The following is a 43541-nucleotide window of genomic DNA, read 5'->3' as shown; positions in this document are numbered from 1 at the left end:
GCCCGGTTACATTCCGAACCCGGAAGCTAAGCCTCATAGCGCCGATGGTACTGCAGGGGGGACCCTGTGGGAGAGTAGGACGCCGCCGAACAATTCTTCTGAAAAGCCCCTGATCCATTCGGATCAGGGGCTTTTCGCATTTCTGCTACGACCGTTCCGCCGGGAATTCTGCCAGGAATTCGGCCAGCCGGTCGGCGAAGACGTTGAGGCGGTCGAGCTCCGGTCCGCTCCGCAGGACGCGGAAGCCGTGCCGCCGGCCCCAGAAGGCGGCGGTGACCGCGTGGAACTGGGCCCAGCGCCGGACGCGGTCGAGGTCGAGTTCGGCGGCCTCGGCGAAGACGGCCAGGATGCGGCGGATCGCCGGCCGGGGGTCGTCCGCGCCGATGAGGTGGAGTGCGCGGGACTTGAGCAGTGTGCCGCCGTCGTAGGCCGGGTCGCCGACGTAGCCCTTGGGGTCGACGGCGAGCCAGGGTTCGCGGTCGGCCCGCAGGATGTTCCGGGCGTGGAGGTCCCCGTGGACGAGCGTCTCGGGTTGGGTGCGGCCGAGCTCGCGGACGGTGGCCAGTGCTGCGGCGACCACGGCCTCCGGCATGGTGTGCGACAGCTCCCCGGCGTCCATGAGCAGGTTCTCCTCCCACTCGGCGGCCCGGTCGCTGAGCCGCGGCAGTTCGGCCGGTGCGGGGACGGCGAGCCGGTGGTTGAGGCGGCCGGCGACGCTCGCCAGCTCGTCGCCGTCGGCCACTTCGGAGAGGTTGGTGCTGTGCGCCCGCTCCAGCAGCATGGCGAACCGGGCGTCGTCCCGCTCGTACAGGTGGACGGCGCCGCGCCCCTGCCAGGCCGCGTACGCGTCCGGCTCGTGGACGTTGCCGGGGTGCGGGAACGACACCTTGAGGACGGCCGGCCCGGTCGAGGGACGCCGCACCGGGAGGATCAGGCCGACGCCCCCGTGGGTCGCCGGGCCGTCCGGCTCGCAGCCCCAGGTCTGCGTCAACTCGTCGACGATCCCGGGAAGTTCGGCGATCCACGCCGCCCCGGGTTCCTGCTCGCGATCGACGGTGGTCCGTACGAACGCCTCTGGAATCTCGATCATGTCGGCACCCTATGTACAGGGTCGCCGGGCTCCAACTGCCGTTCTCCTCAGGGGCCGTGGCGTGCCGCCGCAGAGCCCCGCAGGCTCAGAGGCGTCCGGCGGCCTTGAGTGCCAGGTAGGCGTCGGCCAGGGCCGGGGCGATCTGGGTGGGCGGGGCGTCCAGGACGGTGACGCCGTGGCGGCCGAGGCGGTCGGCGGTGGCGCGGCGGTCGGCGCGGGTCTGTTCGGCGGCGGCGGCGCCGTAGACGGCGTCCAGGGTGCCGCGACCGGCGGCCAGGACGTCCAGTTGCGGGTCGGCGACGGAGGCGATGACGACCTCGTGGCGCTTGGTCAGCAGCGGGAGCAGGGGCCGCAGGCCGTCCTCGACGGGCGCGGCGTCGAGGCCTGTCAGCAGGACGACCAGTGAGCGGTGCGGCGCCATCGTGAGGGAGGTGGAGACCAGCGAGCGCATGTTCGTCTCGTGCAGCGCGGGCTCCAGCAGGGCCATCGCGTTGGTGAACGCGGGCAGGATCTCGCCGGGGGAGCTGCCCGCGACGGAGACGCGCTTGCGGGTGTCGTGGGCGAGCAGGTCGACGCGGTCGCCGGCGCGGGTGGCCAGGGCGGCGAGCAGCAGCGCGGCGTCCAGGGCGGCGTCCAGGCGGGGGGCGTCGCCGACGCGGCCGGCGGAGGTGCGGCCGGTGTCGAGGACGATGAGGATGTGCCGGTCGCGCTCAGGGCGCCAGGTGCGGACGGCGACGGTGTTGCGGCGGGCGCTGGCGCGCCAGTCGATGGAGCGGACGTCGTCGCCGGGCAGGTACTCGCGCAGCGAGTCGAACTCGGTGCCCTGGCCCCGGGTCAGCAGCGAGGTACGGCCGTCGAGTTCGCGCAGCCGGGCGAGCCGGGAGGGCAGGTGCTTGCGGCTGGTGAAGGGCGGCAGGGCGCGGACCGTCCAGGGCAGCAGGTGGGAGCCCTGGCGGCCGGCGAGGCCGAGAGGGCCGAGCGAGCGGACCGTCACCTTGTGGGCGTGGTGGTCGCCGCGCCGGGTCGGGGTGAGGAGGGTGACCGCCCGGCGGCGCTCGCCGGCGGGGACGTGGAGGCTGTGCCGGGAGGCGGCGTGGTCGGTGCCGGGCCGCCAGGCCGAGGGGGCCCAGGCGTCGCGGACGCGGCCCCGCAGCGGGCGCCGGGAGGGGTTGGTGACGGTCAGTTCGACGGAGGCGGGCTCGCCGAGGCGGACGGTGGTGTCGCCGCCGCGCCCGAGCCGCAGGGTGCGGACGGGCGCGGCGAGGACCAGGTCGACGAGGACGCCGAGCAGGACGGTGCCGGTGACGAGGCCGATCCCCGTCCAGGACGGCAGCAGCAGGCCCACGAGGAGCGCGCCGAGTGCGGCGAGCAGGGCGGTTCGCCCGGTGAGGGCCATGCGGGTGCGCTCCTTGCGGGGGATCGGGTGGTCAGCGGGGGGCGGGCGTCTGCGCGAGCACGGCCTGGATGACGGAGTCGGCGGTGACGCCCTCCATCTCGGCCTCGGCGCGCAGCGCGACGCGGTGGCGCAGGGTCGGCAGGGCGAGCGCCTTGACGTCGTCGGGGGTGACGTAGTCGCGTCCGGCGAGCCAGGCCCAGGCGCGCGAGGCGGCGAGCAGGGCGGTGGCGCCACGGGGGGAGACGCCGATGGACAGCGACGGGGACTGCCGGGTGGCCCGGCAGAGGTCGACGATGTACGCGAGGACCTCGGGGGCGACGGTCAGCCGGGCGACCTGCGCGCGGGCGGCGGCGAGGTGCTCGGGCCCGGCGACGGGGCGCACGCCCGCGGCGTCGAGGTCGCGGGGGTCGAAGCCGGAGGCGTGCCGGGCGAGGACCTGGAACTCCTGGTCGCGGTCGGGCAGCGGCAGGATCAGCTTGAGCAGGAAGCGGTCCAGCTGGGCTTCGGGCAGCGGGTAGGTGCCCTCGTACTCGACCGGGTTCTGGGTGGCGGCGACGAGGAAGGGCAGGGGCAGCGGGCGCGGTTCGCCGTCCACGGTGACCTGCCGCTCCTCCATGGCTTCCAGCAGGGCGGCCTGGGTCTTGGGCGGCGTGCGGTTGATCTCGTCGGCCAGCAGCAGGTTGGTGAAGACCGGGCCGGGCTGGAAGGAGAACTCGGCGGTGCGGGCGTCGTAGACGAGCGAGCCGGTGACGTCGCCGGGCATCAGGTCGGGGGTGAACTGGATGCGCTTGGTCCCCAGGCTGAGGGCCTTGGAGAGGGTGCGGATCAGCAGGGTCTTGGCGACGCCGGGGACGCCTTCGAGCAGCACGTGGCCGCCGCAGAGGAGGGCGACGACGAGGCCGGTGACGGCGGCGTCCTGGCCGACGACGGCCTTGCCGATCTCGGCGCGCAGGGCGGTGAGCGCGGCGCGCGGGTCGTCGACGGGTGCCTGGGAGGCGAGGGCCTCGGAGGCGGGGGTCGGGGCGGCGGAGGCGGCGGGGTCCGTGCCGGGGACGGAGCGGAGCTGGGCGGTTGCCTGGTCGGTCACGGGTTCCGTACCTGCCTTTCGAGGGCGTCGAGGTCGTCGGCGAGCCGGAGCAGTGCGGCGTCGTCGATGGGGGGCGGGCCGTACAACAGGGCCCGGACGTCCCCGGGGGGCTGCTCGGGGCGGCGGTCGGCGACGGCCGCGCAGAGCGCGTCGGGGTCGGGTGCCCCGGCCCGGAGCGGGACGCCCAGGGCGGGGGCGAGGCGGTGCGCGGCGGCGCGGCGCAGGGCCTCGGCGGCGCGGCCGCGGGCCTTGGCGCGCCGGTAGAGCCGGGCGCGGCCCTCGGTGGTCTCGGCGGCGCGCACCACCACGGGCAGGTCCTCGCTGACGACGGGGCCGAGCCGGCGGGCGCGCCAGATCGCGGCCAGGGCGGCGGCGACGAAGAGCTGGAGGAGGGCCCAGTGCCAGCCCTTGGGGAAGTAGTCGGTGAGGGTCTTGTCGTGGACGGTCGCCGGGGCCGGGAGGCTGTAGTCGGGCAGGTGCCAGGCGAGGCTGGGCCGGGAGCCGAGCAGACCGAGCGCGAGGGAGGCGTTGCCGGTGGTGGCGATCTCGCCGTTCTGCAGGAGGACGCCGCTGCCGAGGACGATCACGTCGCGGTCGCCGTCGAGCGGGAGGTGGACCAGCGGGTAGCCGTAGCCGCGCTTGTAGCAGCCCTCGCCGCGGCTGCCGCTGGTGTAGAGGACGCCGCCGGTCTCGGCGTCGCCGGCGCGGACGGCCTCGGGCAGGGAGCAGCGGGGGGTGCTGTCGGCGACCCTGGCGTAGGACAGGTCCCCGCGGTCGTCGGACATCCGGATGCCGGGGGCCAGGGCGTCGAGGGCCGCGGGGCCCGGGGCGATGAGCACCAGCCGGCCGTGCCGGGCCGCGGCGATGGCCCGCAGCCCCGCCGGCGGGATGAGGTCGGCCTCGGGCAGGACGAGGGTGTCCTTGCCGTCCGCCGGGCCGGTCGGGTCGCTGGTGGTCGAGACCTTGACGCCCTGCTTCTCCAGGAGCGCGTAGACGGCGTGGGCGCCGTCGCGGTCGTAGGAGCGCGGGTCGATGGGCGGGTACCGGCTGTCCTGGCCGATCGACACCAGGGCGACGGCGCCGACCAGGAGGACGGCGAGGAAGACCAGGTACCAGCGGGCGCGGCGCAGCAGGCCGCGGCCGGTGGGGGCGAGGCTGGTGGGTGCGGGGCCGGAGGGCCGTTCCTCGGGCGGTGCCGGGGCGGGGGCGGTGCTCGTCATGCGGCCTCTCCCGCGGTGGTGGCGTGCGTCGGCCGGGTGCGTTCCAGCGTCCGGTCGAGGTCGTGCAGCAGCTCGTACGCGGCCCGGTCGGCGGTGCGGTCGCCGTAGGCGACGTCGTCGAAGGCGCGGGCGGCGGCGGCCAGGGCGTCGGCGTGCTCGGGCAGGGAGCGGCCGGCTTCGGCGGCGGCCTCGTCGGCGGTGCGGCCGGGGCGGCCGTCGAGGAGGGTGCGCTCCTCGAGGGAGCGGACGAGGGCGCGCATCTGCTCGCGGACGGCCTCCTCCCAGCGCCCGGCGGCGGCGTGCGCGGCGGCCTCGGTGCGGTGCTGTTCGGCGCTGCGGGGGCCCGCGGTGCCGAAGACGTCCGGCGTGGTGCGGGCGTCGCGGCCGGGGGCGCCGAGGCGCCACCAGAGGGCGGCGCCGATGAGCAGGGCGACGATGACGAAGAACACCAGGCCGGTGGTGCCGGAGGTGCCGGTGCCGGAGAGGCCGTCGAGGGCGCTGGTGATGTGGTCGTTGATCCAGTCGAGGACCCGCTCCAGCACGGACGGGTCGTTCTTGTGGTACTCCGAGTTGAGCAGTTCGTCGCGGGCGGCGTCGCGCGCCGGATCGCGCGGCAGCGTGACCGGTGCGCCGCTCGCCAGGATCAGCCCTTCCCCCCAGGTGGCCATCCGGCTCAGCCCGCCGCGGGGGGCTGGTCGCCGCCCCAGCCGGTGCCGCCGTACTCGGGCAGGCCGGCGGCGCGTGCGAGCTCGATGTCCAGGGCCTCGCGGCGGATGCGCTGGTCCACGTAGATCAGGACGCCGAGGGTGCCCAGGAACGGGATGGTGAGGGTGGAGGAGATGATCCCGGAGATCGCGGTGATGATCAGCGTCGCGGTGCTCTGGGTGATGGTCCCGTCGAAGGAGGACTGCTGCTCCAGGTCGATGTAGCCGAGGGCCATGCCGGCGATGGTGAAGGGCATGGCGATGACCAGGGCGAAGACCAGGGCCATCACCTGGGCGAGCAGGTTGACGCCCAGGATGCGCCACCAGGAGCCGCGCACCAGGCGGGCGGAGCGGGAGAGGGAGGTGATCACGCCCTGCTTCTCCAGCATCAGGGCGGGCGCGGCCAGGCTGTAGCGGACCCAGAGCCACAGGGCGACGGGCAGGGAGGCGAGGCCGAGGAGGGAGAGCAGGGCGGCGGCGCCGACCGAGCCCCCGCCGTAGAGGAACAGGGGTGCGAAGCCGAGTACGAGCACGCCGGCGGACAGCAGCGTGGCGAGCAGCGTGACGCCGAGCAGCTGGGGCAGCCGGGGGCGGGCCTCGCGCCAGGCGTCGGCGGCGGTGACCGTGCGGCCGAGGACGGCGCGGCTGACCACGATGGTGAGCAGCGCCGTGGCGAGCACGTTGAGCAGCACCGACAGCGGGATGCTCGCGGCGAACTGCACGATCTGCGTGCTGCTGCCGGTCTTGCCGGAGACGAGGAACCGGACGCCGACCTGCCCGGCCTGCTCGAGCACGGCGACGCCGAGGGCGAGGGACAGGGTGGTGCGCCAGTGCCTCCGGACGGTGGTGACGGCGCCGTCGAGCAGTTCGCCGACGCCGAGCGGGCGCAGCGGGATGACGCCGGGCCGGGGGCTGTGCTGGCCGTAGCCGTACGGGCCCTGGCCGCCGGGCCGGCCCCAGCCGGGGCGGGCGGGGGCGCCGGGCTGCTGCCCGTACTGTCCGTACTGGCCGTTCCAGCCGGGGGCCTGCGGGGTGCTCTGCGGCGGGGCCGACGGCCCGGGCACGGCTGCGGGTGCGTCGGCCGGGGGCCGGACGCCGTCGCTGGGCGGCTCGGACGAGCTGGGCGAGGCCCAGCCCGGGGTGTCGGTCATCACTGCTCCTCGGAGGGGCGGCACGGGCGCGGTCGTGGGCGGGGTCTTCCGCCCGCGCGCAGCGCCCATCGTGCCATGGGGCCGTGACGGGCCCCAGGGGTATCCGGCCTGATGATCGGATCGGGCGGCCCGCTCGGCCTCGCGAAGCGGGCGGCGGACCGTTCGGAGGCGTTCCGACCAGGGGAATTCGCCCGGTATGGCCGGATTGCCGGGGCGGGGGACTTGGCCGTTGTGGAGCAATGGCACTGCTGTGCGGCAGGTCACAATCCGGTAATGAGAAGATGGACGCATGAAGGGACGCGTCCTCGTCGTTGATGACGACTCCGCACTGGCCGAGATGCTCGGCATCGTGTTGCGTGGTGAGGGTTTTGAGCCGTTTTTCGTCGCGGATGGGGACAGGGCGCTAGCCGCGTTCCGGGAGACCAAGCCCGACCTGGTCCTGCTCGACCTGATGCTGCCCGGCAGGGACGGCATCGACGTGTGTCGGCAGATCCGGGCGGAGTCCGGCATCCCGATCGTCATGCTGACCGCGAAGACCGACACGGTCGACGTCGTGGTGGGCCTGGAGTCGGGTGCGGACGACTACGTCACCAAGCCGTTCAAGCCCAAGGAGCTGGTGGCCCGGGTGCGCGCCCGGCTGCGCCGTGCCGAGGAGCCGACGCCCGAGCAGCTGACCATCGGCGACCTGGTGATCGACGTGGCCGGCCACTCCGTCAAGCGCGACGGCCGGGGCATCCCGCTGACGCCGCTGGAGTTCGACCTGCTGGTCGCGCTGGCCCGCAAGCCCTGGCAGGTGTTCACCCGCGAGGTGCTGCTGGAGCAGGTCTGGGGCTACCGGCACGCCGCGGACACCCGCCTGGTCAACGTGCACGTCCAGCGCCTGCGCTCCAAGATCGAGAAGGACCCGGAGCGCCCCGAGATCGTCGTGACCGTGCGCGGCGTCGGCTACAAGGCCGGGCCCAGCTGACGTGACGGACCAGCCTGACGACACCCCGTCGGACTCCGCGACCGACGGGGCGGTGCGCGGCGACGTGCTCAGTTCGACCACCCGCCGCCGGCGCGGGCCGCGCGGCGTCTTCGGGCTGTTCGGCCGTCAGCTGCGCCGCCCGCTGGGCCGCGCCTCGGCGCTCTACCGCCGCTCGATCCAGCTGCGCGTGGTCGCGGTCTCCCTGCTGCTGTCGATCGCCGTCGTCCTGGTGCTCGGCGTGGTCGTGGTGGCGCAGGTGCGCAACGGCCTGCTCGACACCAAGATGGGCGCCGCCCGGGAGCAGGCCAGGATCGGGTTCCAGGCCGAGTCGAAGAAGATCGACGAGGCCAAGGACCAGAGGCTGCGCGGCACCTCCGACCAGGCGGTCGAGGACACCGGCACCTGGCTGCTGCGCCGGGTCAACGACCTGGCCGCGAGCGGGCAGACGGTCTACTCGGTGATCGCGATGGCCCCGGGCACCGGCGCCGTCCTCCCGGACACCGGCTTCGCGCCGCGCTACACCGGCGACATCCTGCCCTCCAGCGTCCCGGACACCCTGCGCGACCGGGTGCGCCAGGAGTCCGGTCAGATGTTCGACCAGGCGACGAAGATCCACCGGGCGGGCGGCAGCACCGAGCCGGGCCTCGCACTCGGCATGCAGTTCTCCGGGCCGAACAACAACAGCTACCAGATGTTCTACGTCTTCTCCTTCGGCCAGGAGACCGACACCCTCAACCTGATCATGGGCACCCTGGCCACCGCCGGCGTGTTCGTCGTGATCCTCATGGGCGCGATCGCCTGGGTCGTGGTGCGCCAGGTCGTCACCCCGGTGCGCATGGCCGCCGGCATCTCCGAGCGCCTCGCGGACGGGCACCTGGAGGAGCGGATGAAGGTGACCGGGACGGACGACATCGCCCGCCTCGGCGAGTCCTTCAACCGGATGGCCAACGCCCTCCAGGCGCAGATCCGCCAGCTGGAGGAGCTCTCCCGGGTGCAGCGGCGCTTCGTCTCGGACGTCTCGCACGAGCTGCGCACCCCGCTGACCACCGTGCGGATGGCCGCCGACCTCATCTACGACAGCCGCGAGGACCTCGACCCGATGGCGGCCCGCTCGGCCGAGCTGCTCCAGGGCCAGCTGGACCGCTTCGAGTCCCTGCTCGCCGACCTGCTGGAGATCAGCCGCTTCGACGCCGGCGCCGCGATCCTGGACGCCGAACCCGTCGACCTGCGCGAGATCGTCACCCGGGTCGTCGAGGCCGCCGAGCCGCTGGCCGAGGCCAAGGGCAGCGCCGTGGTCATCCGCGGCGACGGCGAGCCGGTGCTGGCCGAGGTCGACTCCCGCCGGATCGAGCGCATCCTGCGCAACCTGGTCGTCAACGCGCTGGAGCACGGCGAGGGCCGCGACGTGGTCGTCCGGCTCGGCTCGGCGGACGGCGCCGTCGCGGTCGGGGTGCGCGACTACGGCATCGGCCTCAAGCCGGGCGAGGCCTCCCGGGTGTTCCACCGCTTCTGGCGGGCCGACCCCTCCCGGGTGCGGACCACCGGCGGTACGGGCCTGGGCCTGTCCATCGCCGTCGAGGACGCGCACCTGCACGGCGGCTGGCTCCAGGCCTGGGGCGAGCCCGGCGGCGGCTCGCACTTCCGGCTGACCCTGCCGCGCACCCGCGGCGGCGAGATCAGCCGGGCGCCGTTCCGCCTGGAGCCGGAGGACTCGCGCAACAACCGCGGCCTCGGCACGTACGGCATGCCGTACCGGCGGGCCATCGCCCCGGCCGGCGCGACCGCGCTGACGGCGGCCGAGGAGCAGGCCGAGACGCCCGAGGGCCTCGGCAGCGGCCTGGGCAGCGGGCTCGGCGGCGTGCTGAACATCGGCCCCGGCCTGGGCCGGCAGCGCCTCCCGGAGGGTCCGCGCGCGGACCCCTCGGACGTACGGACGGCGGGGGCCGGGTACGGTGCCACCGGCGCCCAGGTCATGGTGGACCCGACGCCCGGGCGGCCGTCGGTGGCACAGCGGACGGCGGAGCCGGACGTGACGGGTGGGACGGACCTGGAGGGGTCGCAACGTGCGAAGGACGAGCTGGACTGAGTCGCGGACGGCGGCCCCGGCCGGCGTGCTGCTCCTCGCCCTGGTGGCGAGCGGCTGCGCGGCCATGCCCGACTCCGGCGGCATCTCCAAGGTCGAGCTCTCCCAGGGCTCGGCCGACAAGAACCTGCTGCAGGCCCGGGTCTACCCGCTGGGCCCCCCCAAGGGCGCCAAGCCGCCGGACCTGCTGACCGGGTTCCTGGACGCCGTCACCGCCGACGAGGGCTACGACGTCGCCCGGCAGTACCTGACCGAGAGCGCCGCGGCCACCTGGAACCCGGACGCCGGCATCCAGGTGTCCGACCGGCTGACCCCGAAGGTCCAGACCGCCGCCGACACGGAGACCTCCGTCTCGATGTCCGTGACCGGGAACCTGACCTCCACCGTGGACGCCAAGCACTCCTACCGGCTCGAGGACAACAAGCCGTTCATCTCCGACTTCACCTTCGTCCGCAAGGACGGCGAGTGGCGCATCGACAAGCTGCCGCAGGGCGTGGTCATGAACGAGACCAACTTCCGCAACAGCTACCGCCAGGTCGACCGGTACTTCTACACCGCCCCCGACCCCTCCGCCTTCGTCGCCGCCGGCGGCGGCCAGGAGGTGCTGATCGCCGACCCGATCTACCTGCGGCGCCGGATGGACCCGCTGACCGCCGCCGCCAAGGCGCTGGTCGTCGGCCCCTCGGACTGGCTCGAGACGGTCGCCCGTACGGAGTTCCCCAAGGACGTCGGCGGCGTCAAGGTGTCGGTGGACGACAGCCGGCTCGCCCACGTCCAGCTCGGCATCGACGTCAGCGACGCGACCTCCTGCCGGCGCATGGCCACCCAGCTCTTCTACACCCTCGCCGACCAGGTCAAGGGCCAGGTCGAGCGGCTGGAGCTCCGGGGCAAGCGCGGCGCCTGCACGGCCGGGCGCAACGACGCCGGCACCCCGGCGCCCGTGCCGAAGTACTACCAGCGCGCCGACAACGGCGTCCTGATGGTCTCCGACGACTCGCACAGCGGGGACCCGGTCCCCGGCCCGCTCGGCAAGGCGCAGCCCGCCGGGACGCCCCCGCTGAGCACCGTCGCCGTGGCTCGGGACGGCACGCGCGCCGCCGCGCTCAGCGGGGACGGGCACCTGCTCTACTCCGTGCCGCTGACGGCCGGCTCGGCCGCCGCCATGCCCGAGCCGGTGCTGACCACCTCGGCGAAGGCGGGGGACAAGGACAACTCCCTGGCCTCGCCCAGCTGGGACGGCCGCGGCGACCTCTGGGTGGTGGACCGCGCCCCGCAGGGCGGGCGGGTGGTCATGGTCCGCGGCAACAAGAGCTACACCGTGCCGGTGGAGGGGCTGGAGGGGCAGAGCGTCCAGGCGCTCAAGATCTCCTCGGACGGCGCCCGCGTCGCCCTGGTGGTGCGCAACCCCGCCTCGGGGACCCGCTCGCTGCTGTTCGGCCTGGTGATGCACGGCGGGACCACGGAGGCGCCGACCGCGAAGATCGTCGGGCTGCGCCGGGTGGCCCCGCTGCTCACCGACGTCGCCTCGGTGGCCTGGGCGGAGGCCGACCAACTGCTCGTCCTCGGCAAGGAGGGCGACCGGATCCAGCAGCTGTACTACATCAGCACGGACGGGTCGCAGAGCAGTGACACCCCTCTGCAGAGCGGCCCCGGCTGGCTGGCCATCTCCGCCTCCGAGTCCCGGGGGAGCGTGCTGGCCGCGGCGCAGCCGGTGCTCGCGGTGACGGAGGGCAAGGTCTACCGGCTGGTCAGCAACCAGTGGCGGGAAGTGCAGATGACCGAGAAGGTGAGCTCCTACTTCTACGCGGGCTGACCGCCCGTCGCCCGCGCGGCCTGCGCCGGGTGGCCGGAGGTGGCCGCGACGGTGGCGGCGGCCCGGACGGGCAGTCCGGCGTCGGCCAGCGCCCGGGCGGCCTCGGCCAGGCTCGCACCGGTCGTCACCAGGTCGTCGACCAGCACCGGGTGACGGCCGTTCAGTGCGGCGCGGGCGCGCGGCAGCACGGTGAGCGCGCCGTGCAGGTTGCGGCGCCGCTCGGCCGCGCTCAGCCCGGCCTGGTCGGCGACCGGACGGGCGTGGCGCAGCAGCGGCGCGGCCCGGGCGTCCAGTCCCGCCCGGCGCAGCGAGCGGGCGGCGGCCCCGGCCAGGCGCAGCGTGGAGTCGTGGCCGCGGGCGCGCACCGCCGGGCGGGCCGAGGGCATCGGGACGAGCAGCACCGGCGCCCGCTCGCCCTGCGGCCCGAGCGCCGAGCGCACCGCCCGTCCCAGCACCTCGCCGAGCGGCCCGGCCAGCCGCAGCGCGCCGCGCTCCTTGTGCGCGAGCAGCAGCCGGCGGAAGGGGTCGCCGTAGGGGGCGGCGGCGTGCGCCCAGGGCAGCAGCGTGGGGGCGGGCCGGGTGTCGGCCAGGGCCCGGCGGCACTCCGGGCAGAGCTGGGCGCGCTCGGCGCCGCAGCCGGCGCAGTCCGCGGGGAGGAGGACGTCCAGCAGCCCGGCCAGGGCGTGGCCCAGCGGCCCTCGACCGGGACCGGAGGGGATGGGCGTAGAGGTGGGGGTGGTGGGCACGAGTGCTCCCGACGGCGGCACGGAGAGTGAGCACAGAATGCGCCGTACGGGGGGTGTTGTCCAGGTATTCACTCATGCTTCACTCGCACGAGGGTAGACAGTGGGCTACCGCTTGACCGGCCCGCCCGCGTCACCGGGCTGCCGTCCGCCTCCCCGGCTGGGGAGGCGAAAAGCCCGTGTGAGGTGTTCGATAAGGCTCCAGGGGGTTTCAACCGTCCCTGGTGGGGAGGAAGTGAGGTGAGGGCCAGTCGCCTCCACCGGTTCCGGTGGGGCGGGGGGCCGGCAGTGGACGGGCTGGTCCAGCTGGGTCTCAGCCCGATCCGGTAGCACCCGGATCGGCGTCAGCACGAGGGATCGGAGTTCTGCGTGGACATCGTCGTCAAGGGCCGCAAGACCGAGGTGCCCAAGAGGTTCCGCGAGCACGTGGCCGAGAAGCTGGAGAAGGTCCAGAAGTTCGACGGCAAGGTGATCAGCCTCGACGTCGAGGTGTCCAAGGAGCACAACCCGCGTCAGGCCGACCGGTCGGACCGGGTGGAGATCACTCTCCGTACCCGTGGCCCGGTGATCCGGGCGGAGGCCGCCGCTGCGGACCCGTACGCGGCGCTCGACCTGGCCTCCGCGAAGCTCGACGCACAACTGCGCAAGTCCGCCGACCGCCGCCGGGTCCACAAGGGCGGCAACGGCAGCCGTACCCCGATCAGCGTCGCCGAGGCGACCGCCCGGCTGGCCGCGCTGCCGGAGCCGGCGGTGTCGGAGGAGACCAACGGGGCCGTCCGCAAGACCATGATGGGATCGCTGGAGGTGGAGGGCGAAGGCCCGCTGGTGGTCCGCGAGAAGACCCACTCGGCCGCCCCGATGGCCCTGGACCAGGCCCTCTACGAGATGGAACTGGTCGGCCACGACTTCTACCTCTTCGTGGAGAAGGACAGCGGCCTGCCGAGCGTCGTCTACCGCCGGCACGGCTACCACTACGGTGTCATCCACGTGCAGCCCGACATGGCGGCCGGTGTGGCCAGCGGTGCGGGCGGCGCGATCGGTCGGTTCGACGACGAGGACTGACCGTCCGAGCAGTGTGGAGGGGTGACCCCGGCGGCCTCGGCCGCCGGGGTCACCGGCGTTTTCGGGGGCGGGTTCCGGGCGGCGCCCCCGGGTCCGGGCACGGCGGGTCACCCGAAGCGGGGCAATCGGCGTCGGAGGGTGACCGGGGCCGGGGCGGGGCGTGGAATGATTGGCGGACGTCGACCCGCGAAGGGGGAGGAGCGGATGGGGGATCACTTCGGGCTGGGGCCCGCTGCGGGGCCGGTCGCCGGGCTGCCGCCGGGGCCGGAGGAGGAGCCCGCGTACGCGCCGCGCCGGGGTGAGCCGATCCGCGTGCTGGTCGTGGACGACCACGCGCTGTTCCGCCGGGGGCTGGAGATCGTGCTCGCCGAGGAGCCGGACATCAAGGTCGTCGGCGAGGCGGGGGACGGCGCCGAGGCCGTGCTGAAGGCCGCCGACCTGCTGCCGGACATCATCCTGATGGACGTCCGGATGCCGCGCCGCAGCGGGATCGAGGCCTGCACGGCGATCAAGGACGTGGCGCCCAGCACCAAGATCATCATGCTGACGATAAGCGACGAGGAGGCCGACCTCTACGAGGCGATCAAGGCGGGGGCCACCGGCTACCTGCTCAAGGAGATCTCCACGGACGAGGTCGCCACGGCGATCCGCGCGGTGGCGGACGGGCAGTCGCAGATCAGCCCGTCGATGGCCTCCAAGCTGCTCACCGAGTTCAAGTCGATGATCCAGCGCCGCTCCGACGACCGGGACCTCGTGCCCGCGCCCCGGCTCACCGACCGGGAGTTGGAGGTGCTCAAGCTGGTGGCGACCGGGATGAACAACCGGGAGATCGCCAAGGAGCTGTTCATCAGCGAGAACACCGTGAAGAACCACGTGCGCAACATCCTGGAGAAGCTCCAACTCCACTCCAGGATGGAGGCCGTGGTGTACGCGATGCGGGAGAAGATCCTCGAAATAGGGTGAGCCGGGCGCCCGGCCCGCCGGCCGGTTCAGCCGGCGAGCAACTGCTCCAGGGCCGGGCGCAGCCCCTCCTCGTTCAGGGCCTCGACCCGCACCGACTCGCAGCCGACCCAGTCGGCCGCTTCGCGCAGGGCGGTGGCGAGCGCCTCGACGTGCCCGGGGGAGTCGAGGGAGACCTGACGGGCGACCAGGGTGCGCCCCTCGCGGGCCGGGTCGACCCGGCCGACCAGGCGGCCGCCGGCCAGCAGTGGCATCGCGAAGTAGCCGTGCACCCGCTTGTGCTTGGGCGTGTAGGCCTCCAGGCGGTGCGTCATGCCGAAGATCCGCTCGGTGCGGGGGCGGTCCCAGACCAGCGAGTCGAACGGCGAGAGCAGCGTGGTGCGGTGGCGCCCGCGCGGGGCGGTGGCCAGGGCGGCCGGGTCGGCCCAGGCGGGGGCGGGGGAGCCGTCGGGGCCCCAGCCGGCCACCTCGACCGGGACGAGGCCGCTGTCGGCGAGCACGGCGTCCAACTGATCGGCGCGCAGCCGGTGGTAGTCCTGGAGGTCGGCCCGGGTGGCGACGCCGAGGGCGGCGCCGGCCTGGGCGACCAGGGTGCGCACGCACTCCTCGTCGTCGGGCTCGCGGCCCAACAGGGCGTCGGGGACGGCCTGTTCGGCCAGCGCGTAGACGCGCTTCCAGCTGCGGCGGTCGGTGCAGACCACATCGCCGAAGGCCAGGGCCCGTTCGACGGCGATCTTGGTGTCGGACCAGTCCCACCACTCGCTGGTCCGCTTGGCGCCGCCGAGCTCGGTGGAGGTCAACGGTCCTTCGGCGCGCAGCTTGTCGAGCACGTGTCGGTACGTCTCGGGTGTGACCCGGTGGTTCCAGACGCGGCCACGGTCGCGGTAGCCGCGGCGGCGGAACGCGAACAGCGGCCACTCCTCGACGGGGAGGATGCAGGCGGCGTGCGACCAGTACTCGAAGCTCGTGCCCGCGCCCCAGTACGCGGCCTCGACGGCCGGGCGGCCGACCGCGCCGAGCCGGGCGTAGGGCACGAGTTCGTGGGAGCGGGCCAGCACGGAGATGGTGTCCAACTGGACGGCGCCCAGGTGCCGCAGCACCCCGCGCACCCCGGAGCGTCGGTCCGGCGCGCCCAGCAGGCCCTGGGCGCGCAGGGCGATCCGGCGGGCCTCGTCGGCGGACAGGGCGGTCACGGGGGCGGGGGCTGCGGCGGTCATGCCGGGGAGCGTAGCCGGGGGGACCGACAACGGAGGGAACCGTGACGGGGCCGGGCCGGCGGGCTCCCCGGTCAGTCCTCCAGGTCGGAGGGGAGCATCGAGGCGACCCAGGAGTCGTGGAACGTGCCGCGCTGCTCGGCGTACGAGCGCAGCGTGCCCTCGAAGCGGAAGCCGGCCTTCTCGGCGACGGCGCGGGAGCCCTCGTTGCCGACGTAGGCCAGCCACTGCAGGCGGCGCAGGCCGCCCTCGCGCAGGCCGTAGCGGGCGACGGCCCGGGCGGCCTCGGTGGTGTAGCCGCGGCCGCGGAACTCCTTCACCGCCCACCAGCCGATCTCGCCGCAGCCCTTGTCGCCCTCCCGCAGCACGATGCCCTGGGCGCCGACCAGGGCGCCGGACCCGCGCTCGAACACGCCCCAGATCCGGTTCTCCCCGGTGCGCCAGCCGTTCACCGCGAGATTGTGGACGAAGAACTCGGCGTCCTCGCGGCGGTACGGCACGGGGACGACCGTCCAGCGCTGGATCTCCGACTCCTGGCAGGCGGCGAAGATCGCGTCGATGTCCGACTCCACCGGGGCGCGCAGCACGAGGCGCTCGGTGGTGAGGGTCACGGGGGCGGGAGAGGGGGCGGATTCGGTGGGGAGTGCTTCCATGAACGGATTATTTCGCCCAAGGGGGAAGACGGTCATCCGGTTATCCGTCCAACTCCTCGACCCGCCGACCGTTTTGCCCCGGTGGGCGGCGCTATCGGGCCATGTGCTCGCGCGGGTGACACGGGAATAGCGTGCTGACGCACCTCCCGGGGCATTGGACTCCTCGCATACGATGGCCCGTGCGGTGGGGTGGACCCCCCGTGCAGTCGTCCAGTGCCAATACAGGCAAGGAGCCCGCTCAAGTGTCCGTCTTCGACAAGATCCTGCGCGCCGGCGAGGGCAAGATCCTTCGCAAGCTGCAGCGGATTGCTGCCCAGGTCAACTCCATCGAAGAGGACTTCGTCAACCTCACCGACGCCGAGCTGCGCGCGCTGACCGACGAGTACAAGCAGCGGCTCGAGGACGGCGAGACGCTGGACGACATCCTCCCCGAGGCCTTCGCCACCGTGCGCGAGGCGGCCAAGCGCGTGCTCGGCCAGCGCCACTACGACGTCCAGCTCATGGGCGGCGCCGCGCTGCACCACGGCTACGTCGCCGAGATGCGCACCGGCGAGGGCAAGACCCTGGTCGGCACCCTGCCCGCGTACCTCAACGCGCTGACCGGCAAGGGCGTGCACCTGATCACCGTCAACGACTACCTCGCCGAGCGCGACTCGGAGTGGATGGGCCGGGTGCACCGCTTCCTCGGCCTCGAAGTCGGCGTGATCCTGGGCAACATGACGCCCGCCGAGCGCAAGCGCCAGTACGCGATGGACATCACGTACGGCACCAACAACGAGTTCGGCTTCGACTACCTGCGCGACAACATGGCCTGGTCGCAGGAGGAACTCGTCCAGCGCGGCCACAACTTCGCGGTCGTCGACGAGGTCGACTCGATCCTCATCGACGAGGCCCGCACCCCGCTGATCATCTCCGGCCCGGCGGACCAGGCGACCAAGTGGTACGCCGACTTCGCCAAGCTGGTGCTGCGCCTGAAGATCGACCGCGACTACGAGGTCGACGAGAAGAAGCGCACCGTCGGCATCCTGGAGGAGGGCGTCACCCGCGTCGAGGACTACCTCGGCATCGACAACCTCTACGAGTCGGTGAACACCCCGCTGGTCGGCTTCCTGAACAACGCCATCAAGGCGAAGGAGCTCTACAAGGCGGACAAGGACTACGTCGTCATGAACGGCGAAGTCATGATCGTCGACGAGCACACCGGCCGCATCCTGGCCGGCCGCCGCTACAACGAGGGCATGCACCAGGCGATCGAGGCCAAGGAGGGGGTGGAGGTCCAGAACGAGAACCAGACCCTGGCCACCATCACCCTGCAGAACTTCTTCCGCCTGTACGACAAGCTCGCGGGCATGACCGGTACCGGCACCACCGAGGCCGCCGAGTTCCACCAGATCTACAAGCTCGGCGTCGTGCCGATCCCGACCAACAAGACGCCGCTGCGCATCGACCAGCCCGACCTGATCTACAAGTCGGAGCCGGCGAAGTTCGCCGCCGTCGTCGAGGACATCGCCGAGAAGCACGAGAAGGGCCAGCCCGTCCTCGTCGGCACCGTCTCGGTCGAGAAGTCCGAGTACCTGTCGCAGGAGCTGCGCAAGCGCGGCATCCCGCACGAGGTGCTCAACGCCAAGCACCACGAGCGCGAGGCGCAGATCGTCGCGCAGGCCGGCCGCAAGGGCGCCGTCACCGTCGCCACCAACATGGCCGGCCGCGGCACCGACATCATGCTCGGCGGCAACCCCGACCACCTGGCCTCCGCCGAGCTGGCACAGCGCGGGCTGACCGAGGCGGACAACCCGGAGGAGTACGGGGCCGCCCTGCCGGACGCGCTGGAGAAGGCCAAGTCCGCCGTCAAGACGGAGCAGGACGAGGTCAAGGAGGCCGGCGGCCTCTACGTCCTCGGCACCGAGCGCCACGAGTCCCGCCGGATCGACAACCAGCTGCGCGGCCGCTCCGGCCGTCAGGGCGACCCGGGCGAGTCCCGCTTCTACCTGTCGCTGGGCGACGACCTGATGCGCCTGTTCAAGGCCGGCATGGTCGAGCGCGTGCTCTCGATGGCCAACGTGCCCGAGGACGTGCCGATCGAGTCGAAGATGGTCACCCGGGCGATCGCCTCCGCGCAGACCCAGGTCGAGCAGCAGAACTTCGAGATCCGCAAGAACGTCCTCAAGTACGACGAGGTCCTCAACCGCCAGCGCGAGGTCATCTACGGCGAGCGCCGCCGCGTCCTGGAGGGCGAGGACCTGCAGGAGCAGGTCGGCCACTTCATGGACGACACCATCGAGGCGTACGTCCGGGCCGCGACCGGCGAGGGCTTCGAGGACGACTGGGACCTCGACAAGCTCTGGACGGCGCTCAAGCAGCTCTACCCGCTCTCGCTGGACCTGGCGGAGCTGGAGGAGGAGGTCGGGGGCCCGGCCGGCCTGACCCCCGAGTTCCTGATCAAGGTCCTCCAGGAGGACGTCCAGGGGCAGTACGGCGCCCGCGAGGACCAGCTCGGCGAGGAGATCCTGCGCGAGCTGGAGCGTCGCGTGGTGCTGGCCGTGCTGGACCGCCGCTGGCGCGAGCACCTCTACGAGATGGACTACCTCCAGGAGGGCATCGGCCTGCGCGCGATGGCGCAGCGCGACCCCCTGGTCGAGTACCAGCGCGAGGGCTTCGACATGTTCACCGCGATGATGGAGGGCATCAAGGAGGAGTCCGTCGCCTATCTGTTCAACGTGGAGATCCAGGTCGAGCAGCAGACGGAGGAGGTCCCGCTCGAGGACGCCGCGGTGGTGCTCGACAAGCTGGAGAAGGACGCCGCCGCCCGCCCGGAGATCAAGGCCAAGGGCCTGGAGGCCCCGAAGCCGAAGAAGCTGCACTACACCGCCCCCTCGGAGGAGGTCGGCGGCGGTGTGGTCGAGGGTGACTTCGACGACCTGGCGCCGGAGGACGAGAGCGACGGGCTGACCCGCGCCGAGCGCCGCAAGGCCGCCAAGTCCGCCAAGGGCCGCCGCCGCAAGGGCTGATCCGCCCGCAGGACACCGCGCAGGGCGCCGTTCCCCGACGGGGGCGGCGCCCTGCGCCGTCGTGTACCGGGGCCGAGCCGGGAACGCCTTCACCGGGCCTCCACGGCGGTGCACCGCCACTGCCCGGCGGGGCCGCGGCGCTCCAGGCGGAAGGCGACCATGTGGTGGCGCCGGCCGAGGTCGACCCGGACGCAGGCCTCGACGGCGCCGGGCGAGGGCGAGCGGTCGTGCACCGGGCCGAGCCGGGGCCGGTCGGCCGGGCCGCCCCGGCGCAGCGCCCCGACCCGGACGAGCGAGGCGAGCTGCCCGTAGCCGTCCAGGGTGGTGTGCCGCATCAGCTGGCCGGAGGGGCGCACGCCGGTGAGCACCTCGACGAGCTGCCGGGCGAAGCGGCCGGCCAGGGCGCGGGCGTCGTGCTCCTCGGGCGTGGCGGCGACGGCGGCCGCGCAGTCGGCCCGTGGCCGGCGGGGCCGGCGCCCGGCCTGGTCGCAGCCGGTGGGGCGCGGGCGGTGCTGCGGGCCGGTGGCGAGGCGGTTGAGGTGGGCGGTCACGAGCGGCTCCCCGGGCGGTCGGTGCGGGTACGGACGGGCTCAGGCTGGAGGGCGTCCGTACGAGGCGGCAATGCGTTTTCGAGTCCCGCGCAAGCCGGGGAAAGTTCACCTATCCGGGCGAATTGACAGGTGGGGCGCCCGGCCGGGGGCCCACGCGGACGGCACGCGGTTGACGGGCGGGGGCGGGCCGTACGACCCGGAAAGGGGACGCCGGGTTCGGCGGACCGGGTGGCCCCCGCCGGCCCCTCCCGTTGCGCCGGCCGGGCGGTGGCGCGCAGGATCGGAGCCTGACCGGGGGCGGCACGAGGACGTACGAGGACGTACGAGGACGGGCGGCCGCGATGACGACACGGGTGGCGGTGACACCGGCGGCGGGCTCGCCCTCTCCTGCGGGCCCGCCCCGGAGGGCCCTGGTCCTCGGTGGTGGCGGGATGCTCGGCGCGGCCTGGACGGTCGGCGCGCTGTGCGCCGTCGAGGAGGCCACCGGCGGCCCGCCCGGGGAGGCGGACCTGCTGCTCGGCACCTCGGCCGGGGCGATCCTGGCCGCGCTGCTGGCCGCCGGGGTGCGCCCCGAGCAGCTGCGCGACCACCAGCGCGGGCTGCCGATCACCGAGGGCCCGCTGGCCGGGGTGGACTTCGACTACGACACGGCGGTCGGCGGCGCCCTCCCGCCGCGCCCCCGGGCCGGGATCGGCTCGCCGGGGCTGCTGCGGGAGGCCGTGCGGCACCCGGGCGAGTACCCGCTGCTGACGATGGTCTCGGCGGTGGCGCCGCACGGGCGCGGCTCGCTGGCGCCGGTCGGCGAACTGGTGCGCGGGCTGCTGGAGCCGCACGCCTGGGCCGCCTCGCCGCTGCGGGTGGCCGCCGTGGACTACCGCACCGGCCACCGGGTGGTCTTCGGGGACCCGGACGCCCCGCCCGTCACCGCCGCCGAGGCGGTGACGGCCTCCTGCGCGATCCCCGGCTGGTTCGCACCGGTGCGGCTGAACGGCTCGGCGTACGTGGACGGCGGCTGCTGGTCCGCCACCAATGCCGACCTGCTGCTCGGCCGGGGCCTGGAGGAGGTGTACGTGCTCGCCCCGATGGCCCTGCGTCCGGCCCCGAGGCGCGGCGGCCCTCCGCGCGGGCGGCGCGGGAGGGAGCGCCCGCGCGGCGTGCTGGCGCAGCTGGTCGGCCGCTACCGCCGCGCCGTCACCCGGCAGCTGCTGCGCGAGGCCGCGCTGCTGCGGGCCGAGGGCGTCCGGGTGCGGCTGCTCGCCCCGACACCGGCCGATCTGGCGGCGATCGGCCCGAACATGATGGACCCGGCTCGCCGGGGCGAGGTGCTGGAGAGCGCCCTGCGGACCACCCGGGAGGCGCTGCGGGCCGCCCGGTAGGTGATCACAACCGGCCCGCGGGCGCTTATTCTGGGGCGCTGAGTAGCTGTGCCGCTGGACGAGACCGGAGAGTGCCACCGATGCGCGTGTACGTGCCCACCACCCTGAACGGCCTGGCGGCGGCGCACCAGGGCGGCGCCCTGGACGAGTCCGCGGCCTACGCCGTGACCCCGGCGCTGCGCGAGTGGTACGTCAGCGACGACCTGGAGGAGCTGGAGTACGCGGCGCTCAACCGGGCCGCCCAGTCCTCGCTGCGGCTGCTGGCGGCCGACCCGCAGGCCCCGCGCCGCCGCGTCGTGGTCGCGCTGGACGTGGCCGACTCGGCCGTGCGCCCCTTCCCCGGCGACGAGTACCAGGACCAGGCCTCGCTCGGCCGGGTGGTGCTGGCCGGCCCGGTGAAGCTGGCGAAGGCGGCCTCGGTGCACGCGGACGTCGCCGACGCCGAGGTGGTCGAGGACGTCACGGCGGCGGTGGCGGCGGTGGCCGCGGCCGACGCGGGGGACCAGGACGCCCAGTTCACCGTGGACGGCGCCGAGGACCACGACCTGCTCTGGTTCGCGACCCAGGAGATCCCCGCCCTCCTGGGGTGACGCCCCCGCCGCCGCCCCGCCCCACCCGGGGGCCGCTACCACTGGGCCCAGGTGAGGTTCCAGCCGCCGAGGCCGTTGTCGGGGGCGACGGTCTTCTCCTTGGTGTTCACGATCTTGACGACGTCGCCGATCATCGAGCTGTTGTAGAACGACCCCGCGGGGGAGGTGTCGCGGCCGCCCGCCACGTCCTTGAGGGCGATGCAGCCGTGGCTGGTGTTCTCGTTGCCGAACGGGTCCCCCTTGTACCAGTAGTTCCCGTGGAGGTAGGTGCCGCTCCTCGTCAGCCGCATCGCGTGGGGGACGTCGGGGATGTTGTACTCGCTGCCCATGCCGACGGTCTGGGAGTCCATGTGGGTGATGGGCTCCTTGGACATGATGACCATGGTCCCGCCCCAGGAGGGGTGCTGGGCGTCGCCGAGGGTGGCCGGCACGGTGGTGGACCTGCCGTCCCGCTCGATCGTGATCTGGTGCTTGGCGGAGTCCGCAGTGGTGACCTGGGAGCGGCCGATGGTGAACGGTTCGTCCTTGTCGACGTCGCCCCAGACGCCGGGGGCGACCTCGACGTTCTTCAGCCGGTAGTGGATGGTGACCTTGGTGTTCGGCTTCCAGTAGTCCGCCGGGCGGAAGTCGAGCCGGTTGTCGCCGAACCAGTGGCCCTTCACCTCGGTGCCGTTGTCCGTCTCGAAGGTGATGGCCTTGGCGACGGCGTCCTTGTTCACGACCTTGCTGCTGAAGTCCACCTTGACGATCATGCCCACGCCGTAGGTCTGGCCGTCGGCGATGTTGTCGTTGGTGGACACCTGCTTGCCGGCCGCCGCGGTGGTGAAGGCGCTGGTGATCGCTGAGACCAGACCGGTGGCGTCCTTCGCCTGGGCGTTCACCGTGTACGCCGTGCCGGGGGCGAGCGCGGCGGAGGGCTTCCAGCCGGTGCCGTCCGGGGTGATCGAGCCCTGGACGGCCTTGCCGTTCTTGTCGGTCACGGCGACGGCGGTGAGCTTGCCCTGGGAGACGGACACCTGGAGCGCGGTCGGTGCGACCGCCTGGGACCCGTCCTTCGGCTCCACGTTCAGCACCGCGGCCGAGGTCTTCGGCGTCTCCGCCGTGGCGGCCCCGCCGGGCGCGTCGGTGGCGGTGGTGGCGGTGGTGGCGGCGGTGGCGGCCTCAGGGGCTTTGTCCTTGTCGTCGCCGCAGGCCGCGGACATCAGCAGGACCCCGCCCATCGCCAGTGCCACCGCACCGCGGCGCAGACGGTCGTTGGTGCGTATCGCGGCCGGGGCCGTCCGTACAGTGCTCACAGGTTCGCTCCCTCTCGGTGTTCGGCGTCAGCTTCCGCGCCGGTTCGTCCCGGCCGCAACGGTGGGCCGGTGATCAGGGACGCCGGGACGCCCCTACCGCGGTTGAACTGGGGAGACGTAACCTGCCTGGGACGCCTCGGCGGGGAGCCGGGACGGGGCACGAGCGGGGGGAGGACCGGTGCCGGAGGGGATCGGGGAGTCGACGGACGCGGTCGCGGGGCTGCTCCAGGAGCTGAAGAGCCGGTCGGGGCTCAGTTACGGCGCGCTGGCGAAGAGACTGCACGTGAGCACGTCGGCCCTGCACCGCTACTGCAACGGCGACGCGACGCCGGTGGAGTTCGCTCCCCTGGAGCGCTTCGCGCGGGTGTGCCGGGCGACACCGGAGGAACACACCGAGCTCTACCGGCTGTGGGCCGCCGCCGACGCGGCGCGGGGGAACCGGCAGGCCTCCGCCCCCGGGGCACCGGAGCCCCGCACGGAACCGGAAGCCGAGGTCGAACCGGAAGCCGAGGTCGAACCGGTGGCCGGACCGGAAGCGCGGCCGGCCGCGGGGGACGTCGTCGTACTGAAGCGGCGCCGCGTCCACCGGGGCGTCCTCGCGGCCGTCGCGGCCGTCGCGGTGCTCGCCGCCGTCGGGGCCGTCGCCACCGACCGCGCGACCGGTGACCCCGAGCGCGCCCCCGCTACGGCCGCGGACCCGACCTCCGGCGCCACGCCGAGTGCCACCGACCGGGGCGAGAGCGCCCCGATCACCGTCGCCGTCCGCCCGTCCGGCTGGGACTCCGCGTGCGACCGGTTCCTCGTCGACCGCCCGCCGTCGCAGGTCCCCCGCCCGCCCGAGGTGCTGGACGTCCCCGGCTGGGCCTCCGATCTCGGGGCGGTCCCCGGCCAGTACCAGTCCATCAAGCTCACGGTGCAGGGCACCGGCAGCGAGACCGTGGTGCTGACCGCCCTCAACGTCCGCATCGCCCGGATCGCGGCCCCGCTGGCCTGGAACGCCTACGCCGTGGGGGAGGGCTGCGGCGGCGGGGTCGGCCGCCAGTCGTACGACCTCGACCTGGACGCGCCCCGCCCCCGTCCGGTCGTGAGCGGGGGCCGGAGCGGACTGCCGCTCAAGGTGAGCGAGCGGGACCCGGAGGTCATCGAGGTCAACGCCGAGACCAAGTCCCACGACGTCAGCTGGTACCTGGAACTGGAGTGGTCCAGCGGCAGCCGGAAGGGCACGCTCTCCGTCGGCCTCGGCGACGGCGAACCGTTCCGCACCAGCGCGCTCAAGGGCCGGCCGCAGTACCACTACCCGATCGGCGCGAACGCCTGGGAGCTGAGCCCCTTCCAGCAGTGACGCCCGCCCTACCCGGGTGTCGGCCGTCCCGTTTACCGTAGGACCTCGTGCGCACTCACATCGTTTGGGACTGGAACGGCACCCTCTTCCACGACATGGACGCCGTCCTCGGCGCCAGCAACGCCGCCTTCGCGACCATCGGTGTCGGCCCGATGACGCTGCAGGAGTACCGCGAGCAGTACGAGGTCCCGATCCCCCGCTTCTACGAGCGGCTGCTCGGCCGGCTGCCCTCGCGGGAGGAGTGGTCGCGGCTGGACGACGCCTTCCACGACCGCTACGTCCAGCTCAGCCCCGCCTGCGGCCTGACCGACGGCGTGCGGGAGCTGCTGGCGCTCTGGCGGGAGGCGGGCAACAGCCAGTCGCTGCTGTCGATGTACGAGCACGAGAAGCTGGTGCCGCTGGTCGACGGCTTCGGGCTGACCGGCAGCTTCCTGCGGGTGGACGGCCGCAGCGGCCCGTCCGGCGGGAAGAAGGCGGAGCACCTGACCCGGCACCTGGCCGAGCTGGCGGGCCGGGTGGACCCGGCCCGGACCGTGCTGATCGGCGACGCGGCGGACGACGCCCTGGCCGCGCTGGAGGCGGGCGCCCACGCGGTGCTGTACACGGGCGGCTCGCACACCAGGGAGAAGCTGGAGCCGGTCGGCGTCCCGGTGGTGGACAGCCTGGCCGAGGCCGTCGAGCTGGCCGGACGGCTGGCGGGTTAGGGCCCGTCTTGCCGGTCTTCCCGGGCGTGCGACGCCGGGGCACGCACCTCGCCGCGTTGTCGTCGGTCGCCAATGTCCCCCAGCCTGGCGGCTGGGAGGTGCCCCCACCGCAGTGGCTCCCTCCTCCGCCTTGCGATGCACGCACCCCAACGCCGCACGCTGATCCGGGCTGACCGACAAGACGGGCCCGCCCGCGAGTGGCGGGCGCCACGTCCGCCGTCCGCGTGTCTGAACGGGCGGATCGCGCCCCGCCTGGTCAGGCTGGACGGTGACCCCCGCCACCAGCCGCCAGGACGGAGCCGTCATGCCCATCGACGCAGTCACCGAGGTGCCGACCCCGGTCAACGAGCCGGTGCTCACGTACGCGCCGAACACCCCGGAGCGGGCCCGGCTGCTGCGGCGGCTGGACGAGCTGGCGGCCGAGCAGGTGCCGCTGCCGATGACCATCGGCGGCGAGCAGCGCTTCGGCGGGGGTGAGCGGATCGACGTCGTCCAGCCGCACCACCACGCCGCCAAGCTGGGCGTGCTGGGCAACGCCACCCGGGAGGACGCCCGGGCGGCGGTGGACGCGGCGCTGGCGGCCGGGCGGCAGTGGCGCTCGCTCTCCTTCGACGACCGGGCGGCGGTCTTCCTGCGCGCGGCCGAGCTGCTGGCCGGGCCGTGGCGCGAGACGCTGAACGCCGCCACGATGCTCGGCCAGTCCAAGACGGCGCAGCAGGCCGAGATCGACTCCGCCTGCGAGCTGATCGACTTCTGGCGCTTCAACGTGCACTTCGCCCGGCAGATCCTGGCCGAGCAGCCGATCTCCTCGCCCGGCGTCTGGAACCGGGTCGACCACCGCCCGCTGGAGGGCTTCGTCTACGCGGTCACCCCGTTCAACTTCACGGCGATCGCGGGCAACCTGCCCACCGCCCCGGCGCTGATGGGCAACACCGTGGTGTGGAAGCCCGCGCCGACGCAGACCCTGGCCGCGTACCACCTGATGCGGCTGCTGGAGGCGGCCGGCCTGCCGCCCGGGGTGATCAACCTCGTCACCGGCGACGGCCTCCAGGTCTCCCCGGTGGCGCTGGCCGATCCGGCGCTGGCGGGGCTGCACTTCACCGGCTCCACCGCCACCTTCCAGTCGCTCTGGCAGACCATCGGGGCGAACATCGGCGGCTACCGCACCTACCCGAGGATCGTCGGCGAGACCGGCGGCAAGGACTTCCTGCTGGCGCACCGCTCGGCCGACCCGGACATCCTGAGGACGGCCCTGGTCCGCGGCGCCTTCGAGTACCAGGGCCAGAAGTGCTCGGCGCTCTCCCGCGCCTACCTGCCGCGCAGCCTCTGGCAGCGGATCAAGGACGACCTCCTCGCGGAGATCGACGCCCTGACGGTGGGCGACGTGACGGACCTGTCCAACTTCATGGGCGCCCTGATCGACAGGCGGGCCTTCGAGAAGGTCCGCACCGCGATCGAGCGGGCGAAGGCGGACCCGACCGTCGAGCTGGCGGCCGGGGGCCAGTACGACGACGCGATCGGCTGGTTCGTCCGCCCGACCGTCCTGGTCTCCTCGGACCACCGGGGCGAGATCTTCCGCACCGAGTACTTCGGGCCGATCCTCGCCGTCCACGTCTACGAGGACTCCCGCTGGGACGACGTGCTGGGCCGGGTCGACGCCGGAGCCCCGTACGGGCTGACCGGCTCGGTGATCGCGCAGGATCGTTACGCCATCGCCCAGGCCGTCGAGGCGCTGCGGTTCACCGCGGGCAACTTCTACATCAACGACAAGCCCACCGGGGCCGTCGTCGGCCAGCAGCCCTTCGGCGGCTCCCGCGCCTCCGGCACCAACGACAAGGCGGGCGCCGCCCAGAACCTGCTGCGCTGGACCTCGGCGCGGGCCATCAAGGAGACCTTCGTCCCTGCGACCACTTCCGGTTACCCGCATATGGGCTGAAAGCGAACATCGGGCTCCGGATTGGACATGGTGTCCAGGACGGACCGGACATCCTGCGGCTTTGCGCCTACCTGTCCCTGTCCACCTTCGATTGATCCGGTTAGGCTGGCTGGCGTCGTCGGGTGGCTTTCGCAGGACGAATCGTCCTACCCACTGTGCGGGCGTTTCATGCGTGCCATGAGCCCCTTTCAGTCGGATGGTGCGGCAGGATTGCGATAGACCCGTCGGTGTACATCCACACACCACCGAGTCACGCAACGGCGCGCGACAGGAGCCAAGAAGTCATGCAGACCAAGCTGGACGCAGCCAAGGCCGAACTGCTCAAGAAGGCAGCCGCAGCCGCTGAGAACAGCCAGGTGGGGGGAGCGGCGCCGGGGGAGGGTCTGAGCAACGGCGCTCTGACCGCGTACCTGCACCACTACTACCTGCACACCGCGCCCGAGGACCTGGTCGACCGCGACCCGGTCGACGTGTACGGCGCGGCGGCCTCCCACTACCGCCTGGGCCTCAAGCGCCCCCAGGGCACGGCCGAGGTGCGGGTGCACACCCCCTCGGTCGAGGAGAACGGCTGGTCCTGCGGCCACACCGTGGTCGAGGTCGTCACCGACGACATGCCCTTCCTGGTCGACTCCGTCACCAACGAGCTGTCCCGCCAGGACCGCGCGATCCACATCGTGATCCACCCCCAGCTGCTCGTCCGCCGTGACATCACCGGCAAGCTCCTGGAGATCCTCGACGTCGACGCCTGCTCCCGCAGCCAGGCCGTCGGCACCGAGTGGCCCGAGGACGCGACCGTCGAGTCGTGGATGCACATCGAGATCGACCGCGAGACCGACCGCGAGGACCTGCGCACCATCGAGTCCAGCCTGCGGCGCGTCCTCGGCGACGTCCGCGAGGTCGTCGAGGACTGGGGCAAGATGCGCGACAGCGCGCTGCGCCTGGCCGACGAGCTGGCCGAGGAGCCCCCGGCCGCCCTGCCCGAGCAGGAGGTCGGCGAGGCCTGGGAGCTGATGCGCTGGCTCGCCGACGACCACTTCACCTTCCTCGGCTACCGCGAGTACGACCTGGTCGAGCACGAGGGCGAAGAGGTCCTCAAGGCCGTCGCCGGGACGGGCCTGGGCATCCTGCGCGCCGATCCGCACGGCCACGACAGCGCCCACCACCCCGTCTCCGAGGCCTTCGGCCGGCTCTCCGCCCCGGTGCGCGCCAAGGCCCACGAGAAGAAGCTGCTCGTCCTCACCAAGGCCAACAGCCGCTCCACCGTCCACCGCCCGGCCTACCTCGACTACGTCGGCGTGAAGAAGTTCAACGCCGCCGGCGAGCCGATCGGCGAGCGCCGCTTCCTCGGCCTGTTCTCCTCCGCCGCGTACACCGAGTCCGTCACCCGGATCCCGGTCGTGCGCCGCAAGGTGCAGGCCGTCCTGGACGGCTCCGGCTTCTCCAGCGAGAGCCACGACGGCCGCGACCTGCTGCAGATCATGGAGACCTTCCCCCGGGACGAGATCTTCCAGACCCCGGCCTCCGAGCTGCTCTCCATCGCCACCAGCGTCCTCTACCTGCAGGAACGCCGTAAGCTGCGCCTCTTCCTGCGCCAGGACGAGTACGGGCGCTACTTCTCCGCGTTCATCTACCTGCCGCGCGACCGCTACACCACGCGCATCCGGCTGCTGATCACGGACATCCTCAAGGAGGAGCTGAACGGCGCCACCATCGACTACACGGTGTACGCCACCGAGTCGGTGCTGACCCGTCTGCACTTCGTCGTCCGCGTCGCCCCCGGCACCGCGCTGCCGCAGCTCACCGACAGCGACATCGAGCGCATCGAGAACCGCCTGGCCGAGGCCGCCCGGTTCTGGATGGACGGCTTCCACGACCAGCTGCACACCGAGCTGGGCGAGGAGAAGGCCGCCGAGCTGGGCCACAAGTACGCCAACGCCTTCCCCGACGGCTACCGCGCCGACTTCCCGCCGCGCACCGCCGTCGCCGACATCAAGCAGATCGAGTCGCTGCACGGCGAGGGCGACTTCCGCCTGAACCTGTACCAGCCGGTCGGCGCCGGCGACGACGAGCGCCGCTTCAAGATCTACCGGGTCGGCGGCCCGATCTCGCTCACCGAGGTCCTGCCCGTCCTCCAGCGCCTGGGCGTCGAGGTGCTGGACGAGCACCCGTACGCGCTGCGCCGCTCGGACGGCACCACCGCGTGGGTGTACGACTTCGGCCTCAAGCTGCGCGAGGCCACCGAGCTCACCGACGAGGCCCGCGAGCGCTTCCAGGAGACCTTCGCGGCCACCTGGACGGGCAAGGCCGAGAACGACGGCTTCAACGAGCTGGTCCTCACCGCCGGGCTCAACTGGCGCCAGGCGACGGTGCTGCGCGCCTACGCCAAGTACCTGCGCCAGGCGGGCTCCACGTTCTCCCAGGACTACATGGAGGACGCGCTCCGCAACAACACCCACACCACGCGGCTGCTGGTCAACCTGTTCGAGGCCCGGCTCAGCCCGAGCCACCGCCTGGGCGCTGACGAGCTGACCGAGGGCATCCTGGAGGAGCTGTCCGGCGCGCTCGACGAGGTCGTGTCGCTGGACGAGGACCGCATCCTGCGCTCCTTCCTGAACCTCATCAAGGCCACGCTGCGGACCAACTTCTTCCAGCACGACGGCTCCGGCGCCTGGCACTCCTACGTGTCGATGAAGTTCGACCCGCAGGCCATCCCGGACCTGCCGGCCCCGCGCCCGGCGTTCGAGATCTGGGTGTACTCGCCGCAGGTCGAGGGCGTGCACCTGCGCTTCGGCAAGGTCGCCCGCGGCGGTCTGCGCTGGTCCGACCGGCGCGAGGACTTCCGCACCGAGATCCTCGGCCTGGTCAAGGCCCAGATGGTCAAGAACACCGTCATCGTGCCGGTCGGCGCCAAGGGCGGCTTCGTCGCCAAGCAGCTGCCGGACCCGTCGGTGGACCGCGACGCCTGGCTGGCCGAGGGCGTCTCCTCGTACAAGACGTTCATCTCGGCGCTGCTGGACATCACCGACAACCTGGTGGCCGGCGAGGTCGTCCACCCGGCCGACGTGGTCCGCCACGACGAGGACGACACCTACCTGGTCGTCGCCGCCGACAAGGGCACCGCGACCTTCTCCGACATCGCCAACGGCGTCGCGGAGTCGTACGGCTTCTGGCTGGGCGACGCCTTCGCCTCCGGCGGCTCGGCCGGCTACGACCACAAGGGCATGGGCATCACCGCCCGCGGCGCCTGGGAGTCGGTCAAGCGCAACTTCCGCGAACTCGGCGTCGACACCCAGTCCGAGGACTTCACCGTCGTCGGCATCGGCGACATGTCCGGCGACGTCTTCGGCAACGGCATGCTGCTCAGCGAGCACATCCGCCTGGTCGCCGCCTTCGACCACCGCCACATCTTCCTGGACCCGAACCCGGACGCGGCCGTCTCGTACGCCGAGCGCCGCCGCCTGTTCGACCTGCCGCGCAGCTCCTGGGACGACTACGACAAGTCGCTGATCTCGGCCGGCGGCGGGGTCCACCCCCGCTCGGCGAAGTCGATCCAGCTGACCCCGCAGGTCCGCGCCGCGCTGGGCGTCGAGGCGAGCCGCCTCACCCCGGCCGAGCTGATGAAGGCGATCCTCCAGGCGCCCGTCGACCTGTTCTGGAACGGCGGCATCGGCACCTACGTCAAGGCCTCGGCCGAGACCAACGCCGAGGTCGGCGACAAGGCCAACGACGCCATCCGCGTCAACGGCGAGCAGCTCCGCGCCCGCGTCGTCGGCGAGGGCGGCAACCTCGGTTGCACCCAGCTCGGCCGCATCGAGTACGCGGCGCTCGGCGGCCCCGAGGGCAGCGGCGGCTGGATCAACACCGACGCCATCGACAACTCGGCCGGCGTGGACACCTCGGACCACGAGGTCAACATCAAGATCCTGCTCAACCAGGTCGTCGCCGACGGCGACATGACGGTCAAGCAGCGCAACGCCCTGCTCGCCGAGATGACCGACGAGGTCGGCCACCTGGTGCTGCGCAACAACTACGCGCAGAACGTCGTCCTGGCCAACGCCGTCGCCCAGGCGCACAGCATGGTCAACGTCCACTCCCGGATGATCAACCGCTTCGAGGCGGCCGGCCGCCTCGACCGGGGCCTGGAGTTCCTGCCCGCCGAGCGCCAGATCCGCGAGCGCCAGCAGAACGGCCGCGGGCTCTCCCAGCCCGAGATGTCCGTGCTCCTCGCCTACACCAAGATCATCCTGGCCGACGAGCTGCTCGCCACCGACCTGCCCGACGACCCGTACTTCCGCGCCGCGCTGCACGACTACTTCCCCAGCGCGCTGCGGGCGCGGTTCGCCGACGCGATCGACAACCACGCGCTGCGCCGCGAGATCATCACCACGCTGATCGTCAACGACACGATCAACCGCGGTGGTTGCACCTTCGCCTTCCGCCTGAAGGAGGAGACCGGCGCCACGTACGAGGAGATCGCCCGGACGCACACCGCCGCGCGGGCCGTCTTCGGCCTGGAGGAGATCTGGGCCGAGATCGAGGGCCTGGACAACAAGGTCCCCGCGCGCGTCCAGACCAAGATGCGCCTGCACTCGCGGCGCCTCGTCGAGCGCGCCACCCGGTGGATGCTCAACAACCGCCGCCAGCCGCTCGACATCGCCGCGACCATCGAGTTCTTCCACGACCGGATCGCCCAGGTCTGGGGCTCGCTGCCCAAGCCGCTGCGCGGCGAGGACCTGGCCTGGTACGAGAAGATCTACGGCGAACTCGCCGGCGCCGGGGTGCCGGAGGAGCTGGCCACCCGCATCGCGGGCCTGTCCTCGGTCTTCCCGATCCTGGACATCACCGAGGTCGCGGACCGCTCCGGCAAGGACGTCGCCGACGTCGCCGAGCTGTACTACGACCTGGGCGACCGCCTGCAGATCTCGCACCTGCTCGACCGCATCATCGACCTGCCCCGCACCGACCGCTGGTCGTCGATGGCCCGGGCCGCGATCCGCGAGGACCTCTTCGCGGCGCACGCGGCGCTGACCGCCGACATCCTCGCCTGCGGCCCCGAGGGTGCCACCCCGGAGGAGCGCTACACCGCCTGGGCGGACCTCAACTCCACCCTGCTGAACCGGGCGAAGAGCACCCTCGACGACATAAGGGGTTCGGACAACTACGAGCTGTCCAGCCTGTCGGTGGCCATGCGGGTCATCCGCACGCTGCTGCGCACGGGTTCGATGCGCTGACGTCGTACGGCGAGTGAAGTGGGGCCCGCGTCTTCGGACGCGGGCCCCATCGCTATAGGGTTCCGGCCCGGGAGAGATGGGGGCGGTGGGATGGGAGCGGCCCGGGAGACGGTGCGGCGGGGCGGGGAACTGCTGGAGGCGGCGCGGTCGCTGCTCGCCGTCCGGGCGGAGGCCGAGCAGGCCGTCCGCGCCGCGCTGGAGCCGCTGACGGCCGCGCTCGCCGCCGAACGGCTGGCGGCCATGCCGCTCTCCCGGCTGCGGGAGGTCGCCGGCGGGGGCCTGCGGACCGTCCTGCTGGAGCGGGCCGGCTACACCGACGTGCGGCAGGTGCACGAGGCCACCGCCTACGAACTGCGCGGCGTCAACGGCATCGGGGACACCACCGTCGCCCAACTCAAGGCCGCCGCGCGGCGGTTGGCCGAGGCGGCGGCGCAGGGCCTCGCCGTCCGGCTGGACGTCGAGCGGCAGGACGCCGACTCCACCGCGCTCGTCCGGGCCCTCGGCCCGCTCGTCGCCGCCGGACCCGAACTCGCCCGGGCCCTGCGCGACGCCGAGGCCCTCGACGCGGAACTGCCCGGCCTCCTCGTGGTGGCCGGGCCCGCCACCAGCCGGCTGCGCGGCCTGTTCGCCGGGCGCCGCCGACGGGAGGAGGCCGCCGGGGCCGTCCGGCGCACGGGCGAACTGCTGGAGACGGCCGAGGCGGACGGCACGGCGCTGCTGCTCACCCAGGCCGCCACCGACCTGCTGCGGGTCCACCCCTCGGACGCCGAGGCGTGGATCGACTTCGAGATCCGCGCCTCCGAGTACTACGGCGTGCTCGCCGAGGTGGCCGGCCGCCGCGCCGCGGGAGCCGCGGCGCACGGGAACCTGCCGGCCGCGGTGGCGGAGCGCGTACGGGAGCAGCCCCTGGACGACCGGCACCGGCGGGTCTCGCTGCGCGGGTACCAGGAGTTCGGCGCCCGGTTCGCGCTCGCCCAGCGCCGGGTGATCATCGGCGACGAGATGGGCCTCGGCAAGACCATCCAGGCCATCGCCGCCCTCGCCCACCTGAGATCCGGCGGCGGGACGCACTTCATGGTGGTCTGCCCGGCGAGCGTGATGATCAACTGGGCGCGGGAGGTCGAACGCCGCAGCACCCTCGGGGCGTACCTGCTCCACGGCCCGGACCGCGCCCTCCACCTCGACGAGTGGCGGCTGCGCGGCGGCGTCGCCGTGGTCAGCATCGCCGGGCTGCACAGCCTGGAGGCCGACTCCGTCGCCCCCGCGATGCTCGTCGTCGACGAGGCCCACTACGTCAAGAACCCGGCCACCCGGCGCTCCCGGGCCGTCGCCGAGTGGATCGGGCGCTCCGGGCACGTCCTCTTCCTCACCGGCACGCCGATGGAGAACCGCGTCGAGGAGTTCCGCAACCTGGTCGAGCACCTCCAGCCCGAGCTGACCGAGCCGCTGCGCGGGCGCGACAACGTCGGCGCCGAGGAGTTCCGGGGGCTCGTCGCCCCCGCGTACCTGCGCCGCAACCAGGAGGACGTGCTCGCCGAACTGCCCGACCTGATCGAGACGGACGAGTGGGAGGAGTTCAGCCCCACCGACCGGGACGCCTACCGCGAGGCCGTCGCCACCGGACACCTGATGCCGATGCGCCGCGCGGCGTACGCCGACCCCGAGGGGTCGGCGAAGCTGCGGCGGCTGGAGGAGATCGTCGCCGAGGCGGGGGAGAACGGCCGCAAGGTGGTCGTCTTCTCCTGCTTCCGGGCGGTGCTCGCCGCCGTCGCCGCGCGGCTGGACGGGCGCGGCGCCGTGCTCGGCCCGATCGACGGCGGGGTCGGCGCGGCCCGGCGGCAGGAGCTGGTGGACGAGTTCACGGCCGTCGAAGGACCGGCGGTGCTGCTCAGCCAGATCGAGGCGGGCGGGGTCGGGCTCAACATCCAGGCCGCGTCCGTGGTGATCCTCTGCGAGCCGCAGATCAAGCCCTCCCTGGAGCGCCAGGCGGTGGCCCGCTCGCACCGCATGGGCCAGACCAGGACGGTCCGGGTGCACCGGCTGCTCAGCGTGGAGGGCGTGGACGCGGCGATGGTGCGGGCGCTCACCCGCAAGGACCGGCTCTTCGCCGCCTACGCCCGGCGCAGCGATCTCGCCGACTCCGCCCCCGAGGCCGTGGACGTGTCGGAGGCGGAGCTGGCGCGGCGGATCGTCGAGGAGGAGCGGGAGCGGCTGGGGCTGGCCGCACCCTGACCCGTAATCGAGTACGGATCGTGCCCGGACCTTCGCTAGGGTGATCATGCTCGACAAGGGGGGCAACGACATGGGGAAGTACCGCGGAACGATCCGCGTGGTCGGCACGGGCCTGATGGTGGCGCTGGTCGCCGCCGGGGCGGGGGCCTGCTCGTCCGACAAGAAGGACGACAAGAAGAGCGACGCGGCACCGGCCACGGCCGCCGCGAGCAAGGGCCCGGAGGCGTTCGCCGCCACGGGCTACCGGGGGCTGAAGCCGGGCGTCACCAAGGACGCGGCCATGGCCGGGGGCGCGCTGGAGGCGGCGCCGGTCTCGCTGCTCGACGGCTGCACCGACTTCGCCTACAAGGGCGGCCCCGCGCCGGACAAGGTCCGGATGGACGCGGAGGCGGCCACCGAGGCCAAGTTCAAGGACCTCAACGGGAAGGCGGACGCGGCGGCGGCCAAGACGCCCGCCCCGGTGCCCACCGTGCCGCCGAACGCCTCCGCGGCGGACTCCGCGGCCATCGCCGCCCAGGCCGCCGGCTCGGCCGGGCAGTCCGCCGCCGACGCCAAGCTCATGGCCGACGCGGCCCAGTCCAGCGTCGACCTGCTGCTCGCCCGCGAGGCCAGGAACAAGGCCTTCCAGACCACGGGCCGCGTCTCCTTCGCCGCCTCAGGCCTGCGCGAACTCGTCGCCCCGGCCGACGCGAAGACCGCCGAGGGCATCGGCGTCGGCTCCACCGCGGACGCCGTCCAGGCGGCCTACGGCTCCAAGGGCCTGGTGAAGGACAAGCTCGGCAACTTCACCCTCCCCGTCGAGGGCCAGCAGGGCTGGAACTACGAGTTCACCGTGACCGACGCCAAGGTCACCGGCCTCTCCCTCGCCAACCGCACCATCAAGTGCACCGCCTGACCCGCACCCGCACCTGACAAGGGCCCGCGTCCACCGGACGCGGGCCCTTCGGTGTTCGTGGGGTCAGCGGGAGGCGGCGCGTTGGAGGGCGCTGGCGAGGAGGGCGAGGTCGGTGGGGCCGTTGCCGAGTTCGCGGACGGGGCGGCGGGCGGGCGGGGCGCCGAGTTGGAGGGGGTCTATGGCGACGACGGTGGGGCGCAGGGTGGCGGTGCGGGGGATGCGGCCGCTGATGCGGGCGGTCTGGAAGGCGGTGACGCCGCCGTCAGGCAGCCGCAGGTAGCCGCGGCCGGGGGTGTCCTCGGGGAGGGCGGCCGCGTCGCCGAGGTGGATGAGGAGGTCGGAGTCGGCCGGGTCCTCGGTGCGCAGGGCGATCCGCAGCAGGGCGGCCTCGTCGACCTCGGTGCCGGCGCTGTCCTCGGGCCGGCCGGTGGTGACGGCGAGGTGGACGCCGAGCGGGCCGCCGCGGCGGGCGACGGCGGCGAGCGCGCGGGCCAGGGGGCGGCCGGCGGGGGAGGTGGGGGAGAGCAGGGCGTCGTAGTCGTCGACGACGACGACCAGGCGCGCGGGGGAGGGGCCGGAGGGCGCGGCGGCCGGGACGGGGGAGTCGGGGGAGCGCGGCGGGATGATCCGGGGGGCCGCGCCGGAGGCGCCCCCGACCACCGCCGGCACGGGGACCTGGGCGCGGTCGGAGGCCACGCCCTGCTCGTCGAGACCCTGCCTGTCCAAGATCTGCGCCGCGTGCCAGGAGGCGAAGTCCAGCCCGTCGAACAGCCGCTCCCTCAGGGCGAGTTCGTCCTCCAGGGCCTCTGCCGCGAGCAGCGCGGCGCGCGGGTCGGCGGCGGCGTTGACCAGCCCGGTGACGTGCGGCAGCTCGGTGCAGCCGTCGAGGCCGTCCTGGCCGTCCGTACCCGGCGCCCGGCCCTCGATGATGCTGACGGCGAGCCGCTCGGGCCGCTCGGAGACGGCGAGCGAGGCGATCAGGGTGCGCAGCAGCTCCGTCTTGCCGGAGCCCCGGGCGCCGCCGACGATCAGGTGCGGACCACCGGGGTCGGGGGAGGGGAGGGCGAGTTCGGGGTCGGCGAGGTCGAGGGTGCACAGCTCGTCCCGGGTGGTGCCGAGCAGCGCGGTGGCCGCGCCGATGCCGCCGGTGTGGGCGGCCCAGCGGGCGGAGAGCTTGGCCGGGGTGACGGTGTCGAGCTGGAGCAGGTCGAGCAGGCGCAGTGCGTCGGGCAGCGGGCCCCGGGAGGCGGGGGCGGCTTCGCGCAGCGGGGCGAGGACGCGGGCGAGGCGCTCGGCCCAGGCGTCGGAGACGGCGTCGATCGAGATCTCGTGGAGGGTCTCGCGGCCGCGCGCGACCGGCCGGTCGAGGGAGAGGTGGGTGCCGACCTCGCCGGTGATCAGGGCGGTGGCGCCGAGGCCGCGGGGGAGCAGTTCGGGCTGCTCGGCGAGGCAGATCGGGAAGATGCCGACGGCCGGGCCCTGGCGCAGCAGCAGGTCGAGGGCCTGCCGGGCGGCCTCGGTGGCGGGGCGGCCCTCGACGAGGACGACGGTGGCGGGGTGGCCGCCGAGGCCGACGGGGCCGCTGAGCCGGGCCGTGAGCTCGGTGAGCCGGGCGGTGGCCTGTTCGTCGTCGAGGCCGATGAGCAGCCGGCAGTCCTGGCCGTCGGCCGGGCGCAGGTGCGGCAGCCACAGGGACCAGGCCCAGGTGTCGGCGCGGTCCTCGGGGGTGCGGGAGCGATCGGCGTCGACGACGACGAGGCTGAGCGAGGTGGGCGGGTGCAGGGCGGCGAGCTGGGCGACGACGGCGCGGGTGAGCGCGTCGAGGCGCTCGCGCGGGCCGCTGAGACCGAGGCTGCCGGCGGTCTGCAGGTCGAGGGTGACGGGCACGGAGGGCAGCAGGGTGCCCGGGGTGGTGCCGGGGCCGCCGGGGCGGTCGGCGGTGCCCAGGCGCAGGGTGAGGGCGTCGGGGTGGCCGGGGCCGCGCTCCCAGAGCCGGGGGCCGGGGCCGAGGGCGTTGAGCAGCAGGGTGGCGAGGTCGGGGAAGCGCTCGCGCTGGGTGGCGGTCTGGCGCAGCCGTACGGCGGCGTGGTGGCGCTCGGCGCTCTCCTGGCCGGGCGGTTCGGCGGCCCGGCCGGGCAGCAGCGAGAACAGCCCTCGGCTGCGGCCGGGGGCGGGTTCGGGCGCGGCGGGCGGCTCGACGACGGCGGGCGCGGGCCGGGCGGGCCCGGGGGCGGCGAGCTGGAGGTGGCCGTGGCCGTCGGGCAGGGCGGTGCGGGCGGGCGCGGGCTCGGCCGGGTCGGGGGCGGCGAGCTGGAGGGTGGACTCGCCGATCCTCAGCAGGCCGCCGGGTTCCAGGGCGACGGCCTCCTCGGGCGGCCCGGGCGGGACGATCCGGCCGTCGAGGGTGGTGCCGTTGGTGGAGCCGAGGTCGCGGACGGTGACCCGGCCGCCGTCGGAGAGGTGGAGGGCGAGGTGCAGCCGGGAGACGTCCGGGTCGTCGAGCGGGACGTCGGCCTCGCCGGAGCGGCCGATGCGGATCTCCCGGCCGTGCAGGCGGTGGACGCCGCCGGCGTCGGGGCCGCCGACCACGCGCAGTTCGGCGGCGGCGGGGGTGTCGTCGGGGTCGTCGGCCGTCGGGTCGGGCTCGTTGAGGCTGAGGACGGCGCCGTCGAGCAGCGGGGGGTGGCCGAGGAGGGTGTGCTCGTCCACGCGGTGCGCCCCGGCGTACAGGTGCACGTGGGTGGCGGCCCGGGGCCCGCGCACGCCCACCGCGCCGGCGAGCGCCCCCGCGAGGGCGCCGAGCGCGGTGCCGACGGGGGCGGTCACCAGCACGTCCACGTAGGGGATGGCGGAGCCGGCGGCGGCCGGGCCGCTGCGCGGTCGGAGGACGGTCAGCCGGATCTGCATCTCGCCCGCGGGTCCCTTCTGCTGGTGTGAAGCCTGGTACCGCTGCCGGGTGTCGTCGCGGCCGCGCCGGGCGGTTGCGGGGACCCGTTGGGCCACACGAGTGGCGAGTGTCCATCCTGCCATCCGTCACGGACGGTCCGCGCACGGTACCGGATTTGACGATCTTGCGATCATCGCCATGTTGGAGGCGACGGTGGGTCAGGTCAACCGTCTCCCCGAGGGCCCCGCCGACCGGCCTCGGGGACTCCCCTAGGGGTTCTCCCCCAACCCTGCTCCCAAGCTCTGCCGGGCGCCTCAAAAACCAGTACGGGCACCGTTAGAGTGGCCGCAGACACGGGCCCGGCAGGCTCACCGCACCGGCGGAGGAGCGCCCCGCGCGGGCGGCACGGCGAGGAGTACGACAAGGTGCGGCCAGTCGGCAGCAAGTATCTGCTCGATGAGACCCTCGGGCGGGGTGCCACGGGCACCGTCTGGCGCGGCGTGGTGCGCGCCGACGTCCAGGTGCCGGGCAGCGAGCCCGGGCAGCGGGTGGCGATCAAGGTGCTGCGCGAGGAGCTGGCGGCCGACCCGGACGTGGTGATGCGCTTCCTGCAGGAGCGCTCGCTGCTGCTGCGCCTGACCCACCCCAACATCGTCCGGGTCCGCGACCTGGTGGTCGAGGGCGAGCTGCTGGCCCTGGTGATGGACCTCGTCGAGGGCCCCGACCTGTCCCGCTACCTGCGCGCCAACGGCCCGTTCAGCCCGATCGCCGGCTCCCTGCTGATGGCCCAGGTCGCGGACGCGCTGGCGGCCAGCCACGCGGACGGGATCGTCCACCGCGACCTCAAGCCGGCCAACGTGCTGCTCGCCTCCGCCGTGGTGGACGGCGTCGAGCAGATGCACCCGCTGCTGACGGACTTCGGCATCGCCCGCCTCGCCGACTCCCCGGGCATCACCCGCACCCACGAGTTCGTCGGCACCCCCGCCTACGTCGCCCCGGAGGGCGCCGAGGGTCGCCCGCAGACCTCCGCGGTGGACGTCTACGGCGCCGGGATCATGCTGTACGAGCTGGTCACCGGCCGCCAGCCGTTCCAGGGCGACAGCGCCCTCGCCGTCCTCCAGGCGCACCTCGCGCAGGAGCCGGTGCGGCCCAGCACCATGCCGGAGCCGCTGTGGACGGTGATCGAGCGCTGCCTGCGCAAGGACCCGGCACAGCGGCCGAGCGCCACCTCGCTGGCCCGCGCCCTGCGGGTGGTCGCGGCCGGGGTCGGTGTGCACGCCTCCCCGGCGGCGGTGGACGAGGCGCTCGCGGTGGGCGCCCTGCTGCTGCCCGACCCGCAGCCGACGGCCGTCCCCGGCACCCTGCCCGCCGTCGCCCCGACGGGGGAGGACCGCACCCAGGTGCTGCCCGGCGGCTCCGCCCCGCAGTACGACCCGGCCGCGGCGACCCGGGTGATGGGCACCCAGCCGCCGCCCGCGCCCCCGTACGGCGCCCAGGACAGCACCCGGGTGATGCCGGCCGGCGCCGTGCCGCCCCCGCCGCCGGGGATGCCGGGCGCGCCCGCCGCGCCGCAGGAGGAGACCCCGCACCCCTGGCAGACGCAGCTGCGCGCGGCCCGCGACCGCAACCAGCAGACCCAGGTCGGCTACTTCGGCCCGGAGGACTTCGAGGACCCGCAGGTCGCCCCGCCGCCCTACCAGGCGCAGCAGGGCCACCCCGGGCACTCCGGCCAGCCCGGTCACCCCGGCCAGCAGGGCCACCCCGCCCAGCCCGGCTACCCGGGCCAGCAGCCCCCGCCCCCGGCCGGCTACCGCCCCGACCAGCGCCGCCAGGGACCGCCGCCGCCCCCCGGCTACTCCCAGCGCCCGCCCGTCGCCCCGCCGCCCTACCAGGCCAATCAGAGGGGCCAGGCCCGCCAGGCGGCCCAGCAGGGCGGCCAGAACGCCCCCGGTGCCCGCCCTCAGCCGCCCGGCGGCTACCGGCAGGCCCCCTCGGGCTACGGCCAGCCCCAGGGCGGCTACCCGCCGCCGCCCGCCCCCGCCCCGGCGCCCCGCCGCAGCGAGCCGCCGGCCCCGCAGCACCGCGAGCCCCCGCAGCGCCGCGAGGAGCCGTACGAGCCCCCGCGCCGCGAGAGCGCCCCGCCGCGCGAGCGCCGTCCGCGCAGCCGCAACCGGATGTACATCCCGGGCCTCGGCTGCCTCAAGGGCTGCCTGCTGGTCCTGGTCGTGCTGACGGTGGCCGGGTTCGCGCTGTGGCACTTCACGCCGCTGCCGCACTACTGGGACAACGTGGTGGGCTGGTTCGACACCGTCAAGGGCTGGGTGAACGACCTCGGCGGTTCGAGCGGCTGACCCCGCGACGGCCTGACGCGGCCTCGGATGCCCGCCCGGACGGCAGGATTGACGCTTTGTCGACAATTCACGAGATTTCCCGCCCGAGAGTGCCGTCCGGGCCCCCTCAGGCGGCCCGCAGGGGCCCTCGGGACGCGTAGGTTGGTCGCTGTTGTCCCGCCCCACCGAGCGCGCCGGCCCGCCGGAGCGCTCCCGCGCCGTCCACGGAGCAGCACATTGGCACGCAAGATCGGCAGCCGGTACACCGTCCACCAGGTGATCGGCCGGGGTTCGGCCGGGACGGTCTGGCTCGGTGAGGGGCCGGACGGCCCGGTCGCGGTCAAGCTGCTGCGCGAGGACCTCGCCGCCGACCAGGTGCTGGTCGGCCGCTTCGTCCAGGAGCGCGCCGCGCTGACCAGCCTCGACCACCCCCGGGTGGTCGGCGTGCGCGACATGGTCGTGGACGGCGACGACCTCGCCCTGGTCATGGAGCTCGTCCAGGGCCAGGACCTGCGCTCCCGCCTGGAGCGCGACGGAGCCCTGCCCCCGCAGGTCGCCGCCTCGGTGATCGCCGACGTCGCGGACGGCCTCGCGGCCGCGCACGCCGCCGGGATCGTCCACCGCGACGTCAAGCCGGAGAACGTCCTGCTCGACCTCGCCGCCGCCCCCGGCCCGGGCGGCGCCCCGCGTGCCAAGCTCACCGACTTCGGCGTGGCCCGCCTGGTCGACGCCCCCCGCCGCACCCGCGCCACCCGCATCATCGGCACCCCCGACTACCTCGCCCCCGAGATCATCGAGGGCCTGGAGCCCCGCGCCGCCGTCGACATCTACGCCCTCGCCACCGTGCTGTACGAGCTGCTGGCCGGCTCCACCCCCTTCGGCGGCGGCCACACCGGCGCGGTGCTGCGCCGCCACGTCACCGAGCAGGTGCCGCCGATCCCCGGCCTGCCGGACGGCCTCTGGCGCATCATCTCCGAGTGCCTGGCCAAGGCCCCCGCCTCCCGGCTGCGCGCCGCCGAGCTGGCCTCCCGGCTGCGTGAGCAACTGCCCTCGCTGGCCGGGCTGCCCGTCCTCGCGGTGCCCGCCCAGGGCCGCCCGCCGGTGGAGGAGCAACTGACCCCCGGCGAGGCGGTCTACGCCGAGGTGGACGCCGCCCCCGGCGCCCACAAGCGCCGCCGCGGCCCCGCCGTCCCGCTGGTCCCGGGCGTCGCCCCGGACTCCACCCGGGACACCCACACCAGCCTGCGCCGCCCCTCCGCCGACGAGCTGGCCGCGTACGCCGCCGAGTCCCGCGCCCAGCGCACGGCCCCCGGCCACCGCCGGGACCGCCAGGCCCTGCTGCGCCGCCGCCGGATGCTGGCCGTCCTGCTGGCGACCGTCCTGCTGCTGGCCGGCGCCGCCGCGGCCTGGACGGCCTTCGCCGCCACCGCCGCCCCGACCTCCCCGACCTCCCCGAACCACGGCCGCCCGGGCGTGCACGGGACCGCTTCGCCCCATCCGTAACGGGGGTGTCGTCATGCCCACCCCCGGAACCATTACCCTGGGGGGCGTGGCAGCCGTCGATCCTTCCGAAGAGCTCAAGAACCTCGATACGACCATGGGGTCGATCGAGGCCGTCCTCGACCTGGACAAGATCCGGGCCGACATCGCGGTCCTGGAGGAGGAGGCAGCCGCCCCCACCCTGTGGGACGACGTCGCGAACGCGCAGAAGGTGACCAGCCGGCTCTCCTTCCTCCAGGGCGAACTGCGCCGCGTCGAGGGCCTGCGCGGCCGCATCGACGACCTGGGCGTGCTGTTCGAGCTCGCCGAGGCCGAGGACGACGCGGACACCCGCGCCGAGGCCGAGACCGAGCTGGTCTCCGTCCGGAAGGCCGTGGAGGAGCTGGAGGTCCGCACCCTCCTGTCGGGCGAGTACGACGCCCGCGAGGCGCTGATCAACATCCGCGCCGAGGCCGGTGGCGTGGACGCCGCCGACTTCGCCGAGCAGCTGATGCGCATGTACCTGCGCTGGGCCGAGCGGCACGGGTACCCCACCGAGGTGTACGACACCTCGTACGCCGAAGAGGCCGGCATCAAGTCCGCGACCTTCACCGTCAAGGCGCCCTACGCCTACGGCACCCTCTCCGTCGAGCAGGGCACCCACCGCCTGGTGCGCATCTCGCCCTTCGACAACCAGGGCCGCCGGCAGACCTCCTTCGCCGGCGTCGAGGTCCTCCCCGTCGTCGAGCAGTCCGACCACGTCGACATCGACGAGGGCGAGCTGCGCGTGGACGTCTACCGCGCCTCCGGCCCCGGCGGCCAGGGCGTCAACACCACCGACTCGGCGGTGCGCATCACGCACCTCCCGACCGGCATCGTGGTCTCCTGCCAGAACGAGCGCTCGCAGATCCAGAACAAGGCGTCCGCGATGAACGTCCTCCAGGCCAAGCTGCTCGAGCGGCGCCGCCAGGAGGAGAAGGCGATGATGGACGCGCTCAAGGACAGCGGCAGCTCCTGGGGCAACCAGATGCGCTCGTACGTCCTGCACCCGTACCAGATGGTGAAGGACGTCCGCACCGCGTACGAGGCCGGCAACCCGCAGGCCGTCCTGGACGGCGACATCGACGGCTTCATCGAGGCCGGCATCCGCTGGCGCAAGCAGCGCGAGACCGCCGCGCAGGCGTGAGGATCCCGGCCTCGATGAAAATGGAGCACAGCATCGAGGCCGGCATCCGCCGGCGCAAGCAGCGCGAGACCGCCGCGCAGTGAGGCGCCCTCCCCGACCAGTACGCGAAAGGGGCCCCGACCGGTTCAACCGGTCGGGGCCCCTTCGTCGTCCAGGTCTCTCAGGCCAGTGCCTGCCGCGCGATCAGCACCACCGCGAACAGGGCGGCCAGCAGCGCCAGCAGCATCGCGGGGGAGAGCGCGGCGAGCGGCCCCTGCTGCTCCTGCAGCCGGGCCCGGTTGGCGCGGCACACGGGGCAACGGCCTTCGCTCACGCGGCCGTTGCAGTTGGCGCACACCAGATGGTCGCAGGTCATG

30 protein-coding genes and 1 rRNA gene are annotated in these 43541 nt (G+C 73.8%); 18 read left to right on the top strand and 13 right to left on the bottom strand.

Translation table 11 applies throughout. The features are described from left to right. Positions 1-91 (top strand): 5S ribosomal RNA (gene rrf / locus ACIRRS_RS19240); the annotation flags it as partial. Between the two features lie 54 nt (positions 92-145). Here rrf and ACIRRS_RS19235 read toward each other — a convergent pair. The 6 genes from ACIRRS_RS19235 to ACIRRS_RS19210 all read right to left on the bottom strand — a co-directional run bounded on the left by ACIRRS_RS19235 (position 146) and on the right by ACIRRS_RS19210 (position 6648). Further along, positions 146-1090, bottom strand: coding sequence for an aminoglycoside phosphotransferase family protein (locus tag ACIRRS_RS19235; RefSeq protein ID WP_402972071.1), 945 nt, complete (start codon positions 1088-1090; stop codon positions 146-148). Positions 1091-1175: 85 nt separating this feature from the next. Continuing rightward, positions 1176-2486, bottom strand: a complete 1311-nt coding sequence (locus ACIRRS_RS19230; protein ID WP_402972069.1) for a DUF58 domain-containing protein — start codon at positions 2484-2486, stop codon at positions 1176-1178. A 31-nt stretch (positions 2487-2517) separates the two neighbouring features. After that, positions 2518-3438 carry an AAA family ATPase gene (locus tag ACIRRS_RS19225; RefSeq protein WP_402972088.1) on the bottom strand — a complete coding sequence of 307 codons (921 nt, stop codon included), beginning with the start codon at positions 3436-3438 and terminating at the stop codon, positions 2518-2520. A 131-nt stretch (positions 3439-3569) separates the two neighbouring features. Next, positions 3570-4793, bottom strand: coding sequence for a DUF4350 domain-containing protein (locus tag ACIRRS_RS19220; protein WP_402972067.1), 1224 nt, complete (start codon positions 4791-4793; stop codon positions 3570-3572). Continuing rightward, on the bottom strand, positions 4790-5461 hold the full coding sequence (locus ACIRRS_RS19215) for a DUF4129 domain-containing protein (RefSeq protein ID WP_402972065.1): 672 nt from the start codon (positions 5459-5461) through the stop codon (positions 4790-4792). The genes ACIRRS_RS19220 and ACIRRS_RS19215 overlap by 4 nt, the downstream gene beginning before the upstream one ends. A 5-nt stretch (positions 5462-5466) precedes the next feature. Then, complete coding sequence (locus tag ACIRRS_RS19210) at positions 5467-6648, bottom strand: hypothetical protein (protein ID WP_402972063.1); 1182 nt, start codon at positions 6646-6648, stop codon at positions 5467-5469. A 289-nt stretch (positions 6649-6937) separates the two neighbouring features. Here ACIRRS_RS19210 and mtrA point away from each other — a divergent pair, with 289 nt between their 5' ends. From mtrA to ACIRRS_RS19195, 3 genes are read left to right on the top strand one after another with little or no spacing between them, the layout of a single operon-like run. Further along, a complete protein-coding gene (gene mtrA, locus ACIRRS_RS19205; RefSeq protein ID WP_030247322.1) occupies positions 6938-7615 on the top strand; it encodes an MtrAB system response regulator MtrA in 678 nt (225 codons plus the stop codon). Position 7616: 1 nt separating this feature from the next. Then, positions 7617-9701, top strand: coding sequence for an MtrAB system histidine kinase MtrB (gene mtrB / locus ACIRRS_RS19200; protein ID WP_402972060.1), 2085 nt, complete (start codon positions 7617-7619; stop codon positions 9699-9701). After that, positions 9679-11511: an LpqB family beta-propeller domain-containing protein gene (locus tag ACIRRS_RS19195; protein ID WP_402972058.1), complete on the top strand. Its 1833-nt coding sequence runs from the start codon at positions 9679-9681 to the stop codon at positions 11509-11511. The genes mtrB and ACIRRS_RS19195 overlap by 23 nt, the downstream gene beginning before the upstream one ends. Here the strand turns inward: ACIRRS_RS19195 and ACIRRS_RS19190 are convergent. Beyond that, positions 11499-12257, bottom strand: coding sequence for a ComF family protein (locus tag ACIRRS_RS19190; RefSeq protein WP_402972056.1), 759 nt, complete (start codon positions 12255-12257; stop codon positions 11499-11501). The two genes, ACIRRS_RS19195 and ACIRRS_RS19190, sit on opposite strands and share 13 nt — an antisense overlap. 366 nt (positions 12258-12623) lie before the next feature. Here ACIRRS_RS19190 and hpf point away from each other — a divergent pair, with 366 nt between their 5' ends. Then, positions 12624-13316, top strand: a complete 693-nt coding sequence (gene hpf, locus ACIRRS_RS19185) for a ribosome hibernation-promoting factor, HPF/YfiA family (protein ID WP_402972054.1) — start codon at positions 12624-12626, stop codon at positions 13314-13316. A gap of 204 nt (positions 13317-13520) precedes the next feature. Beyond that, positions 13521-14279, top strand: a complete 759-nt coding sequence (locus tag ACIRRS_RS19180; protein WP_031076603.1) for a response regulator transcription factor — start codon at positions 13521-13523, stop codon at positions 14277-14279. A 26-nt stretch (positions 14280-14305) separates the two neighbouring features. On the opposite strand, the gene ACIRRS_RS19175 is transcribed toward ACIRRS_RS19180, so the two are convergent. Continuing rightward, positions 14306-15493: a winged helix-turn-helix domain-containing protein gene (locus ACIRRS_RS19175; RefSeq protein WP_402972052.1), complete on the bottom strand. Its 1188-nt coding sequence runs from the start codon at positions 15491-15493 to the stop codon at positions 14306-14308. Positions 15494-15564: 71 nt separating this feature from the next. Then, positions 15565-16143 (bottom strand): GNAT family N-acetyltransferase, encoded by a 579-nt coding sequence (locus ACIRRS_RS19170; RefSeq protein ID WP_402972050.1) that lies wholly within the window; start codon positions 16141-16143, stop codon positions 15565-15567. Positions 16144-16385: 242 nt separating this feature from the next. Between ACIRRS_RS19170 and secA the strand changes: the two genes are divergently transcribed. Further along, positions 16386-19151 carry a preprotein translocase subunit SecA gene (secA, locus tag ACIRRS_RS19165; RefSeq protein WP_402972048.1) on the top strand — a complete coding sequence of 922 codons (2766 nt, stop codon included), beginning with the start codon at positions 16386-16388 and terminating at the stop codon, positions 19149-19151. 89 nt (positions 19152-19240) lie between these two features. On the opposite strand, the gene ACIRRS_RS19160 is transcribed toward secA, so the two are convergent. Next, a complete protein-coding gene (locus tag ACIRRS_RS19160) occupies positions 19241-19702 on the bottom strand; it encodes an Rv3235 family protein (RefSeq protein ID WP_402972046.1) in 462 nt (153 codons plus the stop codon). Positions 19703-20043: 341 nt separating this feature from the next. Between ACIRRS_RS19160 and ACIRRS_RS19155 the strand changes: the two genes are divergently transcribed. Together ACIRRS_RS19155 and ACIRRS_RS19150 are read left to right on the top strand one after the other, a co-directional pair. Next, positions 20044-21078 carry a patatin-like phospholipase family protein gene (locus tag ACIRRS_RS19155; protein ID WP_402972044.1) on the top strand — a complete coding sequence of 345 codons (1035 nt, stop codon included), beginning with the start codon at positions 20044-20046 and terminating at the stop codon, positions 21076-21078. 80 nt (positions 21079-21158) lie between these two features. Then, on the top strand, positions 21159-21668 hold the full coding sequence (locus ACIRRS_RS19150) for a DUF6912 family protein (RefSeq protein WP_402972042.1): 510 nt from the start codon (positions 21159-21161) through the stop codon (positions 21666-21668). 35 nt (positions 21669-21703) lie between these two features. Here the strand turns inward: ACIRRS_RS19150 and ACIRRS_RS19145 are convergent, their stop codons facing one another. Further along, a complete protein-coding gene (locus ACIRRS_RS19145) occupies positions 21704-22963 on the bottom strand; it encodes an Ig-like domain-containing protein (RefSeq protein WP_402972040.1) in 1260 nt (419 codons plus the stop codon). 178 nt (positions 22964-23141) lie between these two features. Here ACIRRS_RS19145 and ACIRRS_RS19140 point away from each other — a divergent pair, with 178 nt between their 5' ends. The 6 genes from ACIRRS_RS19140 (at position 23142) to ACIRRS_RS19115 (ending at position 35303) form a co-directional block, all read left to right on the top strand. Continuing rightward, positions 23142-24305 carry a helix-turn-helix domain-containing protein gene (locus ACIRRS_RS19140; RefSeq protein ID WP_402972038.1) on the top strand — a complete coding sequence of 388 codons (1164 nt, stop codon included), beginning with the start codon at positions 23142-23144 and terminating at the stop codon, positions 24303-24305. Positions 24306-24352: 47 nt separating this feature from the next. Beyond that, the gene (locus ACIRRS_RS19135) at positions 24353-25009 is read left to right on the top strand and encodes an HAD family hydrolase (RefSeq protein WP_402972037.1); all 657 of its coding nucleotides are present in this window, start codon (positions 24353-24355) and stop codon (positions 25007-25009) included. Between the two features lie 310 nt (positions 25010-25319). Further along, positions 25320-26945: an L-glutamate gamma-semialdehyde dehydrogenase gene (gene pruA / locus ACIRRS_RS19130; protein ID WP_402972086.1), complete on the top strand. Its 1626-nt coding sequence runs from the start codon at positions 25320-25322 to the stop codon at positions 26943-26945. Between the two features lie 284 nt (positions 26946-27229). Beyond that, positions 27230-32176, top strand: a complete 4947-nt coding sequence (locus ACIRRS_RS19125; RefSeq protein WP_402972035.1) for an NAD-glutamate dehydrogenase — start codon at positions 27230-27232, stop codon at positions 32174-32176. Positions 32177-32266: 90 nt separating this feature from the next. After that, positions 32267-34408 (top strand): DEAD/DEAH box helicase, encoded by a 2142-nt coding sequence (locus ACIRRS_RS19120; RefSeq protein WP_402972033.1) that lies wholly within the window; start codon positions 32267-32269, stop codon positions 34406-34408. Positions 34409-34454: 46 nt separating this feature from the next. Continuing rightward, positions 34455-35303, top strand: coding sequence for a hypothetical protein (locus tag ACIRRS_RS19115; RefSeq protein ID WP_402972031.1), 849 nt, complete (start codon positions 34455-34457; stop codon positions 35301-35303). Positions 35304-35366: 63 nt separating this feature from the next. Here ACIRRS_RS19115 and ACIRRS_RS19110 read toward each other — a convergent pair whose 3' ends face one another. Then, the gene (locus ACIRRS_RS19110) at positions 35367-38210 is read right to left on the bottom strand and encodes an FHA domain-containing protein (protein ID WP_402972029.1); all 2844 of its coding nucleotides are present in this window, start codon (positions 38208-38210) and stop codon (positions 35367-35369) included. A gap of 405 nt (positions 38211-38615) precedes the next feature. Here ACIRRS_RS19110 and ACIRRS_RS19105 point away from each other — a divergent pair, with 405 nt between their 5' ends. From ACIRRS_RS19105 to prfB, 3 genes are all read left to right on the top strand, one after another. Beyond that, positions 38616-40541: a protein kinase gene (locus tag ACIRRS_RS19105; protein ID WP_402972027.1), complete on the top strand. Its 1926-nt coding sequence runs from the start codon at positions 38616-38618 to the stop codon at positions 40539-40541. A gap of 216 nt (positions 40542-40757) precedes the next feature. Beyond that, on the top strand, positions 40758-42023 hold the full coding sequence (locus ACIRRS_RS19100) for a serine/threonine-protein kinase (protein WP_402972025.1): 1266 nt from the start codon (positions 40758-40760) through the stop codon (positions 42021-42023). Positions 42024-42069: 46 nt separating this feature from the next. Next, positions 42070-43185, top strand: coding sequence for a peptide chain release factor 2 (prfB, locus tag ACIRRS_RS19095; RefSeq protein WP_402972023.1), 1116 nt, complete (start codon positions 42070-42072; stop codon positions 43183-43185). A gap of 160 nt (positions 43186-43345) precedes the next feature. Here the strand turns inward: prfB and ACIRRS_RS19090 are convergent, their stop codons facing one another. Beyond that, positions 43346-43540, bottom strand: a complete 195-nt coding sequence (locus ACIRRS_RS19090; protein WP_402972021.1) for a hypothetical protein — start codon at positions 43538-43540, stop codon at positions 43346-43348. Position 43541: the final 1 nt, after the last annotated feature.

Origin of the sequence: Kitasatospora sp. NPDC101183 (assembly GCF_044767945.1) — a bacterium.
In the GTDB taxonomy this organism is placed as follows: Bacteria; Actinomycetota; Actinomycetes; order Streptomycetales; family Streptomycetaceae; genus Kitasatospora.
Note: the sequence above shows the minus strand (reverse complement) of the source record. Positions and strands in the feature narration are given on the sequence as shown.

Excerpts from the sequence above, each read along its gene's own strand:
- ACIRRS_RS19235 (WP_402972071.1), bottom strand. The coding sequence starts at position 1,090 with ATGATCGAGATTCCAGAGGCGTTCGTACGGACCACCGTCGATCGCGAG.
- ACIRRS_RS19230 (WP_402972069.1), bottom strand. The coding sequence starts at position 2,486 with ATGGCCCTCACCGGGCGAACCGCCCTGCTCGCCGCACTCGGCGCGCTC.
- ACIRRS_RS19220 (WP_402972067.1), bottom strand. The coding sequence starts at position 4,793 with ATGACGAGCACCGCCCCCGCCCCGGCACCGCCCGAGGAACGGCCCTCC.
- ACIRRS_RS19215 (WP_402972065.1), bottom strand. The coding sequence starts at position 5,461 with ATGGCCACCTGGGGGGAAGGGCTGATCCTGGCGAGCGGCGCACCGGTC.
- ACIRRS_RS19210 (WP_402972063.1), bottom strand. The coding sequence starts at position 6,648 with ATGACCGACACCCCGGGCTGGGCCTCGCCCAGCTCGTCCGAGCCGCCC.
- mtrA (WP_030247322.1), top strand. The coding sequence starts at position 6,938 with ATGAAGGGACGCGTCCTCGTCGTTGATGACGACTCCGCACTGGCCGAG.
- ACIRRS_RS19180 (WP_031076603.1), top strand. The coding sequence starts at position 13,521 with ATGGGGGATCACTTCGGGCTGGGGCCCGCTGCGGGGCCGGTCGCCGGG.
- ACIRRS_RS19175 (WP_402972052.1), bottom strand. The coding sequence starts at position 15,493 with ATGACCGCCGCAGCCCCCGCCCCCGTGACCGCCCTGTCCGCCGACGAG.
- ACIRRS_RS19170 (WP_402972050.1), bottom strand. The coding sequence starts at position 16,143 with ATGGAAGCACTCCCCACCGAATCCGCCCCCTCTCCCGCCCCCGTGACC.
- ACIRRS_RS19155 (WP_402972044.1), top strand. The coding sequence starts at position 20,044 with ATGACGACACGGGTGGCGGTGACACCGGCGGCGGGCTCGCCCTCTCCT.
- ACIRRS_RS19150 (WP_402972042.1), top strand. The coding sequence starts at position 21,159 with ATGCGCGTGTACGTGCCCACCACCCTGAACGGCCTGGCGGCGGCGCAC.
- ACIRRS_RS19125 (WP_402972035.1), top strand. The coding sequence starts at position 27,230 with ATGCAGACCAAGCTGGACGCAGCCAAGGCCGAACTGCTCAAGAAGGCA.
- ACIRRS_RS19120 (WP_402972033.1), top strand. The coding sequence starts at position 32,267 with ATGGGAGCGGCCCGGGAGACGGTGCGGCGGGGCGGGGAACTGCTGGAG.
- ACIRRS_RS19115 (WP_402972031.1), top strand. The coding sequence starts at position 34,455 with ATGCTCGACAAGGGGGGCAACGACATGGGGAAGTACCGCGGAACGATC.
- ACIRRS_RS19110 (WP_402972029.1), bottom strand. The coding sequence starts at position 38,210 with ATGCAGATCCGGCTGACCGTCCTCCGACCGCGCAGCGGCCCGGCCGCC.
- ACIRRS_RS19090 (WP_402972021.1), bottom strand. The coding sequence starts at position 43,540 with ATGACCTGCGACCATCTGGTGTGCGCCAACTGCAACGGCCGCGTGAGC.